The following is a 55657-nucleotide window of genomic DNA, read 5'->3' on the forward strand; positions in this document are numbered from 1 at the left end:
CTGCGCCTTGACCATCGCGACCTGCTGCTCCTCGGCGGTGTCGAGGATGCGCAGCCCCAGCGACGTCCCCTCGTCGACCAGCGACGGGTAGCCCGTGACCTGCCCCGCCGTGATGGTCGGCTCGATCGTGCCGACGTCCCACGAGCGGATGCCCGACCGCTCCTCCTGTCGGGCGACCTTGGTCAGGTCGGCTCGCACGTGGCTCGACAGCTCGCTGCGCAGCGCTGCGAGGTCCTTGCCACGTCCGAGCTCCATTCCCGCACCGTCGACGACGCGGAACGTGACGCGCAGGTGTGACGGCAGGGCGTCGAAGTCGAAGTCGTCAGGGGAGACGACGGTGCCGTTGAGCATCCGCATCTGCCGGGCGAGCTCGGCGCTGAGGTCGGACGCACCCGGGTCCATCGCCTCGACCAGGCGGGGTGCGAACTGACCGGCAGGGACGAACTCGCGACGCAGCCGCTTGGGCATCGACCGGACCAGCTCGGTGACGAGCTCGACGCGGTGCCCGGGCACGTGCCAGTCGAAGGCGCGGTCGTCGACGACCATGAGCTGGGCGAGCGGCAGGTCGACCGTCACGCCGTCGTCGCTCATGCCGGGCTCGAAGGCATAGGTCAGCGGGTAGGACGCGCCGTCGGAGTGCCACTCGCGCGGGAACTCCTCGTCAGCGTCGTCGGTGCCGTGCGACAGCATCGCGGGGTCGAACGTGAGCAGGTCGGGCTGGGTCTGCCGGGTCTTCTTCCACCACGTGTCGAAATGGCGGGTCGACACGACGTCGGCCGGCACGCGCTGGTCGTAGAACGCGTAGAGGGTGTCGTCGTCGACCCGCAGGTCGCGGCGGCGCAGGCGCTCCTCGAGCTCCTCGACGCTCGCGATCATCCGCTGGTTGGCCGCGAAGAAGGCGTGGTTCGTCTTCCACTCGCCCTGCACCAGGGCGTGCCGGATGAACAGGTCGCGCGACGTGACGGGGTCGATGCGGCCGAACTGCACGAGCCGGTCGGCCACGAGCGGGATGCCGAACAGCAGCAGCTTCTCGCGGGCCATGACGGCACCGCGGCGGGTCGACCAGTGAGGCTCGCTGTACGAGCGGTTGATGAGGTGCTCGCCGGCGGCCTCGACCCACTCGGGCTGGATCTTGGCCGCGGTGCGACCCCACAGGCGTCCGGTCTCGACGAGCTCGCCGACCATGACCATGCGCGGGGTCTTCTTGGCCAGCCCCGACCCCGGGAAGATCATGAACTTGGCCTGACGCGCGCCGAGGTACTCCCGGCCGTCCGCGTCCTTCAGCCCGATGTGCGACAGCAGGCCCGACAGCAGCGCCTGGTGGATGCGGTCGGGGTCGGCGCCGACAGCGCCGGGCTTGAGGCCCAGCTCCTTGGCGGTGCGGCGCAGCTGGGAGTGGACGTCCTGCCACTCGCGGATGCGCAGCCAGTGCAGGTACTCGTCACGGCACAGCCGGCGGAACGCCGAGCTCGACAGCTCGTCGCGCATCTCGCGGACGTACTTCCAGAGCGTCAGGTACGACAGGAAGTCGGAGTCGGGCTCGCGGAACCGGCGGTGCTTCTCGTCGGCGGCCTGCTGGTGCTCGAGGGGACGCTCACGGGGGTCCTGGATCGACATCGCGGCGACGATCACGAGCACGTCGCCGAGGCAGCCGAGCCGGTCGGCGGCGAGCAGCATCCGGGCGAGACGCGGATCGGTCGGCAGTGTCGACATGCGACGACCGATCTTGGTCAGCCGGGTGCTGCCCTTCGTGGACGTGTCGAGGGCACCCAGCTCGTACAGCAGGTTGAGTCCGTCGCTGACGGCGCGCGAGTCGGGCGGGTCGAGGAACGGGAAGTCCTTGATGTCGCCGAGGTCGAGCGAGGCCATCTGCAGCAGCACCGACGCCAGGTTGGTGCGCTGGATCTCCGGGTCGGTGAACTCCGGACGGCCGTCGTGGTCCTCCTCGGAGTACAGGCGGATGCAGATGCCGTCGGCGACGCGACCGCACCGCCCGGCGCGCTGCGAGGCGCTGGCCTGGGAGATCGGCTCGATCGGCAGCCGCTGCACCTTGAGTCGCTGGCTGAACCGCGAGATGCGGGCGAAGCCCGGGTCGATGACGTAGCGGATGCCCGGCACCGTCAGCGACGTCTCGGCGACGTTGGTCGCGAGCACGATGCGACGTCCGGCATGGGAGCTGAAGATCTTCTGCTGGTCGGCGGCGGCGAGGCGTCCGTACAGCGGCAGGATCTCGGTGCGCGGGTACTTGCGACCGCTGAGGAACTCGGCCGCGTCGCGGATCTCGCGCTCGCCCGACATGAACACGAGGATGTCGCCGGAGCCGTCCTTCGAGCCCGTCGAGAACAGCTCCTCGACCGCGTGCGCCAAGGCGTCGAGCTCGTTGTCGGCGCCCGTCTCTGCCAGCGGCCGGTAGCGGATCTCGACGGGGAACGTACGTCCGCTGACCTCGATGATCGGGGCGTCGAACATCTCCGCGAAGCGCTCGACGTCGATCGTGGCGGACGTGATGACGACCTTGAGGTCGGGGCGGCGGGGGAGCAGCTGCTTGAGGTAGCCGAGCAGGAAGTCGATCGACAGGGACCGTTCGTGGGCCTCGTCGATGATGATCGTGTCGTAGCGGGAGAGCCGCCGGTCGCGCTGCAGCTCGGCCAGCAGCAGACCGTCCGTGACGAGCCGGATGGCCGTCGACTCGCTGGTCTGGTCGTCGAAGCGCACGGCGTATCCGACCTCGCCGCCCAGCTCGACCTCGCACTCGTCCGCGATGCGCTTGGCCACCGACCGCGCGGCGATGCGGCGCGGCTGGGTGTGCGCGATCGAGCGGCGTCCGAGCTCGTAGGCGATCTTGGGCAGCTGCGTGGTCTTGCCGGAGCCGGTCTCGCCAGCGACGACCACGACCTGGTGGTCGCGGATCGCGGCGGCGATGTCGTCGTGCCGCTCGGAGATGGGCAGCGCGGCTGGGTACTCGATCTTCACTTCAGTCCGAGCCTATCGGCGAGCAGCAAGTAGCCGACGAACGCCACCACGTCGAGGATCGTGTGCGCGATGACGAGCGGCATGACGCGCTTGGTGCGGTGGAACCAATAGCCGAAGACCAGCCCCATCACGAAGTTGCCGATGCCGGGCCCGACGCCCTGGTAGAGGTGGTAGCTGCCGCGCAGGGCCGCCGCTGCGACGATCGTCGCGGCCGTGCCCCAGCCGCGCTGCGTCAGGCGCGTCATGAGGTATCCGATGACGATGACCTCCTCGAGGATCGCGTTCTGCAGCGCAGCGAGGATCAGCACCGGGACGGTCCACCAGTAGGCGATGTCGGGGGCCGGGATGATCTGGGCTGTGATGCCCAACAGGCGTCCGATGCCGTAGAGACCGAGCCCGGGCAGACCGATGACCGCGGCGAGCGCCATGCCCCACAGGACGTCGAACCGCAGGTGGTGCCGGTCGAGGCCGAGCCGTTCGCTGACGCGCTCCTTCACGGGGTCGAGCGACAGCAGGTACAGCGCGAGCGCGACGGGGACGAGCGCGAACCCGATGCCCAGCACCTGGTAGACGAAGTCGAAGACCTCGCGGTTGTCTCGGGACGCGTTGAGCGTCGCGGTCTGGCCCTCGATGCCACCGGGCAGGGTCGCCTTGCGGATCAGGCTGACCACCGCGTAGACGCCGGAGGCGCCCAGCGACAGGCCCAGGACGATCCAGGTCTCGACCGCGAGCCGCCTGTCGGTGGCCCGGGTGGGGTCGGACGAGGTCACAGGTCGTCGGTGGCGAACGTGTCGCAGGAGTTGACGGTGCCGGCGTCGTACCCGGCCGTGAACCACTTCTGGCGCGACTCGCTGGAGCCGTGTGTCCAGGTGTCCTGGTTGACGCTTCCGCCGCCCAGCTCCTCCTGGATGTGGTCGTCGCCGACCGCGGAGGCCGCCGAGAGTGCCGAGTCGATGTCGGCCTGCGTCAGTGGCTTCAGCAGGGTGTTGCCGTCGGCGTCCTCGGTGGTCGAGGCGTTCTTCGCCCACACGCCGGCCATGCAGTCGGCCATCAGCTCGATGCGGACGCCGCCGCTCCTCGGGCCGGTCTTGCCGTCCTGGCCCTTCTCGAGCAGACCGAGGATGTTCTCGACGTGGTGGCCGTACTCGTGCGCCACGACGTACTCCTGGGCGAGCGCACCGCCGTCGGCGCCGTACGTCGACTCCAGCTCGTCGAAGAAGCTCGCGTCGATGTAGATGCGCTCGTCGGACGGGCAGTAGAACGGGCCGGTCTGGTTGGACGCCGTGCCGCACGGAGACTGGGTCTGGCCCTGGTAGATGACGGTCTTGGCGGCGCGGTACTGACGGCTGACGTCGGCTGGCAGTGCCTCGGTCCAGTAGTCCTGGACGCTGTTGACCGTCCCGATGATGCGGCACGTCGTGTCGCGGTTGGCGTCGGCACCGGTCTTGCACTGGTCGAACGTCGTGGTCGACTCCGTGCCGCCGGTGGCCACCTGGCTCGTGTCGAAGGGGCTCCCGTTGGTGGCACCCGTGATGACCGACGGGTCGACGCCGAGGAAGACCGCCACCAGCGTGATCACGAGACCGCCGATGCCGCCGCCGATCGCGAGCCCTCCTCGGGATCCACCGCCGGTGACCTGGCTCGTGTCCAGCTTGGCGCCGTCGTTGAAGCTCATGGGTGAGGAGTCTACGCAGCGAGATGGCTTCGGACCCGGGATAGTTGCCGTGTGACCACGACACAGACCGCCCCCGGACTCGCGCTGCCCGAGGAGATGTCGGCGGGCGACGCCCTCCGCCTCAAGGGGCTGCGCCGCATGCGCGCGCTGGCCCTGTCGTTGCTGGTGCTCGCCGCCGTCGTCTACGTGCTGACGCGCGAGCACGACACGGGCTGGCTCGGCTACGTCAACGCGGGCTCGGAGGCCGCGATGGTCGGCGCGATCGCCGACTGGTTCGCGGTCACGGCGCTGTTCCGTCACCCGCTCGGGCTGCCGATCCCGCACACCGCGATCATCCCCAACCGCAAGGAATCGCTGGGGGAGAGCCTGCAGGAGTTCGTGGCCGACAACTTCCTCAAGGAGGACGTCATCCGCGAGCGCATCGGCTCGGCGGGAGTCAGTCGGCGGGTCGGCGAGTGGGTCATCGACGGACGGCACGCCGACCGCATCGTCCGTGAGGGGTCGCGGATCCTGTCCGACGCACTGGGGCAGGTCAAGGAGTCCGATGTGGCCGCGGTGATCCAGGAGGCGCTCATCCCGCGGCTCAAGGAGGAGGAGCTCAGCCCCGTCGTCGGCCAGCTGCTCGACGAGGTGCTGCGCGACGACGCCCACCGCGGGCTCGTCGACCTCGCCGTCGACGAGTTGGCGCGCTGGCTCGACCACAACCACGACGAGGTCGCGGCGCTGATCGAGAACCGGGCACCGTCGTGGACGCCCCAGTGGCTCGACAAGCGGGTGTCGACGTGGGTGCACGAGCAGGTCGTCGAGTGGGTCGCCGAGATCGGCCGAACCCCCGACCACAACGCACGCATCGCGCTCGACAGCTGGCTGCGCGACCTCGCGGCCGACCTGCAGCACGATCCCGACACGATGGAGCGCTTCGAGCGGCTCAAGGTGCGCATGCTGACGCAGGACCGGGTCAGCTCGACGTCGATCGCGCTGTGGGACGCCCTGCGCCGGGCCATGATCGGGTCGCTCGGCGACGAGACCGGCCTGCTCCGCACGCGGGCCAAGGACGAGATCGAGCGGTTCGGCCGCCGGCTCATCGACGACGAGCAGCTGAGCACCCGCGTCGACACGACGATCTCCAACATCGCCGCCTACGCCGTCAACAACTACGGGCACGAGGTCGCGACGATCATCTCGGCGACCGTCAACCGCTGGGACGGCAAGGAGACCGCCGACCGCATCGAGCTGCACGTCGGCCGCGACCTGCAATTCATCCGCATCAACGGCACCGTCGTGGGCGGGCTGGCCGGTCTCGTCATCCATGCCGTCTCGACGGTGATCTGAACCCTCGACCCTGTCTGGAGACTCAGTCCACAAGTGTGGACAACCTGTGGGTAACTTCGGGTGAACTGTGGGTGACGGGCGTCACAGTGTGGACATCTCAAACAGATGCCGTGCGATGGCTGACTTACCCCGGCATGGCAGGCTGAAACCATGAGCTCCGTGTCGAATCCATCCTTCACCCGCGTCCGGCTGAGGGAGGGATACCGCATCGAGGACGTCGACGGGTTCCTGGCGGGCGTCCGCCCGTTGCTCGACGGACGGCTGCCCAACAACGAGCTCGCCGACCGCATCGAGAGCGTACGGTTCGCCCCGGTCCGGCTGCGTCCCGGCTACGACATGGACGAGGTCGACAGCCACCTCGAGCAGCTGCTCACCCTGGCATCGCAGGGGCACCCGCGCATCTGACGTCCACCAGAGCGCTCGCGGGGACACCGGGGTTCGGCGTCCGGTTGACCCTTTGCTAGAGTTCAGTGCTGCACCGCGCTCGTCTCGAGCGCATGTCCGGGTGGCGGAATGGTAGACGCGCTAGCTTGAGGTGCTAGTGCCCTGTTAGGGGCGTGGGGGTTCAAGTCCCCCCTCGGACACAAGGCCTGACCTGCGGAAACGCCGGTCAGGCCTTTTTGCATGCACACCACGGGCACGCGGACGCCTAAACTGGTCTTGTGATTGCAGTGAAGTCCAACACGACCAGCGCTGGCTGCGAGCGATTCAGGGTTCGCTACCGCGAGGGCGAAGGACGCGCCGTCAATCCCACATCGCGGACATTCGCAACCTGTACTCAAGCCGACACTTTCCGCAAAGAACTCGACGCTCTCGGCTGGAAGGAAGCTACCGAGCGAGACGACAACCGGCGCAACAGCACAGGGGTAGTCACGCTCGAGGAGTACGCCAACGACTACTTCGACACTCTGGCGAATGTCACAGCAGGGACGAAGATCTCCTGCCGCCGGATTTACGAGCGCGCCTGGTCGAGGCCGCTCGCCCACCAGCGCCTCGACGACATCGAACGCATGTCCATCCAGCGCGTGATCGTGAGCCTTGGTGATCTCGGAGGGCAGGGGTCAGCCGCCTGACAGGGGCTCGGCAGCAGGTGGTTCTTGGTACAGACCAAGCACCTTCAGTACGTAGTCTTCGACATCCGGGGTTTTCTTCTCGAACGCCGCATCTTCAGCGCCCTGCGCACGCCATCGGGACAGCGCCGCGATCATCTGCGCAATGTGCTTGCTTGCTTTCGAGCCGTCTTTCAGTGTGTCGCCCTTATAGCCCGCAAACCGCTGACCCTGAAGGCTCACCCATCCAGCGACGTGCGGATGGTCTCCGATCTCGCGCACTACAAAGAGCGTGAGCGACTCTCGGTATGGTTCCGCAGCAGCGCGCTTGTCTTCCGCCGATGTGCCAGGCTCGCGAATCACGCGGACAGCCGCATACCCGGCCGACACTACAGCGGCGATCGATTCGGATACTCGTGCTAGGCGCGCGCGGTTATCTACAGCGTCGGCCTCGAGTCTCGAGTCCTTTGCCTCACCTCGTCTGGTCAGCGTGAAGACCAGTAAAGCGCCAGCAAGTCCGACCAAGGCGGCAAGCGAGCCTTGAGCTAGCAGTTCGAGCCAGTAGCCAAGTCCTGTGTCTGGTTGTTCAAGCACGACCCGAATTGGCTCAACTGGCGATGGCGCGCTGGGCGGAGTCGGCGTTGGTGCGTGCATTCGGCATTCATACCGCACGTCCGGCCCTACGCGTTCTGTTTCGACCAGCGGCGACGTGTGGGCGCTAGATCACCACGCCACTGACGTCATGTTCGTTCGGTGCGAGATCGCATTCATACCTACTCCATCGCAGTTCTTCGCCACGTGTCTGAGCCGTCGCGAAGAACTGCTTGACGAACTTGATCTCGGATCCGCACTCGGGGCATTTGAACGGCGTCTTCTGACGGTCATATCGGACACTCATCCATCGAAAGTAGCCGAGACCTCCGACGAACCGGGACGCAAGCTATACCGAGTCGGAGAGCATCTGGCTGCGTCTCGGCCCATTCGTGCGGCATTCAGAGTTCGTGCACGTCCGCCGCTGTTCCGCGCCCGCGCCCGCGCACAGAACCGACACGACGACGCGCAGACCACCAAGACCGGAGCCGACGCCGTCGCCGTCATCAGCGAGACCGCTGTCGAGCTCCTCGCCCCCTGTGTGCCGAGCTGCGCGCAGCGCACGACGACCTCGCCGATCTGCGTACCGAGGTCCGCAGTGTCCGCGCCGAGCTCGACGAGTACCACCGCCGCTACGGGCCGCTCAAGCCCGCAGCTGCCACAGACTGACCCGCTCTTCACCCTCAGCCTGCCGTCTTCGACGTCGGGCTCCCACCCATGCCTAGGAGGCAGTCATGACGAACACCCCAGCCCAGGCGCTCACGCGCGCGAAGGCGTAGGTCGGACCAGATCGGCTCGTGCCTGGCCGAGTGCATCAACCCGGCGTACAACCCGCCGCTCCCGATTTCGGGCCCGTGGACGTTTGAGGGCAACGGCAAGGCGTGGGCCTACAACTACTGGCTCGCGGCGGTCGAGCACGGCAAGGTCGTCAAGACGTCCGACCCGACGAAGATCCCTGCCGGCGCGCTGCTGTTCCACACCCCCCGGAAGGGCGCGACGACCAACGGCGGCAAGGCTGGCCACGTCGCCATTAAGGCCGACGGCGGCGGGGGGCTGTACGAGATCTCCACGGACCAGCCCCGCAACGGCCGGTGGGGTCGCGTGAAGGTCGCCGACGCCGAGCGGGCCTGAGGCAAGAAGCTCGTCGGCTACATCATCGTCACAGGCGACGGCGTCCGCCTCATGCCCGACCCCGTCACGGCAACCCCGAAGCCGCCCGTCTTCGCTCCGGCCGCGCCTGCGTGGTTCGGGATCGACCTCCGCAACCTCGCCGGCTTCGACTTCGTCCGCGGCGCGAAGACGATCGAGCAGCGGATCCCCGCGATCGTCAACGACATCGCGAAGGTCGGCCGCGACATCGTTTGCGTCCTCGAGCTCCCCAACCCGCAGGTCAAGAACTTCACCCGCCGCATGGCCAAGGCCGTCGCCGCGCTCGTCGGGTCCGTCGCCACCGCGCTGCTGGCCGTCTACGCCTCCGACACCCCGGTCAAGAAGGTGCTGACCGTCGTGGCGATCGTCGCGACAGTTGTCGGCACGTGTGCCGTCCCGAACCGGCCGGCCGCCAACCAGTTGGAGCCAGAGCTCGCGCTCGGCGACGAGTCCGCAGCGTTCGACGATGAGCTGCCGTGAGCGACTCGCCGGTAGTCGTGGTGCGCGAGGGCTGGGACCGCCGCGAGGAGGTCGGGGACGCGAAAGCGCTGCTGACGTACCCGGCCGGAGTCGTGTCCTTCGAGCACGTCTGTGACCGTGGTGGCCGAGGTGTCATCGTGTGCGCGCCGCGGCTGCAGTTCGAGGGTGGACACACGCTCACCCGGTCCGATGCCGACAGCCCGGCGACCGTCCAGCCGTCGATCCTCTGCGACGACTGCGGCACGCACGGCTTCGTCACCGACGGCGTCTGGCGGTCGTGCTGATGAGGTTCGTCCGCAACCTCGCCGCCTTCATCGGCTTCGCCGTCGAGGACAGCATGCTGGTGAATCTAGGCTGATCGTTTGTGACGACGCGATTCGTGACGTGCTCGCCGCCACCGGCGCCACCTTTTCGGGGTATTTCGGACGGAAGCAAGCGCGGCCTCAACGTCTTCGCGCGACTTCCATCCCTCCCAAAGCGTTGCCGCGACCCAGCGGAGCAGTACTACGAAGATGATGAGGTATCCGAGACCTGATCCGACTGTCGGCACCCATTGCGGTAGATCCAGCGAATTGCCGTCATCTTGGTTCGCGGAGGGATCGATGAGCGACGTCAAGTCTTCGGTGTAGCCACCTACCACGTCCCTGTATTCGTCAGCCGATAGCAGGCATTGGGCAGTGTCGGGCGTGGTCGACGGCTGGCAGTACCAGTGTCGGCGATCTCCGATTTCCGCCGCTACGAGCACGACGATTCGTCCAGTGCTTTCAAATGAGATGATCGAGCCGGGGAAGGGACGCGGGTCTCTGTAGTCAAAATTGGGCCGAGGTATGGCCCCTGACTCGTAGGCTTTCTGTTTAGCAGCGATCGCCGGCGCAAGGATGGCCACGACGGCGACTAAGAGCCACGCGACGGCGGTACGGTCTGACTTCGTGAGGATTCTAGGAGGTCCGTTTGCGGCGTGTCGTCGGGGCACGGGGAGAACGTATCGGGACCGGGGTGCATCGCGACGTGTTCTGGAAATTTCACGATTGTGGGGATTCTTTAGGGCGCGTGGCACCAAGTACATGCTCAAGCGGGACGAGCACCACGATGGTGATCGATACCGCTGGCCCCTCGGGGCCTCGTCGCGCCCGTCGGTCCACTAATCCACCGACACGCGCTACCGGATCAAGCTGGCAGGAAGGACTCGATGCCCTAGAGCCTCGCGCCATTCGGGATGACTATCTTCACGGTCAGCTTTCGCACTTGTAGGACGAGCCAGTCGTTCGCTGTCGTCGATCGCGACAGCACATCTGGGGGTTCTCCGCTGCGACCGATTTGTCGCAATCGGCCCCTACCGTCGCAGTCATGCAGCTCACCGCCACTATCCGCACTCGCCCCGCCGAAGGAGCCAAGAAGGGCGACAGCCTCGCCATGGAAGTCCTCACCGAAACCGCCGACGACTACGACGCCGCCCTCGCCCAGCTCGACGCCCGCGTCCCCGACGGATGGCAGAAGCTCTCCGTCCGAGCCCACTGAGAGTGGACGCAGCAGCGGGTTGGCAGTCACTCATGTGGTGAGGCGGTCACGTGTTCTATCGCGTAGAGCACCCGGCAGTCGACGGAGCCGCAAATGCACCCGCCCCCTTGATCGCGAGGCTTGTGCGTCTTACCGATGAACTCGACCTTGGCCTGCCATTGATCACGAGATCGAAGTGCGAACCGGACCTTGGTCCGCGCCTCCTTCAGCTCCCGCTCGTTTCTGTTCAGGAGCTTTCGCATCTGGTGGTAAAACTCTCGGACTCGGTCGAAATCGGTGACCAACCGCGTCTCTCGTCTCTCCGATGATTCGCCATGAATTGCGTAGTGCTCACGACAGTCGTCGCAGTAAGACCGACCGGCATTCTCGTCCTGAGGTTTCGCCCTGAATGGGAGCTGGCAGCACGCGCAGAGGCCCCGTGACACATCCAGTACGCGGCGGGGTTGATCCGAGAAGGGGTTGTTGAGACGGCGTGTCGGCATGGATAAACGCTATCGCCGCGCTCCGACAGTCGTGCTCGATCCAGCGTATGCATGTGAATAGGTACATGTCACGGCACGCCGAGGGTGACGAGAGTCGTCGTTCAGTCTTACCGTCGGGCTATCTCATCCAGCGAGATGCACGACCTTCGAAATCTATGTCCGAATCCGTGTGTCCCGTGTGCTCACGCAGCGCCGCCTCGTGGAGCTTAGGTCGTCTATGCACTGACTTTTATGCTGCAATTCTAGTGCAGAACGCTTCACTGCTGACTTGGCGCTACGGCATCCAAACGAATTCAAGTCCCCCCTCGGACACAAGAACACAACCCCGCTCAGACCACGGTCTGGGCGGGGTTGTTTGTGTGGGCGGGGTCCTTGACTGCGTTGGGGATCGCTTGTCAGGGTGTTTCCTTCGCGGCGCGTCTCTGTAGGTCGTTGCGGCTGCCGGGGTGCCGCCGGTGGGCACGGTCACGTGCGAACATCATCGGGGCCGCGGCTGCGGCAGACCGTTGCACGCAGAGCGGCCACACGGACCGTCCTGCTCCAGGGACCGCGCACGTCAGAAGGTGGACACGATGGCCAGACCCAACACCCTGTCAACGCGCATGGCTGTTGTCCTGTGCCTGGCCGCACTCCTCGTCAGCGGCGTTCTGGCGGCCGTCGTGGCCATCCAGAAGGCGACCTCCCACTCCGTCGAAGCCAAGGAACAGAAGCAGAACGTGGCGGACGCCAAACGGGTCTTCTCCTACCCGACCGGTGCAGTCGAGACCTGGAAGCGGGCGCGAGTGTGCCCCAAGCTGCAGGCCTACTGCGACGACCCTTCGGTACATGCCGCAGCAAAGTTCAGCCTGACCATGACACCGCAGGAAGTGTGCGACAGCGCAGTCGCGTGGGCCACCCAGGCCAAGATGCAGACGATGAGCGTCGTTCCGGAGGAAAGCACCCAGCCGTTCACGCCCGAGACCGCCCAGCAGCTGTGCGAATCCAGGGGAAGCGAGAGCCTCGTGTTCGCCCGCACTGTTCCCGGCCGCCCACGCATCCCGTTCACGGCGGAGGTGTACGTGGTCGGTGAGCCCAAGCCGGGCAAGGCACCAGAGGACAGCGCTGGGCTGTTCGACATGTACCTGGGAACGACTGAGCGCTGACCAAGACCCCCGCGTTGCGGGGCGGGGGCGCGAGCCCGGGCTGCCTCACGATGACGCCTCTTGCTGCGGCCGCGTACCTCGACCGTCGGCTCGCCACGGTGCACGACGACCGGTCCCAGCGAAACCGGCCGCCATGGCCTCGACCTGATCCCTCCTCCTTCGGAAGGGGGATGTTTGTCGTGGTCGACGAGGTGAATCACCTCGGGGTGATGACGCAGTCGCTCTGCGTGAAGACGCTGACGCCGGACGTGGCGTCGTAGGACGACGTCGCCTCGAACGCCGAGATGTATGCGCGCGCGCCCGCTCCCGTCGGGCTGTCGTACTCGGTGCTCAGAACAGTGCTGAGATTCGTTGCTCTGTCATCGGGCACCGGCACGAGGCCAGACGCCCGGACCGCCGCGTCGAACGCCTCAGTCACCTCGTCGCCGGGGAATCGCGCTCCCTCCTGCACCGAGTAGCGATTCTCCCTCTGCCATCCGGGCTGCTCGTCGCAAGGACGGAACGCGCTCTCGGACTCCCAGGACACCTTTCCTGCGAGCGCCTTCTTGAGCGACTCGTCGAGGGCGTCCTGCCTGGCAACGACTTCAGGTGGCAGCGACGTGGGTTTCGGCCCGTTGACCTCGACGGACGTCGGCTCCCGGCGCTGGCCTCCGACGTCATCGTCCTCGTGGTCGGGATTGAACGCCGCCACCATGGCACCGATTCCGATCACCAAGAACAACGCCACGACGATGCCGATGGCAGCCGTAGTCCTGGGGTGCATCACGGCTGCTGGCACGACGCCGGGGAACTCCCGTGCGATGTCCTCGTCGCCGTAGACGCCACCGACTCGCACGCCCAGCACGAACACGATGTCGTCCAGGTTGTCCACGCCCCACTGCCGCTGGTCCAGTCGCGCGAATCCGCTCGGAGTCCAGAGCACCACGTTGGCCGCGAACGAGGTCACGCCGAGCGCGAGGTACTGGAACGCTGCGGCTTGCATCTCATCGTCGACTCGCAGGGTGACGGTCTTGCCTCTCCAGTTCCGGGACCTGACGGCCCCGTTGGCTGGATCCAGCGTCAGCTTCTTCACCAACATGCCGGCGACGGGCAGCGCGCATGCTCCTATGAGCGTCGCGATGAGAAGGAGAGTCGCGACAACGCCAAGTCCCCTGAGAAACGCGATCGTGGGGATCCCGAGAAGGAGGATGGCCAGGAGGAACTTTCGCGAGCCGTCGAACTCGGACCAGAACGTCCTGAGCGTGGGTCGAACCGTCAGGACAGGCAGACGGGCGGTCGTTCTACCTGCGAACGCCTGCTTGTACGCGTACAGGTTCTGGTGATGTGCGCACACCAGATTCCCGTCGGTGCATCCGCAGTCAGGGCTGAACGTGTCATCAGTCTTGTCAGGCATGCGACTCCTTGTCCGTGGGGTCACGAATTTAGATGTTGGCCTGGATCATCGCGATGCCTGCCTTCTTGCGCGTCACGGCACGTCCCCGAGGCGGGGACCTTCGTCCACACGATCACGGTCGATGGGCCGTGCTGCTGATCGGCTTGCGGGGGCACGGTGGAGGCACACCGTCCTCAGGAGCAGCCATGACCACCACCCAACCCGTCGTCGTCGCGATCGTCGACAAGCAGCCGAGCGCACTGCGCGTCGCGGTCGACGAGGTCCGTTCGTCCGGTTCGCCCCTGCGGGTCATCCACGCGACAGGCTTCGCGCTCACGTACGCGATTGGACGCCAGTTCGGGTCCGCGGTCGCTTGACTGCGTGAAGCCAGCTCGCGTACCTGGGACGGTCTGAGACCGTGGAGAGCATGACGTCTTCCCCTCATGCACTGATCGTCGGAGCCACCGGCATCTCCGGCACCGCCCTCGCCGAGCGCCTCGTCGGTGAGGGCTGGGACGTCACGGGCCTGTCCCGCAGCCGGACGCTCGACCTGGACGGGGTGACAGACGTGCGGGTCGACCTGCAGTCGGCCGATGACACCCGTCGGGCGCTCTCGGGCCAGGCGTTCACGCACGTCTTCATCACGGCCTGGGTGCGGGGTGCGACCGAGGACGAGAACATCGCCGTCAACAGCGCGATCGTCCGCAACCTGCTCGACGCCGTCCGGCCTGCCGGGTCGGTGCAGCACGTCGCGCTGATGACGGGCCTCAAGCACTACATGGGCCCGTTCGAGGCGTACGGCAAGGGCGAGGTGCGCGACACCCCCTTCCGTGAGGACGAGGAGCGCCTCCCGTACCCGAACTTCTACTACGCCCAGGAGGACGTCCTCTGGGAGGCCGCGGCGCGCGACGGCTTCACGTGGAGCGTCCACCGTGCGCACACCGTCATCGGCACCGCCGTCGGCAACGCGATGAACATGGCGCAGACCCTGGCCGTCCAGGCGGCGATCTGCCGCGAGCACGGCCGACCATTCGTGTTCCCGGGCTCGCAGACCCAGTGGGACGGTCTGACCGACATGACGGACGCCGGCCTGCTGGCCGAGCACATGCAGTGGGCCGCGACGACGCCCGAGGCGGCGAACACCTCGTTCAACATCGCCAACGGTGACGTCTTCCGCTGGCGCTGGATGTGGCCCCGCATCGCCGAGCTGCTCGGCGTCGAGCCGGAGGGGTTCGCCGATGCGCCGCGTCCCCTCGAGCAGCAGGTGGCCGGGGCGGCGGACGACTGGCAGGTCGTCAGCGAACGCCACGGTCTGGCCGTCGAAGACGTCGACCAGCTGGCCTCGTGGTGGCACACCGACGCTGATCTGGGCCGTGACTTCGAGTGCCTGACCGACATGCGCCGCAGCCGGCAGGCGGGGTTCAAGGAGAGCCGCACGACGGTCGACTGCTTCGCGCGGGTCTTCGACGACCTGCGACGTCGCAACCTCATCCCGCCGCTGTAGTCCCCGGCTCGGGACGGGTCGTCCCGACCCACCCACCGAGCAGGCGGGCCGTGAGGACGGCCGCGACGGCCTCGGCCGCGAGCAGGCCGACGAGGACGAGCAGCTGGACCTCGGCCGCCTCCGCGGGGGAGGCGCCGCCCAGCAGCAGGCCGACGAATGCGCCGGGCAGCGTGACGAGCCCGGCGCTGCGCGTCTGGTCGATCGCCGGGATCAGCGCGCGACCGGCTGCCACCCGACCCAGTGCCGCGGTGGCCTGCCGCGGAGTGGCCCCGAGGGCGAGCCATCCCTCGACCTCGCCCCAGTCGCGGGCGTCGCAGCCGATGCGCCGCGCGGAGGTGGCCGTCGCGGCGACGACCATGACGCCGAGGTAGAGCACGACCCATCCGGGGTGTCGGAACACGAACGCGATGACGAGCGCCACGACGACGAGTTGGACGGCTCCTCGGGCGACCGCCACGACGGCGTCGGCCCGCACGCGCACGCCGGCGACGGTGACGGTCAGCAACGCGATGGCCAGGAGCACCGCCACCGCAGCGGCGGAACGTGCCGGGTCGAGGGTGCTCATACGAGCAGTGTGCCGCGGCGAACCCCGTCGCGTAGATTGCGGCCATGGCGAGCTGGCGACGACCGACCAACGCCCCGGACAGTCACGGGGCGTGGCTCTGTCCGTGCTGCGGCCACCGCACGCTCGAGGGCGCTGGCGACTACGACCTGTGCCCCGTGTGCTTCTGGGAGGACGCCGGCGATCAGCTGCGCTGGCCGACCATGACCGACGGGCCGAACGGCATCAGCCTGATCGAGGCTCAGCGCACCTTCGCCGAGGTCGGAGCGTGCGCGCAGGCGTTCGTCCCGCAGACGCGCGATCCCTGGCCGGGCGAGGAGCGCGAGGCCGGGTGGCGGGTCCTTGACCCCGAGCTCGACGACTTCGAGTGAGGACCTGACGACCCTGACAACGTCCCGTGGCCCGAGCATCACGAAGCCTTGTACTGGTGGCGGCCGACGTACTTCCGCCGTTCCGAGAACAGGCGCACCGGGCCTGCGCCGCGACGACCGCCGTCGAATGCGGCGGAGACGATGATGGCGCGCATCATCGAGGTCGCGCCCGAGACGGCCGACATCGACCTACGCATCCGTCAGCAGTGGACCGAACCCGCGGTCATGCCGTTTTGCGGCGAGCTGGCGAGCTTCGTCGCCGAGGCGGCGCTGCGCGGCGACACTGAACTCGCCCTGCGGATCATGGACGAGCTCGAGGCCGGGCTCGCGAGCGGCGACGGCTACGCCGGCACCTGCGTGAGCATCGGCTTCCTCGAGCCGCAGTACGACCGGGGCGAGGACGGCGAGGCGTGGCCGCCGGCCGAGAGTCTCGGCTTCCGCACCGAGGAGATGGCCGCGTTCGTCGACTCGTGGCCGAAGCACGTCAGGGCCGAGCTGCGACGTCAGATGGCTTACGAGGCCAAGGCCGAGCGCCGCGAACGACGACTGTGGGGTCCTCCGCAGCCGGACGGATCGTGGCGGCCGACGTACCGCTGGAAGCTGAGGCACCCGATCCTGTGGTGGAAGATGCGACACGCGGGCATCAGCTTCGCCGGGTGACCGGCTGATCAGTCCTGGCGGCGCACGAGGATGTCCTGCCAGTCGGCGGGCAGACGCTCGGCAGGCCCCGGCGCGGACTGCGTCACGGGGTGGTGGTGCGGTGCGACGAGCTCGGGGCCGTCGAAGGCGTTCTGCGACGCGAAGTCCCAGAACCAGTCCTCGCCGGGCTCGAAGCTCTGCATCACGGTGTGGCCCGTCTCGGTGAAGTGGGCAGTCGCATGGCGCGACAGTGAATCGTCGCAGCAGCCGATGTGCCCGCACCGCGCGCAGCGTCGCAGGTGGAACCACCAGCCGCCGGTCTGCTCGCACTCCACACAGCCGGTGCCGGTGGGCGGCACCTCGGGGACGAGGTCGTCGGTGTCGATCTGCACGGTCATTCCTCCCGAAGGTCTTGGCTCGACCCGGCTGGGGTGCCGACGCCATTCTTACCTGCCGACCTCGCTCACGTCCCGTCTTGAGCGCGGATCATGCCGGGTGGACGGTCCGCCCACGGCGTCACTGACGCCCGAGGCGCGGTCGTCGAGCAGGTCGTCCCGCTCGAGCTACGAGTCGGCGCGTTCGTGCTGCGCCCGGGTCATCATGGCCGTTGCCACGGCACCTGTGATCGCTCCGACGACACCGATGCCCACGACCATGAGCACGACTGCCACCGCACGTCCTTCGGTGGACACGGGGTAGAAGTCGCCGTAGCCGATCGTCGTCACCGTGGCGCACGCCCACCACACGGCGTCGCCGAAGCTCGAGATGTTGGCTCCCGATGCATCGCGTTCGGCATCGAGCACCGCCACGGCCCCGAGCAGGACTGCTGCGACGGCGGACCCCGAGACGTAGACGAGAGCGCGGACGGCCAGGGTGTTCGATGCGGAGCGATCCATGATGCGCACCAGCGCCAGCAGCCTGAGCAGACGCAGGGGGCGCAGCATCGGCACAGCGATGAGGACGACGTCGTACCAGTGGCTGATCGCGTACTCGCCGCGGCGGTCCGCGAGCGACAGGCGAGCGATGAAGTCGACGGCGAAGGCGACCCAGACGGTCCACGAGACGATGCTGAAGAACTCGCGCCACCCCGTGTCCAGGCGCGGGTCGAGCACCGGCCACGCATAGGCGGTCAGGAAGGCGACAGCGAGCAGCAGCAGCGGAATCTCGGAACGGCGCTCCCAACGCTCGACACGACTCATCACACCATTGTCGCTGGTTCACGACAGGCTGTTCAGCATGGCCATCGCTGCTAGCCTCCGGTCATGATCGGCACAGTGCTCGCGCTCGGTGGTGGTGGCTTCTCGATGTCGGACGACGGCACGTCCGCGATCGACTACTTCCTGCTCGAGCTGACGGGCCGCAGTCGTCCGCGGGTCTGCTTCGTCCCCACCGCGAGCGGCGACGCCGACGGCTACAGCCAGTCGTTCGAGGCCGCCTTCGCGGGCCGAGCGGACACGTCGGTGTTGTCGCTGTTCAGCCACGACCCGTGGGGATGGAGCGACCCGGCGATGCTGCTGGAGCAGGACGTCGTCTACGTGGGCGGCGGCTCGACCGCGAACCTGCTGGCGGTGTGGCGGCTGCACGGCCTGCCCGACCTGCTGGTCGAGGCGGCGGCGAACGGCACGATCCTGGCCGGTGTCAGCGCGGGGATGAACTGCTGGTTCGCCGGCTCGTCGACCGACTCGTTCGGGCCGCTCGCACCCTTGACCGACGGGCTCGGCCTGATCGACGCGACGGCGTGCCCGCACTACCTCGGCGAGCCCGGGCGGCGCGAGAAGTACGTGGGCTGGGTCGCCGATGGGTCGCTCGGTGACGGGTATGCGGTGGACGACTTCACGGCCCTGCTGTTCCGCGACGGGTCCCTCGTCGAGGCGGTGTCGGAGCGTCCCGGCAAGCCTGCCTTCCGCGTCGAGCGGGTGGACCACGACCGGGCGGTCGAGATCGACCTCCCGGTTCGAGTGCTGCCCAATCAGACCGTCAGCACCAGTCCGGCCGCGAAGACCAGATAGAACCCGCCCGCGTAGAACAGCTTTGCCGCAGTGAACGACTTCTGGTGCATGACCCACAGCAGGTAGCCGACCGAGGCGAGTGTCGCGAAGCCGGCGAGCATCAGCGGGGTGTCGAACTTCCAGCTCGTGAAGCCGATGCCGATCGCCGACGGAACGGTTGCCTGGATCATCATCGAGCCCGAGATGTTGGCCAGCGCGAGGTTGGCCTTGCCCTGGCGCACCCAGATGATCGCGTTCATGATCTCGGGCAGCTCGGTCGCGATGGGCGACAGCAGCAGGGCGACGACGACGGCCGGGAGCCCGAGGGCGGGGCCGGCCCACTCGAGCTGCTTCACGAACACCTGCGATGCCGCGAAGATCACGACCAGGGAGCCGATGGTCTGCGCCACGACGAACCACGTGCCCGGGGTCGCGGTCTTCGGACGCAGCTTGAGCGGCTCGAGGTCATCCGCCGACGCGTCCTCGCCGTCGCTGGTCATCTCGCGGTAGAAGTAGACGCCGTACGCGGCGAGGAACAGCAGGCCGAGCCACGGCTTGATCGCGAACGCGACGAGGCCGAGTGCCACCTTGAACGCGAAGATGCTCAGGAACCAGACCTGGTCGCGGGCGAGACGGCGGGTGTCGATGCCCTCGTCGACGCGCAGGTCGTGGCCCGCCGGTGCGGAGTCGCCCGGGCCGGCCATCGCCAGCGCCTTGGCCCGGGTCTTGCGGAACCGCAGGAACAGCATGGCTCCCGTGACGGCGTACGCGAGCGTGCCGACGACGAGCGGGCCGCCCATCGCGGCACCGACGGCGATGTCGTTGCCGTTCTTCTCGCTGCCGAACAGCACCGCCATGAGAGTCACGACCGACTCGGGCAGCGCGGTGCCCGCTGCGGCGAGGATCGTGCCGACGGCGACGCCGCCGACCTTCATGCGGACGCCGAGCCACTCGATCGCGTTGACGAACCACTCGCACGACAGGTAGATCGCGACGGCGCAGACGACCAGCAGGAGCACGTGGACCATGCGTCCGACGCTATGGGCGCGCAGGGCCGGGGCAAACGGCGTCTCCCCAACAGCAGAGTTCGGGTTTACGAACTCTCGGCTCCGACGTGCTCGCACGACGGGTAGTGGCAACCGTCCGCGACGGCCCGGTTGACGGGCGGAGTCGAGCCGATCCAGAGCGCGGCGACGGCCTGCAAACCCAGGTCGAGGGTCGTCGACCCGTCCGCGGTGTCGACCCGCACCTCAGTGGCACCGCCGAACGGCTTGAGGCCCGTCACGGTCAACCCGACGTCGAGCACCAGGCCGTGCTCGGCGAACCAGCGCAGCAGCTCGGGGTCGTCGTCGTCGATGCGGACGACGTGCCCGCCCTCGCCCTCGCCGAGCTCGCCGAGGGGACGCGCGACGGGCCGGTGCAGGACGCCGTCGGCGGTCGGGATCGCGTCGCCGTGGGGATCGCGCCACGGGTGACCCAGCCGCCGGTCCATCCGGTCGAGCATGAGGTCGGAGATCGCGTGCTCCAGCACCTCCGCCTCGTCGTGCACCTCGTCCCAGCCGTAGTCGAGTGCCGTGACGAGGTAGGTCTCGATCAGCCGATGGCGTCGCACCATCCGCAGGGCCCGGGCGAGGCCGGCATCCGTGAGAGCGACGGCACCGTAGCGCTCGTGCTCGACCAGACCGTCGTCCGTGAGGCGCTTGACCATCTCCGAGACCGAAGACGTCGATGAGCGGAGTCGGGCCGCGATGTCACCGACGGTGCGTGCGCTCTCGTCCCACTCGCCGACTGAGAAGATCGCCTTCAGGCAGTCCTCGACCGCAACCACATTGCGTCTGTTGGCCACCCCGAGAGGATACGACAGCGCGCTTGACCGCTGCTGGAACACTCGCGGCATGGATACCGTGCGTGCGTTCGTCTACTACCGCGAGAACTACCTGATGGGCGTCGCCCGCCCCGGAGCCCTGACGTCCGACGGCAGCCACCTCACGCTGCAGTCCAACGACCTGCAAGTCGTGTGGCAGGCGCCTGTGAGCGACGTCCGGGTCAAGAAGGGCATGGGCATCCTGACCGTCAGCATCAAGGGCGAGAAGGCGTCGATCCTCACGGCGGTCGGCGGCAGGACGTCACCCCGGCCCTCCGACGAGCTCACGGCGCTGCTCGAGTCGGGTCATGGGATCGCCGACGCTCCGTCGGTCAGGGACGCTCAGTACGTCTCGTGGCGGGGGATGCCGAGCGTCGGGGCCTACGCCCAGGGTCAGAAGGCGCTGCGCGCGATGTTCGAGTCGCTGGGCGTGCTTGACTGACCGCGACGGCGACGGCTGGAGCGCCCTCCACCGTTGCGCGCCGGAGTAGCGTTTCAAGGGTGACTGCACCCACGACTCCCGCCCCGTCCATCTCGACCGCCGGCGAGCTGCGCGCCTCCGGGCACGTGCTCAAGACCCTGCGCGCCGAGATCCGCGACAACCTCCTCGCCGCACTGCGAGAGGGCCGCGATCCGTGGCCCGGCCTGCACGGCTTCGAGTCGACCGTCATCCCGCAGCTCGAGCGTGCGCTGATCGCGGGGCATGACATCGTCCTGCTGGGCGAGCGCGGGCAGGGCAAGACCCGCCTGCTGCGGACGATGGTCGGCCTGCTCGACGAGTGGTCGCCGGTCATCGACGGGTCCGAGCTCGGCGAGCACCCGTACGAGCCCATCACGACCGGCAGCCTGCGCAGGGCCGCCGAGCTGGGCGACGACCTGCCGGTCGCGTGGCGCTCGCGCGACGAGCGGTACGCCGAGAAGCTGGCGACCCCCGACACGTCCGTCGCCGACCTCATCGGCGACGTCGACCCCATGAAGGTCGCCGAGGGCCGTAGCCTGGGCGACCCGGAGACCATCCACTTCGGGCTCATCCCGCGAAGCCACCGCGGCATCGTCGCGATCAACGAGCTGCCCGACCTCGCCGAGCGCATCCAGGTCGCGATGCTCAACGTCATGGAGGAGCGCGACATCCAGATCCGCGGCTACGTGCTGCGGCTGCCGCTCGACGTGCTGGTCGTGGCCAGCGCCAACCCCGAGGACTACACCAACCGTGGCCGCATCATCACGCCGCTGAAGGATCGCTTCGGTGCCGAGATCCGCACGCACTACCCGACCGAGCTGGTCGACGAGGTCGCCGTCATCCGGCAGGAGGCCGAGCTCGTCGCCGAGGTGCCCGACTACCTGGTCGAGATCTTGGCCCGCTTCACCCGCGCGTTGCGCGAGTCGTCCGCGGTCGACCAGCGCAGCGGCGTCAGCGCACGCTTCGCGATCGCGGGTGCCGAGACCATCGCCGCCGCGGCGATCCACCGCGCCACCCGCCAGGGAGAGGACGTCGCCGTGGCCCGTCCGGTCGACCTCGAGACCGCGGTCGACGTGCTCGGGGGCAAGATCGAGTTCGAGTCGGGCGAGGAGGGGCGCGAGGACGAGATCCTCGACCACCTGCTGCGCACCGCGACGGCCCAGACCGTCCGTGAGCACTTCCGCGGCATCGACTTCACGCTGCTGGTCGAGGCGATCGAGAACGGCGCGATGGTCACGACGGGCGAGCAGGTCACGGCCCGCGACTTCCTCACCGGGCTGCCGACCCTCGGCGAGTCCGAGCTGTACGACGAGGTCGGCGACCGCCTCGGCGCGACCAACGACGGCCAGCGTGCCGGTGCGATCGAGCTGGCGCTCGAGGGGCTCTTCCTCTCGCGCCAGATCAGCAAGGACAGCGGCGGCGGCGAGACGATCTATGGCTAGGGCCAATCGCAGGCTCACCCGCGCGTCCCGCTACGGCAGGTACGAGGGTGGCCCCGATCCGCTGGCACCGCCGGTCGACCTCACCGAGGCGCTGGCGCAGATCGGCGACGACGTCATGGCCGGCTACTCGCCCGAGCTCGCGATGCGGGAGTTCCTGCGTCGCGGGGGCCAGGACCAGACGGGGCTCGACGACCTTGCGCGTCGTGTGCAGGACAAGCGCCGCGAGCTGGCGCAGAAGCACAATCTCGACGGCACGCTGCAGGAGATCAAGGAGCTGCTCGACAAGGCGGTGCTGGCCGAGCGGGGCCAACTGGCCCGCGACGTCGAGATGGACGACGCCGACCGCACCCTGGCCGAGATGCAGCTCGACAACCTGCCGCCGTCGCCAGCGGCGGCCGTCAGCGAGCTCAACGGCTACGACTGGAGGAGCAGCGAGGCCCGCGAGGACTTCGAGAAGATCAAGGACCTGCTCGGCCGCGAGATGCTCGACCAGCGCTTCGCCGGCATGAAGGACGCCCTCGAGAACGCGACGGACGAGGACCGCGCCGCGATCAACGAGATGCTCGGCGACCTCAACCAGCTGCTCGAGCAGCACCGCAGCGGTGAGGGGACGCAGGAGCAGTTCGACGAGTTCATGGCCAAGCACGGACAGTTCTTCCCCGAGAACCCGCAGACCGTCGACGAGCTGCTCGACACCCTCGCGCAGCGCTCGGCCGCGGCCCAGCGGATGCGCAACTCGATGACCGCCGAGCAGCGGGCCGAGCTCGACCAGCTGGCCCAGGAGGCGTTCGGCTCGCCCGAGCTGATGCAGTCGCTCGCACAGCTCGACGGCAACCTGCAGGCGATGCGTCCCGGCGAGGACTGGGGCGGTTCGGAGCGCATGGACGGCGACGAGGGCCTGGGCCTCGGTGACGGCACCGGTGTGTTCCAGGACATCGCCGACCTCGACTCGCTGGCCGAGCAGCTCGCCCAGTCGTACAACGGCTCCCGGATGGACGATCTCGACCTCGACAAGCTGGCCCAGCAGCTCGGACCGGAGGCCGCCGTCGACGCCCGCACGCTGCAGCAGCTCGAGCAGGCGCTGCGCGACTCCGGCACGCTCAAGCGCGGCTCGGACGGACAGCTCAAGCTGACGCCCAAGGCCATGCGGCAGCTGGGCAAGGCGCTGCTGCGCGACGTCGCGAACAAGATGTCCGGACGCCACGGCGCCCGCGACGTCCGTCAGTCGGGTGCCGCCGGCGAGCGCTCGGGCGCCACCCGCGAGTGGGCGTTCGGCGACACCGAGCCGTGGGACGTCACCCGCACGATCACCAACGCCCTGACCCGCACGGCGGGTGAGGGCGGGACAACCGGTGCCGGCGTCCGGATCGAGATCGGCGACGTCGAGGTGCAGGAGACCGAGGCCCGCACGCAGGCCTGCGTCGCCCTGCTGGTCGATACCTCGTTCTCGATGGCGATGGACGGTCGCTGGGTGCCGATGAAGCGCACCGCGCTCGCGCTGCACACCCTCATCAAGAGTCGGTTCCGCGGCGACGACCTGCAGCTCATCGCGTTCGGCCGTCATGCCGAGGTCATGGACATCGAGCAGCTCACGGGCCTCGACGCGATGTACGCCAAGGGCACCAACCTGCACCACGCGCTGCTGCTGGCCAACCGGCACTTCCGCAAGCAACCCAACGCCCAGCCGGTGCTGCTGATCGTCACCGACGGCGAGCCGACGTCGCACCTCGAGAGCAGCGGCGAGGTCTACTTCGAGTACCCGCCGCATCCGCTGACGATCGCCTACGCCGTGCGCGAGCTCGACAATGCCACGCGGCTCGGTGCGCAGACGACGTTCTTCCGTCTGGGGGAGGACCCGGGCCTGGCCCGGTTCATCCAGTCGATGGCGCACCGTGCGGGCGGCACGGTCGTCGCTCCCGAGCTGGACGATCTGGGGGCCGCGGTGGTCGGCTCGTACCTCGGCTCACGCACGTCCCGCGGGGGAGCAGGAGGCGGTGGCCTCGACGGGATGTGGGGCGGCGGTCGCGGCTTCTGGGCCGGCTGACTGTCGTGGTCAGGACTGTTGGTGCTCCTTGCGGAAGTCCTCGAGCTCGTCCAACAGCACCTTCGCGGCTCGCCGGCTGATCTTCTCTGAGCTCCGCTGACGCAGCCAGCCGACCAGCTGCGTTCCGGCGATGAAGTCGACGTCCTGCACGCGTGCTGCCGGCGGAACGTCGTGACTGATCGGTCCCCACAACGCGACGAGGGGCGTAACGACGACCGACCGCTCATCGGCCCTGCGACGAGCCGTGTGCTCGCGCTTGAAGTACCCGAGGTGTCGCAGGACGGACGTCGCGCGCCCCGCTGACTTGAGTGCCGCCCCGGCCGATCGTTCGATGTCGCTGCCGATCGTGCTGCTGCGCCACTTGGAGTCAATGGCGACGAGCCCCCCTCCCCGGGTGACGACGAGGTGGTCGATGTCGCCCCCTGAGACCGTGATGCTGTCGACCCATCCCCAGATGAGCCTCCGGCGCTTGGCCTTCTTGAGTTCGTCCCGGGTGAACGTCTCGCCGAAGTCACCGCGCATCTGTCGGACGGCATCTTGGTTGGCGGCGATGAAGGAGATGCGGAGCGTGAAGTAGAGAATCGCCACGATGGCTGCGTGGAGGGCACCCAGTAGGTACGTCACCACGGGGCCGTCGCCGAAGGCGTGGAGAAGCGCCCAAGTGCCGATGCTGAAACTGATGATCTCGACGGCGACGACGACCACGATGCTACGCCGGTTCTTGCGCAGGAAGGCACCCCACAGCGATCGAAGCTGCCTGCCCGAGTAGGTGCGCGTCGACGACATGCACAGATCAGATCACCTGGCAGGGTCACCAACCGGTCGGTCAGGCCTCGCCGGCGATGAGGAACGTGTCGCCGGACTTCTCGAGCTGCAGCGTCACGGAGTCCTCGCGGGGATCGTCCTTCTTCTTGTACGAGTACGTGTAGGACACCCGCAGCGTGGCGGGATCGGCTTCGACCTGCTTGACGTTGACGTCGGTCACGTCCTTCCAGAAGCCCTTGTATCCCTTGATGCCCTTGCTCTCCTCCTGGAAGGCGGGGGTCAGCAGCGTGAAGCCCGTGTCGGGGTCGCTCGCCGCAGTCGTCAGGTAGTCGGCCACGAAGCCCTCGAGCGCCTGAGCGGTGACGCCGTCGACGGCTTCGGGCTCGGTCGGGGTCGCGTCCGTGGCAGCGGGCTGCTGGCTGGTGCCCGTCGCGCTGGGCAGGTCGTCCGCGGGGTCTTTGCCGTCGCCGCGCCCGAAGGCGATGAACGCGACCAGCGCGACGAGGACGCCAGCCGCCGCGACGGCGGCCCAGAACGCGGGAGGACGCCTGCGCGCGGCGGGTGTGGCGACTGGTGCCGTCGGCGCAGGTGCCTCCGTCGCGACCGGCGGAGCGAGCGGACGGAACGCCGTCGTCGGCACGGGCTCGGGGGCGGCGGTAGGTGTCGGCGCACTCTCAGGAACCGGCGCGGCCACGGTGTCGGTGAATGCGGCGAACCCCTGCGTCGACTCCAGGTCGATCGTCGGCACGGGGCTGAGTGGCTGACCCGCTGCGGTGGCCTCGACGGCGTCCATCGTGGGACGCGCCGCGGGGTCGTGCTGCATCATCGACGCCACGAGCGTCGTCAGCGGGTCGTTGCCGTCCAGACGCGGGGGCTCGTCGTTCACGATCTGGTACATCGTGCCGAGCACGTTGTCGCTGACCGCATAGGGCGGCTGGCCCGACAGCGCGTGGAACAGCGTCGCGCCGAGCGACCAGACGTCGCTGGCGCTGGTGGCCGGGCGGCCGCTGGCGACCTCGGGCGACAGGTAGGCGGGGGAGCCCGTGACCATGCCGGTCTGCGTCAGCGACGCATCGGCTTGCGCGCGGGCCACGCCGAAGTCGGACAGCTTCGCGACCCCGGCGCTCGTGAGCAGGATGTTGGAGGGCTTGACGTCGCGGTGCACGATGCCGTGGGCGTGCGCAGCCGCCAGGGCACCGGCGACCTGCCCGGCGATGGAGGCGAGCTCGGCGGGCGGCACGAAACCGCGGTCGGCGATCAGCGCAGCGAGGGTGGGCCCGTCGACGTGCTCCATGACGAGCCACTGGTAGCCGTCCTCGTCGACGAGGTCGTAGACGGCGACGACGTTCTGGTGGTTGATGCGGGCGGCGAGGTGGGCCTCGCGCTCGGCGCGCTCGAGATCAGGGGCGACGCCGCCGGCAGCCATGCCGATCTGCTTGATCGCGACGTCCCGGTTGAGGACGGTGTCGTGGCCGAGCCAGACCGAGCCCATGCCGCCGCGACCGATCTCGCGGTCGAGCTCGTACCTGCCTGCGAGCATGCCGCCGCCTCCTTGATCGATTCAGTCCTCGTCGGTCCAGCTCCCGACGTCCCAACATAGGCGCTGGCACCACGACCTGCCGGGCAGGTGCGAAAATCAGGCGTGTGACCCAAGACCGCGAGTTTCAGCCGCTGCGGCGGGGCACCTGGACCGGTGCCGATGGCCTCGTGATGCTGGCGATCTTCATGGTGCTCGCGGTGGTGGCCGTTGTCGCGCTGCTGGCCGACCAGGACTGGTGGGCCGCCCCGGCGCTCTTCGCCGTCGTCGTGGGCGTGACGGCGCCCATCGCCTTCATCGCCGTCTGGCGCCATGGCGTCAGCCGGACGATCGTGGTCACGCCCGACACCGTGGAGCTGGTGAAGGGTGGGCACCGCAGCACCGTCCGGACCGTCGTGCACCGGGACGTCGAGAGCTACGGGGCTGCGTTCGCGCCGGTGCTGCGCGGCTGGACGACGAACGCCAGCGACCGGATCCTCCTGATGACGGACGGTCGGGAGAGCATCTGGGTGCACCCGTTGTGGGGTGCCGAGACGCAGCGGGCCATCGCGGCCGAGCTCGGGGTGCAGCTCAGGGAGACGCCGGCGAGACGGTTCGAGCTGAAGGCGTCCGTGGGCATGCGGTCGCCGTTCGTGGAGCGCAGACCGTTCGTCTCCGGCCTGCTCCTCGCACTGTCGGTCGTCGTCGTGGTGTTCGCGGTGGCGGCGGCCGCCGGGCTGATCGACTGAGCGGGAGCAGGATCACCAGGTGTCGATGGCGGCACCGCTGCCGGTGAGCCGTCCGTCGCGGGCCGCGGCGGACACGAGCTGCGCCACGAGCCCGCGGGTCTCAGCGGGATCGATGACGTCGTCGATCTCGAAGTGCCGGGCGACGTTGAGCGCGCTGGCGTTGGCCTGCGCGTGGGCCGTGAGCTCTCGCACCTGGCGCTCGCGCTCATCCGGGTCGTCGATCGCCTCGAGCTCCTTGCGCATCGCGAGGCGGACGGCTCCCTCCAGGCCCATGGCGCCAAGGTGTGCGCCGGGCCAGCCCACGGTCATGAGCGGCTCGTGGGTGCTGCCGCCGAGCATCGCCTGGGCCCCGAGGCCGTAGGCGCGCCGCAGGACGACGCCGATGAGGGGCACGCGCATGCGGGCGGCGGCAACCAACAGGCGGGACGTGTGCCGCACGAGTCCGGTCTGCTCGGCGTCGGCGCCGACCATCATCCCCGGGGTGTCGACGAGCGAGACGACCGCGAAGCCGTGGGCATCGCACAGCTGCAGGAAGCGGGCGGCCTTGTCGCCGGCGTCGGCGGTGATCGCCCCGGCGGTGTGGCGCGTGTCGTTGGCGATCAGCCCGATGGTGCGGCCCTCGATCCGTCCGAGCGCCGTGACCAGTTCCGGCGCGAACGCGGGGCGCAGGACGGTGACGCTGTCGTCGTCGCAGAGGGTCTCGATGATCGGCAGGACGTCGTACGCGGTGCGCTCGCCCTCGGGGACGGCTTCGCGCAGCGTGGCCTGCTCGGATGCCGTCCAGTCGTCGACCGGTCCGAGGAAGTAGCCCAGCAGGTGCCGGGCCTCGGCGACGACGTCCTCGCCGTCGACCACGACGTCGACCACGCCGTTGGCGGTCATGACGTCGATCGGACCGACGTCGGCGGCGGCCACGTCGCCGAGCCCGCCGCCGGCGATCATCGCCGGGCCACCCATGCCGAGCGACGCTTGCGGGGTCGCGACGATCAGGTCGGCGCAGCCCGCGATGACGGCGTTGCCGGCGAAGCAGTTGCCGTCCACCACGGCGATGCGCGGGACCCTCCCCGACAGACGTGCCCATGCGGCGAAGGTCGTGACGTCGAGCGCCGAGACGAGCGGGATGTCGGTGTCGCCGGGCCGTCCGCCGCCACCCGAGGCGAAGAACACGGTCGGCAGCGCGAGCCGTGCGACGACGTCGAGAAGCCGGTCGGTCTTGCGGTGGCCGCGCATGCCCTGGGTGCCGGCCATGACGAGGTAGTCGTACGACATCACGGCGCAGGCGTGGCCGTCGACGGTGGCAAGGCCGCCCACGATGCCGTCGGCCACGGTGCGGTCGAGCAGGTCGTCGACGCTGCGGCGCGAGGCCTGCGCGGCGGTGACGAAGCGTCCGTACTCCACGAAGCTGCCGGGATCGACCAGGGCGGCGACGTTCTCGCGGGCGGTGCGCCCGCCCCGCGCGTGGAGCCGATCGACAGCGTCGGGGCGGGCCGCGTCCTCAGTGAGGGCACGACGGGCGAGGAGGTCGAGGAGCTCGGGTCGGATCGTCACGCTCGCACGCTAACAGCCGGGTTGCCGGGGCCCGGGGTGACGATCAGGCGAACGCTGCGTGTCGTTCCTTGACTCATTCAAGTTTGGCCGTAATCTGGTCACATGCCCACCGCGCCGGAGATCGAGCAGCTCATCCGAGCCGCCGAACTGCGCGTCACGCGGCCCCGAGTCGCGGTGCTCACCGCGGTTCACGAGCACCCGCACGCCGACACCGACAGCCTCATCGGGGCCGTCCGTGCCGAGGCCGGCGACGTGTCGCACCAGGCGGTGTACGACGTCCTCAAGGCGCTGACCGGGGCCGGCCTCGTCCGGCGCATCCAGCCATCCGGCTCGCTGTCTCGCTACGAGGCACGCGTCGGCGACAACCACCACCACGTGGTGTGCCGCTCGTGCGGGTCGATCGCCGACGTCGACTGCGCCCACGGCAGCGCGCCGTGCCTCGTCGCGTCGGACAGCCACGGCTACGACATCGACGAGGCCGAGGTCATCTACTGGGGCACGTGCCCCGCCTGCGCCGCGACCCGCGCCTCTTGAACTGTTTCAACGTCTCCACTCCACCACTCCGGAAGGAACCACATGCCCGAGAACCAGCACCACGACGCCGTCGTCGGCGACATGAACGACGAGAGCAACGAGGGCGTCGCGAAGTGCCCCGTGATGGGCGGTGAGCGTCCGCACCCGACCGCCGGCTCGGCCAACCAGGAGTGGTGGCCCAACCAGCTCAACCTCAAGATCCTGCGCAAGCACCCCGTCGTCGCCAACCCCATGGGCGAGGAGTTCGACTACGCCGCGGCGTTCAATGCACTCGACCTCGACGCCGTCAAGGCCGACCTCGCCGCGCTGATGACCGACTCGCAGGACTGGTGGCCCGCCGACTTCGGTCACTACGGCCCGTTCTTCATCCGCATGGCGTGGCACAGCGCCGGCACGTACCGCACGAGCGACGGCCGTGGCGGTGCCGGGGCCGGCATGCAGCGCTTCGCCCCGCTCAACAGCTGGCCCGACAACGGCAACCTCGACAAGGCCCGCCGCCTGCTGTGGCCCATCAAGAAGAAGTACGGCGCTGCGATCTCGTGGGCCGACCTCATGATCCTCACCGGCAACGTGGCCCTCGAGACGATGGGCTTCGAGACCTTCGGCTTCGCCGGTGGTCGCGCCGATGTGTGGGAGCCCGACGAGGACGTCTACTGGGGCCCCGAGAGCGAGTGGCTCGGCGGCGACGAGGGCGGCAAGAAGCGCTACACCGGTGATCGCGAGCTCGACAACCCGCTCGCGGCCGTCCAGATGGGTCTGATCTACGTCAACCCCGAGGGCCCCGAGGGCGTCCCCGACCCGCTCGCCTCGGCGCGCGACATCCGCGAGACGTTCGGCCGCATGGCGATGAACGACGAGGAGACCGTGGCGCTGATCGCCGGCGGTCACACCTTCGGCAAGACGCACGGCGCGGGCGACCCCGACCAGTTCGTGGGCCCCGAGCCCGAGGGCGCCTCGATCGAGGAGCAGGGCCTCGGCTGGAAGCAGTCGCTCGGCGACGGCAAGGGCGACAACGTCATCACCAGCGGCCTCGAGGTCACCTGGACGTACCACCCGTCGCGCTGGGACAACGAGTTCTTCCACATCCTGTTCGGCTACGAGTGGGAGCTGTTCAAGAGCCCCGCGGGTGCCAACCAGTGGCGTCCGGTCGGATCCGCCGGCTCCGACATGGTGCCGCTGGCCCACGACGACACCAAGCGTCGTGAGCCCCGCATGCTGACATCCGACCTGGCGCTGCGCTTCGACCCGATCTACGAGCCGATCGCGCGCCGCTTCAAGGACGACCAGGCTGCCTTCGCCGACGCGTTCGCCCGCGCCTGGTTCAAGCTGACGCACCGCGACATGGGCCCGATCCAGCGCTACCTCGGCCCCGAGGTGCCGCAGGAGGAGCTGCTCTGGCAGGACCCGCTGCCCGTCGCCCCGGCCGAGGTCATCGATGCCAACGACATCTCGACCCTCAAGCAGGCCATCGTCGACACGGGTCTCACGGTCTCGCAGCTCGTCACGACGGCGTGGGCCTCGGCCTCGACGTTCCGGGCGAGCGACAAGCGCGGCGGTGCCAACGGTGCTCGCATCCGTCTCGAGCCGCAGAGCGGCTGGGAGGTCAACAACCCCGACCAGCTCGCGTCGGTGCTGCGGACGCTCGAGGGTGTCCAGACGGCGTTCAACGCCGAGGGCGTCAAGGTCTCGCTGGCCGACGTCATCGTGCTCGGTGGAGTCGTCGGTGTCGAGCAGGCTGCCAAGGCTGCCGGCCACGACATCACGGTGCCGTTCACGCCGGGTCGCACCGACGCGACGCAGGAGCAGACCGATGTCGAGTCGTTCGCGGCGCTGGAGCCGGCGCACGACGGGTTCCGCAACTTCCTCGGCAAGGGTCACCGCCTGCCGGCGGAGTTCCTGCTGGTCGACCGCGCGAACCTGCTGTCGCTGAGCGCTCCCGAGCTGACCGTCCTCATCGGTGGCCTGCGCGTGCTCGGCACCAACTGGGACGGCTCGTCGCACGGCGTGCTCACCGACGCGCCCGGCACGCTGACGAACGACTTCTTCGCCAACCTGCTCGACATGGGCACGACGTGGAAGGCGACGTCCGACGCCGCCGACGTGTTCGAGGCCCGCGACGACAGCGGCGCGGTCAAGTGGACCGGCACCCGCAACGACTTGGTGTTCGGCTCCAACTCCGAGCTGCGCGCCATCGCCGAGGTCTACGCCAGCGACGATGCCAAGGAGAAGTTCGTCCGCGACTTCGTCGCCGCGTTCGACAAGGTCATGAACCTGGACCGCTACGACCTGGTCTGATCGCTTCGGTTCGCACAGAGCCCCCGCCAGCGTTGATGCTGGCGGGGGCTCTGGCGTTGACCTTCTGCGCGGTGCCTTCGAACTCTCGCGCGGCGTGCACGGTGAGCGCGTCGAGCGCGGTCTTGGAGCTGGAGGCGACCATCGACGGCTGGCCCGACCAGGCTCCTTCCTCGCCGATGGACCCGCGCCTGCATCGCTCATGAGCGATGTTGGGCGACGTTGACCACGTGGCCATCAGGACTTCGGACGAAGAACCGGCGGATGCCCCATGGTTCGTCGGTGATCGGGTGGACGATCTCGTAGCCACGCCGCTGAGCCTCCTCGTAGGCGGTGTCGACGTCATCGACCTTGATGGTCATGGCGGAGTCCTCTGGTGCCGTCGCATCCCGTGTCACTACCTGGACGCACGCTCCCGAGTCCGCGGAGGTGAACCGGGCCACCCAGCCCTGGTTCATTCCGTCGTCGGTGAGCCCGAGGAACCCGAAGAACTCCCTCGCCCGCTCGATGTCGTCGGTGTGCAGGTTGGCGATGGCTTCTACTGCTTTCATCGTTCAAGTCTGGCACCGCCTCGACGCAGCAACCACCCAGCAGCGGTCGCTGTTCGGTTGTCGATCGGTTGTGCACAGGCTGCGATCGCAGCGAAAACGGGGTGTCGGTGGCGGCGTCTAGGTTGGATGTATGGCCACCACCGCAGCTGTTCCGATCGACGTCTTGACCGACGTCGTTCGTGAACGTGCGCGGGCCGAGGCTCGAGAGGTCGCGTTGATGCTGGAGTTCCGCGATCGTGAGCTGGAACGGATCGAGGCGGAGGCTGAGTCGCCGATGCGGCGGCTGGTCGAGCGTGGTGCGATCGCGTTGGCGATCGGTGAGGCGATGGGGTTCAGCGAGGGGCAGGTGCAGCACCGGTTGTCGTTCGCCGACACGGTCCGTGATCACTCGCCGACCACGTGGAACGCCTTCACCGACGGGCGCATCGATTTGGCGCGGGTGCGGGAGATCGGGCACACGATCAGTCAACTGAAGCGGGCCGAGTCGGTGCACCGCCTCGACGCCAAGGTCGTCGAGTACGCCGAGACCCACACCGTCGCGGAGCTGCGGGCTTGGTTGAAGCGGTTCGTGCGCAGGGTTGAGGCCGACCTGGCCACAGAACGGGCCGAGGACGAGCGGGCCAAGCGGCACGTGTCCGTGCAGCACGGTGATGACTCGATGGGGTTCCTGGGCGCGTACCTGCCATCGCATGAGTTGGCTGCTGTAGCTGACCGGCTCCGGAAAGAAGCCCGCCGGCCGGCCGACCCGGGCGATAACCGCACTGTGGCGCAGCGCGAGGCTGACCTGGTCGCCGCCTGGCTCCTGGGATCGGATGTCGCCGAAGGTGTCATCGATGCGAACATCGGCGTCACCATCGACGCCGACGTCCTGGCCGGCGCGAATCCTGGGTTCGCGGAGTCCACCGACGGCACCTGGGGTGTCCCGGCTGCGTGGATCGCAGCGGTCATCGCGTCCGGGTCCACGTTCTGGCACCGGATCGTCGTCGACCCAGTCAGTGACGACGTCCTGGCCCATGAGTACGTGGGTCGGTTCGCCCCGGACGTCCTCAACATCGCCCTCAGGTTCTTGTACGGGACGTGTCAGGGCCCGGGATGCGTGGTCCCGGCCGAACGATGCGACATCGACCACCGAGTTCCCTGGCCACACGGCCCGACACGGGGTGACAACCTCGGGCCACTGTGCCGAAGACACCACACCTACAAGGGGCATGGGCTCCTGCACTGGAGCACCAGACCCCAGCCGGAACGACCGGCAGCCTGAACACGGCGACCCGTGTAGCGCTCGTGACGACGGCGTGGGCCTCGGTCGCACCGACGCGACGCAGGAGCAGACCGGCGTCGAGTCGTTCGGGCTGATGGAGCCCACGCACGACGGGCTCCGCAACGTCCTCCGCGTTTGCTGCCAACGCGAAGCACCTACTCGCCCAACAGGCCCAGGTCACGAAGGGCGCGAGCCGTGGCCTCCAGCGCATCGGAGCTCGAGCGCGGAGTCCAGCCCAGGACGGTCCGGGCCTTCTCGCTCGAGACCCGGCGCACCTTGCCCAGCTCGCCGACCATGCCGGCCATTCCCGGGTCGGTCCTGGCGGCCTGGTGCACGGCCTCGTCGGGGAGCAGAGGCAGCTCGGGGAGGTCGTGTCCGACCGCGGCACGCAGGATCCGTGCGACCTCCTGGAACGTCAGCGGTTCTCCGGTCGAGGCCAAGAACCGCTCGCCGGCGGCCGCCGGGTCGGTCATCGCTCGGAGATGCAGGTCCGCCGCATCGCGGACGTCGACCACTGTCGTCGCGAGCCGTGGAACCGCCGGCATGGCGGTCATCATCTGGTGCGCGAGACCGGTCGAGGCCGACAGGTCTGACGTCAGGGGAGGGCCGAAGATGCCGACGGGGTTGACGACCGCGAGCTCGAGGTCCCCACCCTCCGAGTCCATGAAGTCCCAGGCGGCCCGCTCCGCCAGGGCCTTGGACCTGATGTAGGCGCTGAGCGGCGCGTCGACGTTGGTCCACGTGTGCTCGTCGAACGCCTCGTCCGTCGGTTCGTGTCCGTAGCCGACGGCGGCGAACGACGACGTCATGACGACCCGGTCGACACCGGCGTCACGCGACGCGCGGAGCACTCGCAGCGCGCCTTCGCGAGCGGGGCGGATCACGTCGTCATCGCTGTCGGGCATCGCCGGTGGGAATGGGGAGGCCACGTGCAGGACGAAGCGGACTCCCTCGACGGCGTCGTTCCACCCGTCGTCCTCGGACAGGTCGGCCACGACGAGCTGCAGAGCATCCCCGCTCTGAACCCCGGCCGAGGCCAGCGCTTCACGCAGCTCGTCCTCGCGGCCCAGGTCACGCACCGTGGTCCGTACCCGATGGCCGGAGCCGAGCAGCTGAGCAATCACGTGAGTGCCGAGGAAGCCAGTGCCTCCTGTGACGAGCACCTGGTCGTCGGTCATGGTGTTTCTCCTCTTCGCATGGATTCAGTCGAAGGTCAGCACGAGCTTGTCGTGCGTCTCGCCCGACTCGAGCAATCTGTGTGCCTGGGCCGCCTCCGTGATCGGCACTACCCGCCGCCGCTTGAGGCGCAGTGTCCCGGCGGCGAGCATCGGCACCGTCACGGCGAGCGCGCCCGGCGCACGATCGGGGCCGGGGTGCGACATGAGCGCCCCAGAGGACGCGACCTCTGGACCGCCGGTCAGGGTGACGACCCTGCTGGGGTCGCCGACAGCCGCGACGGCGGCCGTCAGACCGCCGCGTCCCGCCGCGTCGATGACGGCATCGACGCGGCGGGCGACGCGGTCGAAGACGTTGTCGTCGTGTTTCACGAACTCGCCGCCGAGCTCTCGGACGAGCTCTGCATCTCGCTGGCGTGCCGCTCCGACGACGCGGACCCCGTTCGCACGGGCAAGCTGCACGATGATCGATCCGACCGAACCTGCAGCACCCAGGACGACCAAGGTCTCTCCCCGTGCGGCGTGGCTCTGGAGCAAGGTGCCGACCGCTGCCTCGGCGGACGCCGGCAGCGCGGCCGCGTCGATCCAGCTCACCGACGGGGGCTTCGGATGCCAGACCGATGTGCGCACCAGCTCGCCGTAACCTCCCTGGTCAGCGAGCAGCGCAGCGACCTCGTCACCCACGGCTGCATCGGCACCGATACCGACGGCCTCGACGACCCCGGCTGCCTCGAAGCCGAGGACGTCTCCTGCGCGCTGGGGGAAGACGGCGGCCAGGTGACCCGCGCGGATGTGAAGGTCTGTCGGGCCCACCCCGGCCGCCTTGACGCGGATGACCACCTCGCCCGGCCCTGGCTCAGGGGCCGGCACCTCCTGCCACTCGAGCACGTCGGGCGCACCGAACTCCGTCATCACCATCGCGTGGGACATCTGTTTCTCCTTCGTCATGCCAGTAGTCGGTGACACAGGCGTGCCAGGGCTGCGCGCAGCTCGTCGTCGGGCAGTGCGTCGAGCGCGCGAAGCGCTGGTTTGAGGTCCTGCAGGAAAGCCAGGCCAGCGAGCTGATCGACGGTGGGCTGACGATCGAGGACCGCCGCAGCGAACCGGCCCATGAGCGCGTCCACCCGCTCCTTGACCTCCGGCTGCGCCCGCACCGCCGGGTCGGCGAAGTCGACCGGGGCGACCGTGCGGTAGGCGGTGACCGCGTTGTCGACATAGGCGGCGATCATCCGCTCGCGGCGCACCTCGCTCGAGGCCTCCGACTCGAAGGACTCGAGCAGTGCCTCCAACGCGGAGACCCGCTCGTCCAGGAGCGCATGGAGGATCGCCGCCTTGGTCTTGAAGTAGTAGTAGACATTCGCCTTCTGGACGCCCATGGCGTCTGCGATGTCCTGCAGCGACGTGCCCGCGAACCCGCGGTCGGCGAACAGCTGCCGCGCGGTGTTCAGCACCGCCTGCTTGGTGCGCTTGGCCTGCTCGGCTCTCGTCATGGGTCCCACTCTACATTTCATTAGCCAATCGACAAGTGAAAAGTTCGGACGTGCGCCGTGACCGGGCAGGCAGCAAAGTCGCTCGTGACCCGTGTAGCGTCCGGGCGTGGCCAGTACCCGCCGATCGAAGGCCCGCCGACGAAGCTCGTCGCCTCGGGGTGGCAAGGCGCCAGCGCCGCTGCCGGTCGCGGGGCCGGGGGAGCGCCTGTGGGTGCTCGACGTCCCGTACGGGACGCAGGTCGACGGTGCTGCCTGGCACTCGGCGGTCAAGACTCACCTGTTCGTGGGGCGCGCGCTGCCGGTGCACCTCGAGCCGTACGCCCCCACAGCACACACGCTGGGGCGGTTCATCGAGAACTCCCTCAACCCCGACGACCCGAAGCCAGGCCCTGAGCCGACGGGTGCTCTCGAGCCTCGGAGGATCCAGTTCGAGGCCGCAGACGCGATCGCCGAACGCGCCGCCGCCGGTGGACGGCAGTTCCTCCTGGCCGACGAGCCGGGCGTGGGCAAGACCATCTCGGCCGTCCTCGGCGCGACGGCAGTCGGTGACCTTCGCGGTGCCCGGCGCGTTCTCGTCGTCGCCGATCGTCCCGCTGCCATCACGATCGGGCACTGGTGCCGGACGATCACGGCGCTGGGTGACGGTGGGCTCGAGTGGGTCGTCATCACCTGGGACAGGCTCGACAAGGTCAAGGACCACACCTGGGACGTGATCATCGCCGACGAGGCCCACGCGCTGCGCCGCACCGAGACCAAGCGGTGGAAGCTCTGGGCGACGATCTCGGGTCACCGGTTGCCGCACGACAAGGCACCGTTCGTCATCGCGACGACCGCGACGCCCGGGCACACGCCGCTCGAGCTGCCGTACCTCGCTCCCGCCTACGCGCAGGTGCTGGGGGAGCCGATGCGGGAGTGGACGTCTGCGGCGAAACCGGGCCCCGCGTTCGCCGCCGCGCTCGAGCGTCACGGCGTCGGGGTGGAGCACGGTCGCTACGGCGCGACCTGGACGACCGACCCCGAGCGGCGGGCGGCAGACCTCCGGCTGGTGCGCGGCTGGCTCGCCGACGAGCGTCCCCCGGCGATGCTGCACCGCGCGGCCTCGTGGGGGCCGGTGCCGATCTCCGGCATGCCGGTGACGCTCACGCCGATCGAACGGACCGCCTACGAGGCCGAGTGGGGAGAGTTCTGCCGCGAGATGGACCTCGCTCGGCGCGGACGCAGCGTCGCGAAGGGACGAGCTGCGCTGCTGCGGTTCCGCCAGAAGGCCGGGCTGATCCGGGTCGACTCGACCGTGGCCTGGATCGCCCAGCAGGTGCAGGCTGAGCGGCAGGTCGCGTGCTCGGTCGAGTTCGTCACGACCGCCGCCGATCCCATCGTCGACCGGTTGCGCGACTCCGGCATCGAGGTGGCGACGATCTACGGCCGCGACCGGTTCGACGTCGAGGCAGAGCGTCTCCGGTTCCAGACCGGTGGGGCCAAGGTCTGCGTCTTCACCACCGTCGCGTCCATCAGTCTGCACGCCGGCGAGACCCTCGCGGACGGCCGACAGGCCAGCACCCAGCCACGAGTCGGCATCTTCCACCAGGCCCGCTTCTCCGGCATCGCCGCACGACAGGTGACCGGCCGCACGCACCGCGATCACCAGGTGTCGCCGTGGCACATCGCGTACGCCGAGGGCACCGTCGAGGAACAAGTCGGCAAGGTCATGGTGGAACGGATCGCCGCCGCCTCCGACTCCGTGGGCAGCGACACCTCCGGCCTCACCGACCTCGCGGCGCTGCTCGGTGCCGACTGGCTGCCGCCCGCAGCGATGACGGCAGACGCCTGACCAGCGTTCGATCGGCCCTCGACTATCGTTCGGGGCGATGATCACTCGACGCGACGCCGCCCAGCGTCTGGACATCCCGCTGGAGATGGCGGCCCGCCACGGACTTCCGGCGCACCTCACGGAGGACCAACTGAGCGAGATCGAGGGCAACCCGCCACCGTGGCTCGTCCAGTCCCGCACCAACCGCACCAGCAAGAAGCCGGTCTGGGTCGATCTGGTGTGCGACGTCTGCGGATTCAGCGAGAAGGCCAGGCCCAAGAAGTGGTGGCCGACGTTCACCTACGTCAGCTGCGACTCCCACGACTCGTCCGAGCTCCCGCCCCCGCGTACCAGCGACCTGCGCGCCGAGGTGCCGGGAGTCGGCAGCAGGTTCATCGGCTGGGTCGACACCACGCTCGACTGAGCGATCGTCGTCCGTCGAGCATGAACCTGACGCGTGCCATGGTCGACGAACGCGCCTCCCTCACCTGTTGCAGGACCCTAGCGACGCTCGAGCCCTGGCCGTGCTGCGCCGCTACTACGCATGGCCGACCGCGACTGCTTCACGGCAGACGACCTCGTGGCCGTCATATTCTTGTCGGTGGACGTGTCGGGCGCAGGCGGCCATCCGGCTGCTCGATACCCGAGCACAGGCGGTAACGGACCTGCCATCGGTTCTGGGTCCTGGCCGGGATCTCGTCGACGCGGCTGTCGAACTGTGGCCCGCCGACTGGGCGGGGGTGGAACCTCCACGACGCGCTGCTGACTCTCCCGGTGTCCGACCCACCACGGCGAGCAAGTTGCCGGTCCAAAGGAGGCCTCACCTACGTCCCATCTACGACTCGGCTCCTAGCCGAACTTATTGGGCCTCATCAACTAGGGAATTCGCTGCGAGCGCATCTGACCGCAGACACCTCCCTCCAAGAGCGCCCGGTGAGACTGCGACGAAACGCCGATCTCCTTGACAGGTCTGCGCCGTCAGAGTGATCGAAGTCGTGACCTGGATGGGCGGCAAGTACGGGTTCGCGGCTCTATGAGCCACGCATCCGAGGCCGGCCTCGTCCAATTCGAGCTTGAGATTCCCAGCGTCGATCTGCTCATCAACGCCGAGGAGAAGTTTGTCCGCGGCTGGGTTGCCACGTTCCGCAGGCCATCTGTGCCGTCAGCCTCAGTTGGCTCAGCTCCTCTGGTTTGCGCAATGGCTAGCCCGCGCGATTTGGCGCGGTTGGAGCGTCGAGACCCGTGTGGGCCGCATGCGATGAGATAGTGCAACGGTGCGAAACTGGCGGACTTTGACCGATATCGATTTTGAAGAGCTTTCGGCGGATTTGCTTGGTGCGGAGTTTAATACCCGCATTGAGCGTTTCGGCCGAGGAGCGGACGGGGGGATTGACCTCCGCTGGAGAATAGGTTCGGCGAAGTACGGGATTGCTCAGTGCAAGCATTATCTGGACTCGTCCTTTGGGCAACTCAAAGCATCCGCATCGAAGGAGATCCCGAAGGTTCGCAAGTTAAAACCAGCTCGCTACGTGTTCGCTACCTCGCGCGAACTTACCGTCCATCAAAAAGGCCAGATCTGTGATCTCTTTGATCCGTGGATGAGGGATCCCAGCGACGTCTTCAGTGGCATGGATCTGGATCAGTTGCTGGACAAGAACGAGACGGTCGACCGCAAGCATGTCAAGTTATGGCTAGCGACGGGCGCGCATCTGTTCTGGGCAATGCACCCCGAGTTGGCCTCGAGATCCGAAGCGTTGCGGGAGCGCATTGATCGAACAATCTCTAACTATGTTGGAATGGGCACATTTGAGCGCGCAAAGAACATTCTCGAAAAAGAGAAGGTTTGTTTGATTGCGGGGCAGCCTGGCGTTGGGAAAACGGTCTTGGCTCACATGCTTATTGCAGATCATATGCGGCGCGGCTTCGATGTAGTAGAGGTTTCCGGCGACATCGACGAAGCGTGGACTGCACTTGACCCTAATAGGCCCCAAGTGTTCATTTATGATGACTTCCTAGGTCAACTCGCGTTTTCTGAAAGGCTTGGGAAGAATGAGGATTCACGGTTGAGCGATTTTGTGGACAAGATTCGTTTTCAGAAATCAACGCGGCTCATCCTTACGACGCGCGAATACATCTTGCGCGACGCCCGGATTGCATACTCGCGCCTTGACGGGATTAGTCGGCGTGGTCGATATATCCTAGAACTGAAGCATTACTCCAGAAACGACCGAGCTCGGATTCTTTACAATCATGCTTGGCGTTCCGGGCTTAGTCCATCCGCCCTTTCGGAACTCTCGGATGGCGGGTGGAAGCGAATTATCGATCACCCGAACTTCAGTCCTAGGTTGGTCGAATACGGCACAAGGCTAGACTGGGATGCTAGCCAGGGATCTTGGCTCGACGCATTCGTGTACGCCCTCGACAACCCTTCGACGCTCTGGCGAAGGACATTTGAGAGTCACTTAACGGATCAGGACAGGGCCCTACTTTTCGTTCTCGCGTCGTTTAGTGGGTCCGTCGAGCTGGAAGCGGTCAAGGTTGCGTACCGAAGTCTCCTCGAACGGCTTTCACTTCCCTTCTCGTCAGCAGCGTTGAAGCGGTCGTTGGAAACGTTGGAGGGGACTTTTATCGCCGTAAATCAGGACCACCGCGGAGCGGTCGTGCAGTTTCACAATCCCTCCATTGTTGATTTTGTCCTCAATGAGTTGCAGGATGACACGGAGATGCAGCGCGACCTGATTCGAAGCGCAACTCACTTCGAACAGCTCGAACGTCTGTGGGCATCCCAGACAGCGACTACGACCGTCTCAGATAGGTCTGGCACCAGTGCATCCCGGTCGAAAGTGCTTAGCTCTCTCGCCGCCGCTGATTACTCTGCGGCTGCCGATCGCCTATACACTTGCGACCCGCTCGCACCACGCACGAATTACCACGGCAGCGCGTCCGAGTCGTTGGAGGACCGTTTCGCATTCGTAGTCAGTCTGCCAGCGGCGTGGCGACCGAAGAAGAAATGGCTGAAGTCGCACGCCGTTCACCTCCTCTCCCGCTGGACGAACCACAAAGGCGATAAGACGTTGGCGTATGACTTCATCTTCGGGGCGCGCTCCCAAGCGAGGGACTTCTTTCCTCCAGCTGCGGAGGCTGTGCTTGAGGATTGGCTGAAAGGTGAGCTCTCTGTCACGGAAGACTGGAGGCTCCTCGGTCTATTTCTAGCCTCCGAGGGAACCTATCCGCTGCCAGGCGATTACGCGGAGCGATTCACCGAGCATGCGGAGGCGGAACTCGAGCGCTGGGATCCTGCGCCGCCGGAGCTATCTACACTTAGATCATTGAGTGACGATTTCGGTACATATGACCTCGACGCTTACTTCGACGAGGCATCAGAGCGAGAGAACCAGTCAGACGAGGCCACGAGTGAGACCGCACCCGAGTCCGAGCGAGGGGCGGCCCGGGACCTCAGCGATACTGACTCCGCCATCTCGGCCTATTTTGATCGGTTCTGACGCCTTCCAGCTGGCGGTCTTGGGCGCCGTAGCGCCGCTGGATACCGTCAGAACGCGACGATCGGCAGCTCGCGGAAGACCACGACGGGTGTGCCTCCCGGCGCGATAGCCGGGATCCGCACCCGGTCGTGCCGCACCCCGACGCTCACGACGGGCAGGTCCCCGCACGAGCTGAGACCGACGCTGCGGATGTCCCCGGTGTCGGGCGGGCCGCCCATCAGCTGCTCGGTCATGTACTCGCGATCGGCGTCGGCCGTCTGCTCCGACACCCGCGGACCGCCACGTGTCAGCACGTCGTCGCAGCGCTCGCCGATGGATCTGTGGGCCGTGGCCCAAGGAGAGTCGGGAGTGGTCGGCGAGGGGGACGCCGATGGCGGCCGAGGATCGTCGCCCAACACCGCGCCCGCCGTGAACACCCCGGCCAGGATCGCTGCTGACACTGCGAGGCCGATCACCACCGGCTTCAGCTGGATGTCTGGTGTCACACTGCTGCCCCCTTGGGGCACGAGCGAATCGCCGTCGGGCGCCTTCGTCGTCGCTCGATCGTCCCCGCCGATGGAACAGGCTGTCAAGGAGGATTGATCGGCGCGCGCCGGAAGGCACAGGACTTGTCACGTCGGTGACAAGTTCTCCACCGCTCGAAGCCCGTCGCAGGTATTAATCACGTCATCGCAGAGAACAGGTCTAGCGTCCGGGTCATGACGATCGCGGGAAGCACTGAGGAACTGCTGTGGAACGTCTCGCATCAGGCGAGATGGGAGACGGGGCTGACCCGAAATTATGTCAAGGAGATGCACACTGACTTCACTGTCACGGCAGCCACCGAGCACGAGGAGACGACCACCGGCAATCTGCTGCGCCATCTTGCGTACTACGGACAGCAGGTAGGAGTGTTGGCAGTGCAGCACACCAAGCGCTTGGAGGGGGGCTACCAGCGGAAGGGGCGGCAGGTGCATGTCCCAAGCGGTGCGGACCTCGAGCTCGCGGTGGAGATCGGTCCCGGCCTGTGGCTCAATCTGTTGCTGCAGGCAAAGGCGCTGAAGGTGTCGAAATCCTCAGCAACGTACTCCAGGTGGTCTCCGTCGCAGAACCAGAAGCTGATCGACTGGGCCAACGCTCACGGTCGTGTCCCGGGGATGTTGCTCTACAACGACCTCTTTCCCCCCTTCGTGAGCTTGGCACCTCCTCAACACTTTCCGGACTACGCGTGTACAGCCTTCGGGGCGTGCCCGTCGGTCAGTCGGACGCAGTTGGGGGCGTGGGGAACCAATTCCCACTGCGTGGGCCCCGCGATGACGCCGGTGGGTATCAGCATGTGCCTCGACGAGGCGCTGATGCTGGCCGCGAAGGCGTCGCCATCTCTTCTCCGCGACTTCCACTTCCAGATCGAGCACCTCCTGCATGACGACGAGCACGGCCTCGCTGTCGATTCGACGGGTAGGACGCTGGGTGGCCTGGCCACCCCGAACCCACCTGATTGGGCGGCTCGTCTGCTGGCAGCACGGGATGCTCCCGCACCCGAGGTCCTCGATGTCGACCGGCCGGACATCGACGACCGTCCGGTCGAGGCAGCGGCGCGCGTCTCCGTCGTGATGCCGTTCTTCGATGGACGGTAGTCGATTGCCAACGGCGATGAACGTTCGTACTACTTCATACTGAGGCCCATGAGGAAGACCAAGATTGATCGTCGCCTGCTCAAGTCCATGGAGGACGGCCGGATCGCGACGATCGTCAGGGACGCTTTCGAGCTCACCTTCACCGACGGGTTCGTGCTCGCGTTGACGGACGACTGGGTGGTTCTGCACTCGCTCGACGGCGTGTACCTCGACGGCATCGTGATGCTGCGTCTGCGGGACATCTCACGGGTTCTGTTCCGCGACGACGACGCTTATCACCACCGCGCCATCGCAGCCCTCGGCGAGACGGTCACCGAGTTCACCTGCGACGACGACGTGAGCGTGTCCGACCTGCTCGTTCTGGCGTCAGCTCGAGACGGCATCTTCACCTTCTACTGCGAGGTGCTTGAGGACGAGCCCCTGATCATCGGCCGACTGATCGAGCTCCGCAAGAAGTCGTTCGACATCCACTACGTCGGACGCGACGGGGAGTGGGCACCTGAGATCGAGCGCTGGAAGTACCGAGACGTCACCCGCATCGAGGTGGGCGGTCGCTACCTCGACGCGCTCAACCGATTCGCCGACCCGTACTCAGGCGGCGGCACCGAGCCGTCCGATGATCTCCAAACGGCCGACGCCTGAGCCGTCAAGCAGCCATCTACCGCCGGAACGTCACGTGCGTCGTCCCGCTCTCGGCGACCTCGGTCGTCACCTGGTGGGTGAGCTCGAGCCCCTCGAGTCCGTCCCAGAAGCGGTTGCCGCGCCCCAGCACGATCGGTGCGATCGCGACGTGGAGGTCGTCGACCAGACCGGCGAGCAAGAAGTCGCGGGCGGTGCTGGCTCCGCCGCCGATACGAACGTCCTGACCGTCGGCGGACGCGACAGCCTCGGCCAGCACGTCCTTGATGGCGCCGCTGCGGAAGTGGAAGGTTGTGCCGCCCTTGGTCAGCGACGGCCGCGGTGCGGCGTGGGTCAGCACGTAGACCGGCATGTCGAACGGGGGCTCGTCGCCCCACCAGCCCTCCCAGTCCGGATCGTCCGGGAAGGTGTGCAGGCCGAACATGCCCGCGCCCATGATCTCGGCACCGACGCCCTCGAAGTACGCCCGCGCGTAGTCGTCCTCGGTGCTGGTCGTCCCTGCTCCGGTGGTGTCGCCGAAGACGCGCTCCTGCATCGTGCGGGTCGACGTGTAGGCCGCCATGAGACGTCCCCAGTCCTGGCCCATCGGGTTCTCCACATCGTGCCCGCCGGACGTGTAGCCGTCCAGGGAGATGTTGATGTCGGCGCGCACTCGGGTCATGTCGGGGTCCTTCGGCTGGGAGACGCGCCCATTGTGCACCGGGTCGCGGGCACGGCGATACGTTGGCGCCATGACGGATCAGCCCGGGTACGACGCCTTGGCGGATCTGTACGACCAGACGTTCCCCGACGGTTACTCGTCCGACGAGGAGCGTGCCGCCGTTGACCGCTTCGACACGGCGCTGGCCGACAGCGGAGCATCCGGACCCGTCGTCGACGTCGGCTGCGGCACTGGCCACCAAGCGCACGAATTGTCGACAAAGGGGTTCGACGTCATCGGTGTCGACCCGTCCGCCGAGATGCTGGCGCACGCGCGCCGCCGGTTCCCCGACCTCGCGCTCGTCCAGGACGACGCACGCCTCGGGTCGTTGGGCACCTGGCAGCTCTCCGGCATCCTCGCGAGGTACAGCCTCATCCACGTGCCGCCCGAGCAGCTCGCGGACGTCCTTGCCGCATGGGCCATGCGACTGAGGCCGGGCGGCGTCGTGATGACCGCGTTCCAGGCGATCGAGACGGATGCCGCGCACGACGTCGAGGAGTTCGACCACGTCGTGGCACCCGCCTGGCGGTGGCGGCCGGACGCGATGTCGGCGATGCTCGCGACCGTCGGCCTCGCCGAGCGCTGGCGCATGGTCACCCCGCCGGCCGACGGGTTCCGCCGGTTCCCGGAGTGCCACCTGATGCACGTCCGGACATCTCGGCGGGGCGCTGCACCAGCTCGATGAGCAACGGGTGGGCCGCCAAGGCACGACGCGCCCGGTGCAGTCGGACCCGCGCCGTCCCTGGGCGCATGCCCACGACCGACGCGGCGTCGGCGATCGACAGCTGCTCCCACTCGGTGAGTCGGATGAGCTCCCGATCGGGCTCCTTGAGCGATGCGAGCGCCTCACGCACCGCCCGCACCGACGGAGCCCCATCGGCGGACGCGTCGCCTGCCCGGCCGTCGTGGACGCGGACGCGCTCGTGCTCGGCCACACGTCGCCGGGACGTCGTTCGCTCCGCGGCCAGGAGCAGCCTTCGTGCCGTCCCGAACAGCCAGGCACGCCGCAGCTCCGCTGCCGGAAGGTCATTCATGCGGCGCAGTGCGATGACGAACACCTCGCCGAGGAGGTCCGCGCCCGACTCGCCGGCCCGGCGACAGAGGTACCCGTGGATCTCGCGTGCGTGCCGGCGGTACAGCTCCTCGACGTCCGCCGGTGTCGCGGGTCGCGGAGTCACCATCGTGGGTCGTAGCCGAGCTCGGGGGCGAGCCCGGGCATGCAGGCTTGGCCGTTGAGCGCGGCTGCGGCCGCGGACGGCTGCTCCGAACGGACTGCCCGCTCGAGGACGGGGAGCCACGAGGCTTCGGACTCGTTCGCTAGCTCGTCGTCGGTGTCCGTGATCGACGGCCAGGTGCGAGCGCTGAGGATCACCGCCGCGGCCTCGTCCTCGGCGGGCTCGTCACCTGTTCGCAGGGCCGCGGCCCACCGGTCGGTCCACGAGCAGACGGCGTGACTGGCTATCCACAGGCGCAGCGCCCCCATGGAGACGACCGTGTCCTCGTCGGAGAGGTCACCGACCTCCCAGCTCAGGGCATTGGCTCGCGTCCACAGCGAAGGGAAGTGGATGTCGCGCGTTGCGCCGTCGAGGACGGTCGCGAAGTCGGGAGCTGCCGGGTCGATCCGCTCCCCGGGACCGCCGAGCTCGAGATCCTCCGCGTCGGACGCGAACCTCCCGGTGTGCGCGCTCAGCACATTCGCGGTTGCAGCACCGGCGACACCCACAGCCCCGACCGCGACGATGCCGGCGACGACCGTCCTCCAGCGCCGGGTGCGCCGCACCACTGGCTGACGTCCGGCGCACTCAATCTGCTGCCACAGCTCTGATTCATGCTCGGGGGTCAGCTGCGGCACCTCGGGTGCCGCGGCCCGAAGCGCTGGGCCGTGGTCGTCCGTCCAGCCGTGATTCGTGTCGTCGTGTGTCATCGTCGCTCCCAGATCGTGCCTCAACCTAGAAGTGTCGACGCGTTACATGCACATCACCCGATGCGCAGCTCGGTGATCAGCCCGTCGGCCAGCGTGAACCGGTACGCCAGGTCGGCCACGCCGCCGGGAAAGTTGCCCTCGATCCGGATGCGGGCGACCCAGTGGTCGTCGTCGACGCGCTCGGAGCCGGTCAGCTCGGTCGTGTAGGTGTACTCGCTCGCGGCGGTGCGCAGGAAGCGGTCGATCTCGTCGGTGCCGCGGAACGTGCTGCCCTGGTCGGTGACCACGGCGTCGGGCGCGAGGGTGACGAGGGTGGCCTCGACGTCGTCGGCAGCGTGGGCGGTCAGGAAGGTGCTGATGGTGTCAGGAAGAGTTGTCATGCCATCACCCTGTGGCGTCCCGGCGGGGGAGACGCAAGCACTGGACTCTCCCCCGGGGAGAGGGTGCACACTGGGCGCGTGCTGGCGATCGGCGAGTTCTCACGGTTCACCCACCTCAGCGTGCGCACGCTGCGCCGGTATCACGACGCCGGCCTGCTCGTGCCCGAGACGGTCGACGACGCGACGGGCTATCGCTACTACAGCCCCGACCAGATCCCGACCGCCCAGGTCATCCACCGGCTCCGCGAGCTCGAGGTGCCGCTGTCGGACGTCCAGCACATCCTGCGCACACCCGATCCGGACGTCCGCGCCGCGCTCGTCGCAGAGCACCTGCAGCGTCTGGAGTCGCAGCTCGACCGCACCCGGGCGGCGGTCTCGTCCCTGCGGCGGCTGCTCACCCCCGCCCCGGCACCGCTGCAGGTCGAGCTGCGCTCGGTGCCCGCCACGACGGTCGCCGCCGTCGAGGACGACGTGGCGCTCGACGACGTCCTCGCCTGGTACGCCGGCGCGATGGCCGAGCTCGACGCCGTCGTCACGGACCGCGCGGGAGCACCCGGTGGTCTCTTCGACAACGCCCTGTTCGAGAACGGCCACGGCCACGTGCTCGTGTACCGACCCACGTCCGAGGCTGCGCACGTCGGCCGCGTCCGCCCCGTCACGCTCCCCGCGGTCGAGCTGGCGGTAACCACGCACGTGGGCAACCATGACGACATCGAGGTCACCTACGGCGAGCTCGGCTCGTGGGTCGTCGCCAACGCGCTCGCTGTCTCCGGGCCGGTGCGCGAGACGTACCTCGTGGGGCCGCGCGACACCGCCGACGCATCGGCCTGGCGCACCGAGATCGGGTGGCCCGTCTTCCGGGTCTCGGCAACCGCCTCCGACGAGTAGCCAACCGAACGGGCAGCCCATCCCGTCTAGAAGGTGACAGCGTCTTCCACACCGAGGAGCCAGCGTGCGCCAGACCAGCGAGGCGGACTACAGCGAGTTCGCCACCACCGCGTGGCCGCGGCTCTACCGCACAGCGGTGATGATCGTCGGCGACCCGCAGCTGGCCGAGGATCTGGTGCAGTCGGCGTTGGTCAAGACCTACCTCGCGTGGCCTCGGCTCCGCGAGGCGGACAAGGCGCACGCCTTCACCCGCCGTGTCATGGTCAACCTCTCGCACGACTGGTTCCGCAAGCACTCCTGGACGCACGAGAAGGCCGCCGACGTGACGGCGCACGACACCGAGTCCAGCGACGACCACTCGTCCGGGCTCGTCGATCGCGTTGCCCTGGCGGACGTCCTCGCGTCGCTGCCGCTGGGTCAACGATCTGTCGTCGCGCTGCGGTTCCTCGACGACCTGTCGGTGCAGGAGACCGCCGACCTGCTCAACGTCACCGCCGGCACCGTCAAGAGCCAGACCTCGGCAGCGCTCGCCGCGCTGCGCTCGCACGCCCACCTCTCACCGGAAGGCCGTCACCATGACTGACCTGCTCGAGCAGATCCGCGACCACGCCAACGCCGAGCCCGTCCCCGAGCTCGACGTCGCCCGCATCATGCTGCGAGGACGTCGGGTGCGCCGCCGTCGCGCCGTCGTGCGCCGTGGCATCACGGGCATTGTCGTCACGGCCGTGGCAGGCACGGCGATCGTCGTCGGCACCGGGCACGACAGCGCCCCGACGCGTCTCGACGTCAGCACCAGCTTCTCGGCGGGCGACGTCGACCTCGTCTCCGCGGCCTACCGCACCGGCGGCGCGTACTCGCGGGGCGACACGTTGTGGTTCAGCGACCCCACGTACTCGGTCGACGTCGGCACCACGATCCAGATGATGCTGTACACCGCGGACGGTGTCGTGGCCGGCGTCTCGAACAACGAAGCGGGGGACGTCAAGCGAGACTACGTCTACGTCGGCACGGACGGATCGGTGCGTGACCTGAAGCTGCCCGGCAAGATCGTGCCCGGGACGGACGCGCAGGCCGACCGCTTCGCCTACCTGACCACGAAGGACGCCGGATACGAGATCCACGTGGTAGAGGCGTCGACTGGACGCGAGCTCGCGAAGCGCGACTACGACGCGAAGTACACGTGGGCCGGGTGGGACGTCCCCCCGATCGGCCTGACGGGTGACTACGTCGTGATTGGCGTCGACGGAGCGCAGCAGGTCATCGACTGGCGGACGGGCGAGCGCGTCGAGGATCTGCCGGTCGGGCAATTGCCGTCGACAGGCGGTGGCCGTGCGCTCGGCAACGACCTGGGGGCCGTCACCTACCGTCTCGGCGACTCCAAGGCGCTGCGCTCGACCGACGACCTGGCCGTGTCGAGCGAGCCGGGCGAGCCGGGCTGGGCGTCCAACACGCTGTCGCCCGACGGACGGTTCGTCGAGACGATCAACACCTTCGTCGAGATCGATGACGACGGGAGCGTCCGCAAGGTTCTCGACGCCGCGTTGGACGAGGTCGTCGGCGAGCCCGTCGTCTACGTCACAGACGTCGACACCGGTCGCCGCATCACTCTGCCAGGTCACGCCCGCACCTACGGGTGGACGCCGGATGGCCGCCTCATGCGCGTCGACGGCACCAAGGTCACGACGTGCGACGCCATCACAGGGGAGTGTGCGTCGCACGCCGTGCCGGACGGTCCCGGGAAGATCCGGATGGCCGGCCGGTACCTCGGCTCCTGACCGCGACTAGCGCCTCGCCCGCCGGAGCGCCAGGTGCGCCATCGTGGCTGCGACGACGCCGGCTCCGACCGGGATGACAAGGGCGACCCGCAGGTCGGTCGCGTCCGACAGCGCACCCACGCTCGGTGAGGTGAGCAGGAAGCCGAGTCGCATGAGCCACCCGAGCATCGCGACCCCCGTCCCCGCCGAAAGACCCGGCACTCGGTCGGCCGCGGCGAATGCTGCCGGGACGAGCGTGGCGCTCCCGAACCCGGCCAGGGCGAAGCCGGCGAGCGCCACCGCGGCGGTCGGGCTGGTGGCGGAGAGGCCCATGCCGAGGGCTATCAGCACGCCGCCGGCACGCGCGACGCTCTCGCGTCCCCACCGGTCGGTCATCCGGTCGCCGAGGAGTCGGCCGACGAACTGCGCGCCGACCATGACGGTGATCGCGAGCCCGGCCACCGCGACAGGTGCCGTGGTCTCGTCCCGCATGAACAGCACGGCCCAGTTGTTGGCGATGTCCTCGACGAGGGTGCCGCAGATCGCCAGCAGCACGAGCGGTGCCAGCAGCCGCCAGGCCGGACGCGAACCCGCCTGCGCGGGAGCGGGGCGCTCTTCGACGACCGGCTGCAGCGCTGCTCCGGCCGACGCGAGCCGGCTCGCGATCAGCGCGACGAGGCTCCAGACCGACCCGTTGACGATCATCTGCAGACCGATGGGGATGTCGAGCGCCCGTACGACCGTTCCACCGCGATGCCAGCGACGTTCTGGGCGGCGTCCACGATCGCGTCGACCACTCCGGCGACGAACAGTGCCGCCGCGAACACCCACACGGTCGGGCTGCCGCCGGCGACGGCCATCATCGTGGCCAGCGCGGCGGAGCCGACCCAGGTCACCCGCGTGGCACCGCAGCGGCGGATGAGCGGGGCGGCCGCTGCTGCGGCGCAGATCGCGACGCCGTTGGTGAAGAACATCAGCGAGGCGCCGAGCCGGCCGCGACCGTCGGCGACGGGTGGGGGAGTGGGCGTCACCGAACGACCGTAGGCGATCGATCCGCAGGTCTGTGCACAGGGCGATCCGCGGCTCGGAGGTCGTGTCAGAGGTCGTGTCTAGGTTGGATGTATGGCCACTTCGACCGCGACCGCCTCGACCGACGTTTTGGCTGACGTCGCCCGGGAGCGTGCGTGTGCGGAGGCGCGGGAGGTCGTCGCGATGCTGGAGTTCCGCGACCGTGAGCTGGTGCGCATCGGGCGCGAGGAGTCGCCCATGCGCCGGCTCGTGGAGCGTGGCGCGATCGCGCTGTGCATCGGCGAGGCGCTCGGTCTGAGCGAGGGGCAGGTGCAGCTGCGGTTGTCGCAGGCTGACCGGGTGCGTGACCAGTCACCGCTGACATGGTTGGCGTTCTTGCGGGGCCGGGTCGACTGGGCTCGGGTGCGGGAGATCGCGCACACGCTGGGCGAGCTGAAGCGCGCCGAGTCGGTGCACCGACTCGACCGGGGCGTCGTCGACTACGCATCGACCCACACGGTCGCCGAGCTGCGCCAGTGGCTGCGGCGTTTCGTCCGCCGGGTCGAGGCCGATCTGGCGGTCGAGCGGGCTGATGCCGAGCGCGAGAAGCGGCACGTGTCGATCACTCACGGTGACGACTCGATGGGGTGGCTCAACGCCTACCTGCCCTCGCACGAGCTGGCAGCGATCGAGGCCCGCTATCGCAGGGCCGCCCGCACGGGCGTTGACCCTGACGACGATCGGACGGTGTCGCAGCGTGAGGCCGACCAGCTGGTCGCGTGGTGCCTCGGCTCCGATGCCGCGACATCTGCGGTCGACGCGAACATCGCGGTCACGGTCGACGCCGATGTGCTCGCCGGTGCCCGTGCAGGGTTCGCAGAATCCTCCGACGGCCGGTGGGGCGTCCCCGCGGCTTGGGTCGCGGCAGTCGCCGGCTCGGGCAGCAGCTTCTGGCACCGTGTCGTGGTCGATCCGGTCACCGATGACGTCCTGAGCCACGAATATCTCGGCCGATTCGCCCCAGATGTCCTCGACATCGCGTTGCAGTTCCTGCACGGCACGTGTCAGGCGCCCGGATGCATGGTCCCGGCCGAGCGGTGCGACACCGACCACCGCATCCCGTATCCGCATGGCCCCACGAGGGGTGACAACCTCGGCCCGTTGTGCCGACGACATCACACCCACAAGGGACACCGCGTGCTGCACTGGTCGACCAGATCGACGCTCGAGCACATCCTCCGCAAGGCCCTCAACGAGCCCGTGCTCATGGAGTACGCGGGCTGAATGCCGGCGACCTCGTCGGCCCGTCCATCGCGCGCCTGAGGTAGGGACCCGTCACGCTGTCGGGGTGGTCGAGCAGATCGGCCGGTGTCGCCGCCGCGACGATGCGGCCGCCTTGGTCGCCGCCGCCCGGGCCGAGCTCGATGACCCAGTCGGACGCGGCGATGACCTGCATGTCGTGCTCGACCGTGATGACGGTGTCGCCCGCGTCGGCGAGCCGCCGCAGCACCCGCACAAGGTCGCGGACGTTGACGGGGTGCAGCCCGCCGGTCGGCTCGTCGAGCACGATGACGCCCTGGTCGCGGCGCGGGCGCTGCAGCTCGGTCGCGAGCTTGATGCGCTGCGCCTCGCCGCCCGACAGCTCGGTGGCCGGCTGGCCCAGAGTCAGGTAGCCGAGCCCGACGTCGAGCAGCGTCGTGAGCGACCGGTGGATGGCCGGCACGTCGGCGAAGAAGTCGGCCGCCTCGACGGCCGTCATCGCGAGAACCTGGCCGATGTCCCGGCCGCGGTAGTGCACGTCGAGCGTCTCGGGGTTGTAGCGCGAGCCGTGACATGTCGGGCACGACGAGTAGCTGGTCGGCAGGAACACCAGCTCGATCGCGATGAAGCCCTCACCGTCGCAGGTCGGGCAGCGACCCTCGGCGACGTTGAACGAGAACCGGCCGGCGCCCCAGCCGCGGTCCTTGGCCTCTGGCGTCGCGGCGAAGAGCCGCCGAACGCCGTCGAACAGGCCCGTGTATGTCGCAAGGTTCGATCGCGGTGACCGTCCGATCGGACGCTGGTCGATCACCGTGACGCGGCGGTCCTGCTCGAGCCGCTCGGTGATCGCCGTGAGCAGGGACGTCTTGCCGGCCCCCGAGACCCCCGTGACCGCGGTCATGACGCCCAGCGGCACGTCGACCGTGACGTCGTCGACGTTGTGGCGCGTCAGGTGCTCGAGAGTCGTCCACGACGTCGGGGCGGTCGCGGCGAGCGTGGGCGTTGGAGTGTGCCCGAACATGAACTCGGCAGTCGTCGACTCGGTCACGTCAGCCAGGCCGGCGGGTGGACCGCTGTAGACGATCTCGCCGCCCATCACACCAGCGCTGGGTCCGACGTCGACGACCCAGTCGGCGTGCAGCGCGATCGACAGGTCGTGCTCGACGACGAACAGCGAGTTGCCGCGGGCGACGAGCTGGCGGAGGGCGGCGTACAGCGCCTCGGAGTCGGCCGGGTGGAGCCCCGCGGACGGCTCGTCCAGCACGTACAGGACGCCGAAGAGCCCCGACCGCAGCTGGCCCGCGAGGCGGACGCGCTGCAGCTCGCCGGGAGACAGCGCGGTGCTGGACCTGTCCATCGACAGGTAGCCCAGCCCGAGTCCGATGATGGCCTCGACGCGCTCGCCGAAGTCCTTGACCAGCGACCGGGCCGCGGACGACGCGGCGGCACCGTGGCGGTCGGTGCCCCTGGCCTGCTGGGCGAGGCCCTTCTCCAGCAGGCCACCGAGGTCCGTCAGGGGCATCGCCGCGATCTGGGCGATGTCGCGACCCGCGAACGTCACCGCGAGGGCGGCAGGGCTGAGCCGCTTGCCGTGGCACGTCGGGCACGGGCCCTCGGCCCGGAAGGCCTCGAGCTTCTCGCGCTGCGTCGCCGACTGCGTGCGGGCGAGGTTGCGCATGAGGTACTTCTCGGCCGACGACCAGTGGCCGTGGTACTGGCTCGCCTCGCCCTGCTTGTTGCCGGTCAGGAGCATGCGCGGCTCCTCGTCGGTGAACAGCAGCCAGTCGCGCGTCTCCTGGGGCAGGGTGTGCCACGGGGCGTGGACGTCGATGCCCAGCTTGGTGACCATGCGGCGCACGTTCTGGCCGACCCACGCGCGGCTCGCCCAGACGCCGATCGCGCCGTCGTCGATCGACAGCGTCGGGTCGGGCACCAGCAGGGCCTCGGTCGTGCTGCGCGAGACGCCCGTGCCGCCACACGTCGGGCACGCGCCGACCGCGGTGTTGGGTGAGAAGGCGGACGCCGGCAGGTGGTCGGCACCGTCCGGATAGGTGCCTGCGCGGCTGAAGAGCAGCCGCAGGACGTCCGAGAGTGAGCTCAGGGTGCCCAGCGACGACCGTGTGCCCGTCGCCCCGCGGGCCTGCTGGAGTGCGACCGCCGGTGGCATCCCGTCGATCGAGTCGACCTCCGGGGCACCGACCTGCGACATCAGGCGGCGGGCGTACGGGGCGACCGACTCGAGGTAGCGCCGCTGCGACTCGGCGAACACCGTGCCGAACGCCAGCGACGACTTGCCCGACCCGGAGACACCCGTGAAGACCACGAAGCAGTCGCGGGGCAGGTCGACGTCGACCTGCCGGAGGTTGTGCTCGCGGGCACCGCGTACGCGGATCCAGCCGGACGACTGCGGGGGAAGAGTTGGTTCGGGCACCCGTTCGACGTTAGTCGGTCGGGGCCGAACTTGCTTCGGCGGCGGCTGCCCGGGCGGACGCGTTGAGTCGTTCCATCAGCGTGGCCATCGCGGCGAGCTCGCGCTCGTCGTGGCCGTCGAGGACACCGCGCATGTGCGCGGCGAGGAGTCCGAACATCGACGAGCCGACCGCGAGCGCCTGGTCGGTGATCTCGACGTGCACCGAGCGGCGGTCGTGCGCGTCGCGCTCGCGGCGCACGTGGCCGGCCCGCTCGAGCCGGTCGATCATCGCGCTGGTCGCCGAGGGGCTGAGGTTGAGTGCCTCGGCGATGTCCTTCGGCGTCGCGCCTCCGTGGTCCATCACGAAGCCGATCGCCGACAGGTCGGTGCGGTGCATCGCGTGCAGGTGGCTCATGCGCTGCACGTAGCGCTCGATCTCGAGGTTGAAGGTCCGGAGCTCACGGACGAGATCGCCCGCCGCCGGGCTCAGGTCGCCTCGACTCGCTTCGCTCATGCAGGCATCGTACTATTTCATTCGTGGAATCATTCGATCATCGAACTAAAACAGTTGGACGGCGAGCGGCGATCCTCGTCGTCCTGGCCTTCGTCCTGGTCTCTGGCGCGGTCTTCGCGCTCGCGCCCGAGGCACGCGAGTCGAACGCCCCGACGGCCGGTCTGCCCGACTCCGCCGACTCGACGACGGTCGCGCGCATCCAGGAGCAGCTGCCCCAGAGCGATGTCGTCCCCGCGATCGTCGTGGTCAGCCGTGACGGCGAGAAGCTCGACACCGACGACCGTGACGCGGTCGCCCGGCTCGCCACGACGCTGCGCGCGGGCGAGCCGCGATACTCCGACGACGGCACGGTCGGACTCGTCGCCGTCCCGCTCAAGGCGACGACGGGCGCCGACCAGGTGGAGAAGATCCGCGACACGGCCGACCGTGGCCTTGAGGACGGGCTGACGGTCGAGGTGACCGGGGGACCGGCCTTCCAGGCCGATCTCGAGAACGCCTTCGCCGGCGCGGACGTCCGGCTGCTGATCGCGACAGCGCTGGTCGTCGCGCTCCTGCTGCTGGTCACCTACCGGAGTCCGTGGCTGTGGCTCGTTCCGCTCGTCGTCGTCGCCCTGGGCGACCGTGTCGCGGCGCTGGCCGTGGCCACTGCGACGCAGGTGTTCGGCTACGACGTCGACGGCTCGACGACCGGCATCACGTCGGTTCTGGTGTTCGGAGCGGGCACCAACTACGCCCT

Annotated in this window: 57 protein-coding genes and 1 tRNA gene (2 of these 58 cut by a window edge); 32 read left to right on the forward strand and 26 right to left on the reverse strand. The window is 68.4% G+C overall.

Annotated features, from left to right (window positions below):
- The 3 genes in view from hrpA to ypfJ are tightly spaced (each overlapping or abutting the next) and all read right to left on the reverse strand, a layout consistent with a single transcriptional unit that may run on beyond the window.
- A protein-coding gene (gene hrpA, locus JOF40_RS14240) for an ATP-dependent RNA helicase HrpA (RefSeq protein WP_129184355.1) crosses the window boundary here: on the reverse strand, nucleotides 1-2973 show its 5' portion. The gene continues 648 nt to the left of window position 1, outside the view; only the first 2973 of its 3621 coding nucleotides appear in the window; the start codon lies at nucleotides 2971-2973; its stop codon lies off the left edge, out of view.
- Nucleotides 2970-3743, reverse strand: a complete 774-nt coding sequence (locus tag JOF40_RS14245; protein ID WP_129184353.1) for a CPBP family intramembrane glutamic endopeptidase — start codon at nucleotides 3741-3743, stop codon at nucleotides 2970-2972. Before JOF40_RS14245 ends, hrpA begins: the two co-directional genes overlap by 4 nt.
- Nucleotides 3740-4648 carry a KPN_02809 family neutral zinc metallopeptidase gene (ypfJ, locus tag JOF40_RS14250; RefSeq protein ID WP_129184351.1) on the reverse strand — a complete coding sequence of 303 codons (909 nt, stop codon included), beginning with the start codon at nucleotides 4646-4648 and terminating at the stop codon, nucleotides 3740-3742. The genes JOF40_RS14245 and ypfJ overlap by 4 nt, the downstream gene beginning before the upstream one ends.
- A gap of 51 nt (nucleotides 4649-4699) precedes the next feature.
- Between ypfJ and JOF40_RS14255 the strand changes: the two genes are divergently transcribed.
- The 4 genes from JOF40_RS14255 to JOF40_RS14270 all read left to right on the forward strand — a co-directional run bounded on the left by JOF40_RS14255 (nucleotide 4700) and on the right by JOF40_RS14270 (nucleotide 7053).
- A complete protein-coding gene (locus JOF40_RS14255) occupies nucleotides 4700-5980 on the forward strand; it encodes a DUF445 domain-containing protein (protein WP_246152860.1) in 1281 nt (426 codons plus the stop codon).
- Nucleotides 5981-6130: 150 nt separating this feature from the next.
- Nucleotides 6131-6385, forward strand: a complete 255-nt coding sequence (locus JOF40_RS14260) for a DivIVA domain-containing protein (protein WP_129184349.1) — start codon at nucleotides 6131-6133, stop codon at nucleotides 6383-6385.
- Between the two features lie 94 nt (nucleotides 6386-6479).
- A tRNA-Leu gene (locus tag JOF40_RS14265) sits at nucleotides 6480-6564 on the forward strand.
- Nucleotides 6565-6642: 78 nt separating this feature from the next.
- Nucleotides 6643-7053, forward strand: coding sequence for a hypothetical protein (locus JOF40_RS14270; RefSeq protein WP_129184347.1), 411 nt, complete (start codon nucleotides 6643-6645; stop codon nucleotides 7051-7053).
- Here JOF40_RS14270 and JOF40_RS14275 read toward each other — a convergent pair.
- Nucleotides 7042-7623 carry a hypothetical protein gene (locus tag JOF40_RS14275; RefSeq protein ID WP_129184345.1) on the reverse strand — a complete coding sequence of 194 codons (582 nt, stop codon included), beginning with the start codon at nucleotides 7621-7623 and terminating at the stop codon, nucleotides 7042-7044. The genes JOF40_RS14270 and JOF40_RS14275 overlap by 12 nt on opposite strands.
- A 1179-nt stretch (nucleotides 7624-8802) precedes the next feature.
- On the opposite strand from JOF40_RS14275, the gene JOF40_RS14280 reads away from it, so the two are divergent.
- The 4 genes from JOF40_RS14280 (at nucleotide 8803) to JOF40_RS14295 (ending at nucleotide 12391) form a co-directional block, all read left to right on the forward strand.
- Nucleotides 8803-9249, forward strand: a complete 447-nt coding sequence (locus JOF40_RS14280; protein ID WP_129184343.1) for a hypothetical protein — start codon at nucleotides 8803-8805, stop codon at nucleotides 9247-9249.
- Nucleotides 9246-9533, forward strand: a complete 288-nt coding sequence (locus JOF40_RS14285; protein ID WP_129184341.1) for a ubiquitination-like system serine protease family protein — start codon at nucleotides 9246-9248, stop codon at nucleotides 9531-9533. Before JOF40_RS14280 ends, JOF40_RS14285 begins: the two co-directional genes overlap by 4 nt.
- Before the next feature lie 1063 nt (nucleotides 9534-10596).
- Nucleotides 10597-10767, forward strand: coding sequence for a hypothetical protein (locus tag JOF40_RS14290; protein ID WP_188111847.1), 171 nt, complete (start codon nucleotides 10597-10599; stop codon nucleotides 10765-10767).
- A gap of 1054 nt (nucleotides 10768-11821) precedes the next feature.
- Nucleotides 11822-12391, forward strand: coding sequence for a hypothetical protein (locus tag JOF40_RS14295; RefSeq protein WP_129184339.1), 570 nt, complete (start codon nucleotides 11822-11824; stop codon nucleotides 12389-12391).
- A gap of 196 nt (nucleotides 12392-12587) precedes the next feature.
- Here the strand turns inward: JOF40_RS14295 and JOF40_RS14300 are convergent, their stop codons facing one another.
- Nucleotides 12588-13784 carry a magnesium transporter gene (locus tag JOF40_RS14300; protein ID WP_129184337.1) on the reverse strand — a complete coding sequence of 399 codons (1197 nt, stop codon included), beginning with the start codon at nucleotides 13782-13784 and terminating at the stop codon, nucleotides 12588-12590.
- Between the two features lie 185 nt (nucleotides 13785-13969).
- Between JOF40_RS14300 and JOF40_RS14305 the strand changes: the two genes are divergently transcribed.
- Both JOF40_RS14305 and JOF40_RS14310 read left to right on the forward strand, forming a co-directional pair.
- Nucleotides 13970-14140: a hypothetical protein gene (locus JOF40_RS14305; RefSeq protein WP_188111846.1), complete on the forward strand. Its 171-nt coding sequence runs from the start codon at nucleotides 13970-13972 to the stop codon at nucleotides 14138-14140.
- A 50-nt stretch (nucleotides 14141-14190) separates the two neighbouring features.
- Nucleotides 14191-15267 (forward strand): SDR family oxidoreductase, encoded by a 1077-nt coding sequence (locus tag JOF40_RS14310; RefSeq protein WP_129184335.1) that lies wholly within the window; start codon nucleotides 14191-14193, stop codon nucleotides 15265-15267.
- On the opposite strand, the gene JOF40_RS19775 is transcribed toward JOF40_RS14310, so the two are convergent.
- Entirely contained in the window at nucleotides 15251-15832 is a 582-nt protein-coding gene (locus tag JOF40_RS19775; protein ID WP_129184333.1) for an ABC transporter permease, read from the reverse strand. The genes JOF40_RS14310 and JOF40_RS19775 overlap by 17 nt on opposite strands.
- 44 nt (nucleotides 15833-15876) lie before the next feature.
- Between JOF40_RS19775 and JOF40_RS14320 the strand changes: the two genes are divergently transcribed.
- Both JOF40_RS14320 and JOF40_RS14325 read left to right on the forward strand, forming a co-directional pair.
- Nucleotides 15877-16200 carry a CPCC family cysteine-rich protein gene (locus JOF40_RS14320; RefSeq protein WP_129184331.1) on the forward strand — a complete coding sequence of 108 codons (324 nt, stop codon included), beginning with the start codon at nucleotides 15877-15879 and terminating at the stop codon, nucleotides 16198-16200.
- 144 nt (nucleotides 16201-16344) lie between these two features.
- Complete coding sequence (locus JOF40_RS14325) at nucleotides 16345-16860, forward strand: DUF7674 family protein (protein ID WP_129185995.1); 516 nt, start codon at nucleotides 16345-16347, stop codon at nucleotides 16858-16860.
- An 8-nt stretch (nucleotides 16861-16868) separates the two neighbouring features.
- Here the strand turns inward: JOF40_RS14325 and JOF40_RS14330 are convergent, their stop codons facing one another.
- On the reverse strand, nucleotides 16869-17237 hold the full coding sequence (locus JOF40_RS14330; RefSeq protein WP_129184327.1) for a UBP-type zinc finger domain-containing protein: 369 nt from the start codon (nucleotides 17235-17237) through the stop codon (nucleotides 16869-16871).
- Between the two features lie 165 nt (nucleotides 17238-17402).
- Nucleotides 17403-18038, reverse strand: coding sequence for a potassium channel family protein (locus JOF40_RS14335; protein WP_129184325.1), 636 nt, complete (start codon nucleotides 18036-18038; stop codon nucleotides 17403-17405).
- A 63-nt stretch (nucleotides 18039-18101) separates the two neighbouring features.
- Here JOF40_RS14335 and JOF40_RS14340 point away from each other — a divergent pair, with 63 nt between their 5' ends.
- Complete coding sequence (locus tag JOF40_RS14340; RefSeq protein WP_129184323.1) at nucleotides 18102-18848, forward strand: Type 1 glutamine amidotransferase-like domain-containing protein; 747 nt, start codon at nucleotides 18102-18104, stop codon at nucleotides 18846-18848.
- Here JOF40_RS14340 and JOF40_RS14345 read toward each other — a convergent pair.
- Both JOF40_RS14345 and JOF40_RS14350 read right to left on the reverse strand, forming a co-directional pair.
- Nucleotides 18809-19855 carry a sodium:calcium antiporter gene (locus JOF40_RS14345; RefSeq protein WP_129184321.1) on the reverse strand — a complete coding sequence of 349 codons (1047 nt, stop codon included), beginning with the start codon at nucleotides 19853-19855 and terminating at the stop codon, nucleotides 18809-18811. The two genes, JOF40_RS14340 and JOF40_RS14345, sit on opposite strands and share 40 nt — an antisense overlap.
- A 65-nt stretch (nucleotides 19856-19920) precedes the next feature.
- Entirely contained in the window at nucleotides 19921-20655 is a 735-nt protein-coding gene (locus JOF40_RS14350; RefSeq protein ID WP_307800773.1) for a metal-dependent transcriptional regulator, read from the reverse strand.
- 67 nt (nucleotides 20656-20722) lie between these two features.
- Between JOF40_RS14350 and JOF40_RS14355 the strand changes: the two genes are divergently transcribed.
- The 3 genes from JOF40_RS14355 to JOF40_RS14365 are packed head-to-tail and all read left to right on the forward strand — an operon-like array spanning nucleotide 20723 to nucleotide 24637.
- A complete protein-coding gene (locus JOF40_RS14355; RefSeq protein ID WP_129184317.1) occupies nucleotides 20723-21133 on the forward strand; it encodes a hypothetical protein in 411 nt (136 codons plus the stop codon).
- A gap of 59 nt (nucleotides 21134-21192) precedes the next feature.
- A complete protein-coding gene (locus JOF40_RS14360) occupies nucleotides 21193-22593 on the forward strand; it encodes a MoxR family ATPase (protein WP_129184315.1) in 1401 nt (466 codons plus the stop codon).
- Nucleotides 22586-24637: a vWA domain-containing protein gene (locus JOF40_RS14365; protein ID WP_129184313.1), complete on the forward strand. Its 2052-nt coding sequence runs from the start codon at nucleotides 22586-22588 to the stop codon at nucleotides 24635-24637. Before JOF40_RS14360 ends, JOF40_RS14365 begins: the two co-directional genes overlap by 8 nt.
- Nucleotides 24638-24646: 9 nt before the next feature.
- Here the strand turns inward: JOF40_RS14365 and JOF40_RS14370 are convergent, their stop codons facing one another.
- Nucleotides 24647-25423, reverse strand: coding sequence for a nuclease-related domain-containing protein (locus JOF40_RS14370; protein WP_129184311.1), 777 nt, complete (start codon nucleotides 25421-25423; stop codon nucleotides 24647-24649).
- A gap of 40 nt (nucleotides 25424-25463) precedes the next feature.
- Complete coding sequence (locus JOF40_RS14375; RefSeq protein WP_129184309.1) at nucleotides 25464-26942, reverse strand: serine/threonine-protein kinase; 1479 nt, start codon at nucleotides 26940-26942, stop codon at nucleotides 25464-25466.
- A gap of 104 nt (nucleotides 26943-27046) precedes the next feature.
- On the opposite strand from JOF40_RS14375, the gene JOF40_RS14380 reads away from it, so the two are divergent.
- Nucleotides 27047-27667 carry a hypothetical protein gene (locus tag JOF40_RS14380; protein WP_129184307.1) on the forward strand — a complete coding sequence of 207 codons (621 nt, stop codon included), beginning with the start codon at nucleotides 27047-27049 and terminating at the stop codon, nucleotides 27665-27667.
- Between the two features lie 12 nt (nucleotides 27668-27679).
- Here the strand turns inward: JOF40_RS14380 and JOF40_RS14385 are convergent, their stop codons facing one another.
- Nucleotides 27680-29215, reverse strand: coding sequence for an acyl-CoA carboxylase subunit beta (locus JOF40_RS14385; protein ID WP_209674620.1), 1536 nt, complete (start codon nucleotides 29213-29215; stop codon nucleotides 27680-27682).
- Between the two features lie 102 nt (nucleotides 29216-29317).
- Between JOF40_RS14385 and JOF40_RS14390 the strand changes: the two genes are divergently transcribed.
- Complete coding sequence (locus JOF40_RS14390) at nucleotides 29318-29749, forward strand: Fur family transcriptional regulator (protein WP_129184305.1); 432 nt, start codon at nucleotides 29318-29320, stop codon at nucleotides 29747-29749.
- 42 nt (nucleotides 29750-29791) lie between these two features.
- The gene (katG, locus tag JOF40_RS14395) at nucleotides 29792-32044 is read left to right on the forward strand and encodes a catalase/peroxidase HPI (RefSeq protein WP_129184303.1); all 2253 of its coding nucleotides are present in this window, start codon (nucleotides 29792-29794) and stop codon (nucleotides 32042-32044) included.
- Nucleotides 32045-32241: 197 nt separating this feature from the next.
- Here katG and JOF40_RS14400 read toward each other — a convergent pair whose 3' ends face one another.
- Entirely contained in the window at nucleotides 32242-32592 is a 351-nt protein-coding gene (locus JOF40_RS14400; RefSeq protein ID WP_129184301.1) for a VOC family protein, read from the reverse strand.
- Between the two features lie 130 nt (nucleotides 32593-32722).
- On the opposite strand from JOF40_RS14400, the gene JOF40_RS14405 reads away from it, so the two are divergent.
- Nucleotides 32723-33853, forward strand: coding sequence for an HNH endonuclease signature motif containing protein (locus JOF40_RS14405; RefSeq protein WP_129184299.1), 1131 nt, complete (start codon nucleotides 32723-32725; stop codon nucleotides 33851-33853).
- Nucleotides 33854-34008: 155 nt separating this feature from the next.
- Here JOF40_RS14405 and JOF40_RS14410 read toward each other — a convergent pair whose 3' ends face one another.
- Genes JOF40_RS14410 through JOF40_RS14420 form a run of 3 tightly spaced genes read right to left on the reverse strand, consistent with a single transcriptional unit; the run spans nucleotide 34009 to nucleotide 36518 of the window.
- Nucleotides 34009-35031, reverse strand: coding sequence for an SDR family oxidoreductase (locus JOF40_RS14410; RefSeq protein WP_129184297.1), 1023 nt, complete (start codon nucleotides 35029-35031; stop codon nucleotides 34009-34011).
- A gap of 24 nt (nucleotides 35032-35055) precedes the next feature.
- Nucleotides 35056-35958, reverse strand: coding sequence for a quinone oxidoreductase family protein (locus JOF40_RS14415; protein WP_129184295.1), 903 nt, complete (start codon nucleotides 35956-35958; stop codon nucleotides 35056-35058).
- A gap of 14 nt (nucleotides 35959-35972) precedes the next feature.
- On the reverse strand, nucleotides 35973-36518 hold the full coding sequence (locus JOF40_RS14420; RefSeq protein ID WP_188111845.1) for a TetR/AcrR family transcriptional regulator: 546 nt from the start codon (nucleotides 36516-36518) through the stop codon (nucleotides 35973-35975).
- Between the two features lie 106 nt (nucleotides 36519-36624).
- Between JOF40_RS14420 and JOF40_RS14425 the strand changes: the two genes are divergently transcribed.
- The 4 genes from JOF40_RS14425 to JOF40_RS14435 all read left to right on the forward strand — a co-directional run bounded on the left by JOF40_RS14425 (nucleotide 36625) and on the right by JOF40_RS14435 (nucleotide 41828).
- The gene (locus JOF40_RS14425; protein ID WP_129184291.1) at nucleotides 36625-38346 is read left to right on the forward strand and encodes a DEAD/DEAH box helicase; all 1722 of its coding nucleotides are present in this window, start codon (nucleotides 36625-36627) and stop codon (nucleotides 38344-38346) included.
- Nucleotides 38347-38383: 37 nt separating this feature from the next.
- Nucleotides 38384-38749: a hypothetical protein gene (locus JOF40_RS14430; protein WP_129184289.1), complete on the forward strand. Its 366-nt coding sequence runs from the start codon at nucleotides 38384-38386 to the stop codon at nucleotides 38747-38749.
- Between the two features lie 100 nt (nucleotides 38750-38849).
- Nucleotides 38850-39290 (forward strand): DUF6308 family protein, encoded by a 441-nt coding sequence (locus JOF40_RS20380; RefSeq protein WP_223148479.1) that lies wholly within the window; start codon nucleotides 38850-38852, stop codon nucleotides 39288-39290.
- Between the two features lie 309 nt (nucleotides 39291-39599).
- Nucleotides 39600-41828 carry an nSTAND3 domain-containing NTPase gene (locus JOF40_RS14435; protein ID WP_129184287.1) on the forward strand — a complete coding sequence of 743 codons (2229 nt, stop codon included), beginning with the start codon at nucleotides 39600-39602 and terminating at the stop codon, nucleotides 41826-41828.
- A 47-nt stretch (nucleotides 41829-41875) separates the two neighbouring features.
- Here JOF40_RS14435 and JOF40_RS14440 read toward each other — a convergent pair whose 3' ends face one another.
- Complete coding sequence (locus JOF40_RS14440; RefSeq protein WP_129184285.1) at nucleotides 41876-42313, reverse strand: hypothetical protein; 438 nt, start codon at nucleotides 42311-42313, stop codon at nucleotides 41876-41878.
- Between the two features lie 213 nt (nucleotides 42314-42526).
- Between JOF40_RS14440 and JOF40_RS14445 the strand changes: the two genes are divergently transcribed.
- Together JOF40_RS14445 and JOF40_RS14450 are read left to right on the forward strand one after the other, a co-directional pair.
- Nucleotides 42527-43444 carry a DUF6615 family protein gene (locus JOF40_RS14445; RefSeq protein WP_129184283.1) on the forward strand — a complete coding sequence of 306 codons (918 nt, stop codon included), beginning with the start codon at nucleotides 42527-42529 and terminating at the stop codon, nucleotides 43442-43444.
- A 48-nt stretch (nucleotides 43445-43492) separates the two neighbouring features.
- Nucleotides 43493-44086 carry a hypothetical protein gene (locus JOF40_RS14450; protein ID WP_129184281.1) on the forward strand — a complete coding sequence of 198 codons (594 nt, stop codon included), beginning with the start codon at nucleotides 43493-43495 and terminating at the stop codon, nucleotides 44084-44086.
- 16 nt (nucleotides 44087-44102) lie between these two features.
- Here JOF40_RS14450 and JOF40_RS14455 read toward each other — a convergent pair whose 3' ends face one another.
- Entirely contained in the window at nucleotides 44103-44744 is a 642-nt protein-coding gene (locus tag JOF40_RS14455) for a dihydrofolate reductase family protein (protein WP_129184279.1), read from the reverse strand.
- A gap of 70 nt (nucleotides 44745-44814) precedes the next feature.
- On the opposite strand from JOF40_RS14455, the gene JOF40_RS14460 reads away from it, so the two are divergent.
- Complete coding sequence (locus JOF40_RS14460; RefSeq protein ID WP_129184277.1) at nucleotides 44815-45468, forward strand: class I SAM-dependent DNA methyltransferase; 654 nt, start codon at nucleotides 44815-44817, stop codon at nucleotides 45466-45468.
- Here the strand turns inward: JOF40_RS14460 and JOF40_RS14465 are convergent.
- From JOF40_RS14465 to JOF40_RS14475, 3 genes are read right to left on the reverse strand one after another with little or no spacing between them, the layout of a single operon-like run.
- Nucleotides 45377-45961: an RNA polymerase sigma factor gene (locus tag JOF40_RS14465; protein ID WP_209674622.1), complete on the reverse strand. Its 585-nt coding sequence runs from the start codon at nucleotides 45959-45961 to the stop codon at nucleotides 45377-45379. The two genes, JOF40_RS14460 and JOF40_RS14465, sit on opposite strands and share 92 nt — an antisense overlap.
- The gene (locus tag JOF40_RS14470; RefSeq protein ID WP_129184274.1) at nucleotides 45958-46707 is read right to left on the reverse strand and encodes a hypothetical protein; all 750 of its coding nucleotides are present in this window, start codon (nucleotides 46705-46707) and stop codon (nucleotides 45958-45960) included. The genes JOF40_RS14465 and JOF40_RS14470 overlap by 4 nt, the downstream gene beginning before the upstream one ends.
- 53 nt (nucleotides 46708-46760) lie before the next feature.
- Entirely contained in the window at nucleotides 46761-47087 is a 327-nt protein-coding gene (locus JOF40_RS14475; protein WP_129184272.1) for a nuclear transport factor 2 family protein, read from the reverse strand.
- 78 nt (nucleotides 47088-47165) lie between these two features.
- Between JOF40_RS14475 and JOF40_RS14480 the strand changes: the two genes are divergently transcribed.
- From JOF40_RS14480 to JOF40_RS14490, 3 genes are all read left to right on the forward strand, one after another.
- Entirely contained in the window at nucleotides 47166-47975 is an 810-nt protein-coding gene (locus tag JOF40_RS14480) for a MerR family transcriptional regulator (RefSeq protein ID WP_129184270.1), read from the forward strand.
- A 64-nt stretch (nucleotides 47976-48039) separates the two neighbouring features.
- Nucleotides 48040-48558: a SigE family RNA polymerase sigma factor gene (locus JOF40_RS14485; protein ID WP_129184268.1), complete on the forward strand. Its 519-nt coding sequence runs from the start codon at nucleotides 48040-48042 to the stop codon at nucleotides 48556-48558.
- Nucleotides 48551-49750, forward strand: a complete 1200-nt coding sequence (locus JOF40_RS14490) for a hypothetical protein (protein ID WP_129184266.1) — start codon at nucleotides 48551-48553, stop codon at nucleotides 49748-49750. The genes JOF40_RS14485 and JOF40_RS14490 overlap by 8 nt, the downstream gene beginning before the upstream one ends.
- Before the next feature lie 6 nt (nucleotides 49751-49756).
- On the opposite strand, the gene JOF40_RS14495 is transcribed toward JOF40_RS14490, so the two are convergent.
- Nucleotides 49757-50434, reverse strand: coding sequence for an MFS transporter (locus JOF40_RS14495; RefSeq protein WP_129184264.1), 678 nt, complete (start codon nucleotides 50432-50434; stop codon nucleotides 49757-49759).
- Nucleotides 50431-50760, reverse strand: a complete 330-nt coding sequence (locus tag JOF40_RS14500) for an MFS transporter (RefSeq protein ID WP_129184262.1) — start codon at nucleotides 50758-50760, stop codon at nucleotides 50431-50433. The genes JOF40_RS14495 and JOF40_RS14500 overlap by 4 nt, the downstream gene beginning before the upstream one ends.
- Before the next feature lie 91 nt (nucleotides 50761-50851).
- On the opposite strand from JOF40_RS14500, the gene JOF40_RS14505 reads away from it, so the two are divergent.
- The gene (locus tag JOF40_RS14505; protein ID WP_129184260.1) at nucleotides 50852-52021 is read left to right on the forward strand and encodes an HNH endonuclease signature motif containing protein; all 1170 of its coding nucleotides are present in this window, start codon (nucleotides 50852-50854) and stop codon (nucleotides 52019-52021) included.
- On the opposite strand, the gene JOF40_RS14510 is transcribed toward JOF40_RS14505, so the two are convergent.
- Nucleotides 52002-54428: an ATP-binding cassette domain-containing protein gene (locus tag JOF40_RS14510; protein ID WP_129184258.1), complete on the reverse strand. Its 2427-nt coding sequence runs from the start codon at nucleotides 54426-54428 to the stop codon at nucleotides 52002-52004. The two genes, JOF40_RS14505 and JOF40_RS14510, sit on opposite strands and share 20 nt — an antisense overlap.
- A 10-nt stretch (nucleotides 54429-54438) precedes the next feature.
- Nucleotides 54439-54921, reverse strand: a complete 483-nt coding sequence (locus tag JOF40_RS14515) for a MarR family winged helix-turn-helix transcriptional regulator (protein ID WP_129184256.1) — start codon at nucleotides 54919-54921, stop codon at nucleotides 54439-54441.
- A 23-nt stretch (nucleotides 54922-54944) separates the two neighbouring features.
- On the opposite strand from JOF40_RS14515, the gene JOF40_RS14520 reads away from it, so the two are divergent.
- On the forward strand, nucleotides 54945-55657 hold the 5' end (the start) of the coding sequence (locus JOF40_RS14520; protein WP_188111844.1) for an MMPL family transporter. The gene runs 1321 nt beyond the window's last position; the window shows 713 of its 2034 coding nt (coding positions 1-713); its start codon is at nucleotides 54945-54947; its stop codon lies beyond the right edge, outside the window.

Source organism: Aeromicrobium fastidiosum (genome assembly GCF_017876595.1).
Classification (GTDB): domain Bacteria; phylum Actinomycetota; class Actinomycetes; order Propionibacteriales; family Nocardioidaceae; genus Aeromicrobium; species Aeromicrobium fastidiosum.

Coding starts and splice junctions, on each gene's coding strand:
- JOF40_RS14340 (WP_129184323.1), top strand. CDS start 18,102: ATGATCGGCACAGTGCTCGCGCTCGGTGGTGGTGGCTTCTCGATGTCG.
- JOF40_RS14400 (WP_129184301.1), bottom strand. CDS start 32,592: ATGAAAGCAGTAGAAGCCATCGCCAACCTGCACACCGACGACATCGAG.
- JOF40_RS14460 (WP_129184277.1), top strand. CDS start 44,815: ATGACGGATCAGCCCGGGTACGACGCCTTGGCGGATCTGTACGACCAG.
- JOF40_RS14280 (WP_129184343.1), top strand. CDS start 8,803: ATGCCCGACCCCGTCACGGCAACCCCGAAGCCGCCCGTCTTCGCTCCG.
- JOF40_RS14300 (WP_129184337.1), bottom strand. CDS start 13,784: ATGCCTGACAAGACTGATGACACGTTCAGCCCTGACTGCGGATGCACC.
- JOF40_RS14450 (WP_129184281.1), top strand. CDS start 43,493: ATGAGGAAGACCAAGATTGATCGTCGCCTGCTCAAGTCCATGGAGGAC.
- JOF40_RS14290 (WP_188111847.1), top strand. CDS start 10,597: ATGCAGCTCACCGCCACTATCCGCACTCGCCCCGCCGAAGGAGCCAAG.
- JOF40_RS14335 (WP_129184325.1), bottom strand. CDS start 18,038: ATGAGTCGTGTCGAGCGTTGGGAGCGCCGTTCCGAGATTCCGCTGCTG.
- JOF40_RS14420 (WP_188111845.1), bottom strand. CDS start 36,518: ATGACGAGAGCCGAGCAGGCCAAGCGCACCAAGCAGGCGGTGCTGAAC.
- JOF40_RS19775 (WP_129184333.1), bottom strand. CDS start 15,832: ATGAGCACCCTCGACCCGGCACGTTCCGCCGCTGCGGTGGCGGTGCTC.
- JOF40_RS14405 (WP_129184299.1), top strand. CDS start 32,723: ATGGCCACCACCGCAGCTGTTCCGATCGACGTCTTGACCGACGTCGTT.
- JOF40_RS14505 (WP_129184260.1), top strand. CDS start 50,852: ATGGCCACTTCGACCGCGACCGCCTCGACCGACGTTTTGGCTGACGTC.
- JOF40_RS14330 (WP_129184327.1), bottom strand. CDS start 17,237: ATGACCGTGCAGATCGACACCGACGACCTCGTCCCCGAGGTGCCGCCC.
- JOF40_RS14310 (WP_129184335.1), top strand. CDS start 14,191: ATGACGTCTTCCCCTCATGCACTGATCGTCGGAGCCACCGGCATCTCC.
- ypfJ (WP_129184351.1), bottom strand. CDS start 4,648: ATGAGCTTCAACGACGGCGCCAAGCTGGACACGAGCCAGGTCACCGGC.
- katG (WP_129184303.1), top strand. CDS start 29,792: ATGCCCGAGAACCAGCACCACGACGCCGTCGTCGGCGACATGAACGAC.
- JOF40_RS14375 (WP_129184309.1), bottom strand. CDS start 26,942: ATGCTCGCAGGCAGGTACGAGCTCGACCGCGAGATCGGTCGCGGCGGC.
- JOF40_RS14515 (WP_129184256.1), bottom strand. CDS start 54,921: ATGAGCGAAGCGAGTCGAGGCGACCTGAGCCCGGCGGCGGGCGATCTC.
- JOF40_RS14430 (WP_129184289.1), top strand. CDS start 38,384: ATGATCACTCGACGCGACGCCGCCCAGCGTCTGGACATCCCGCTGGAG.
- JOF40_RS14495 (WP_129184264.1), bottom strand. CDS start 50,434: ATGATCGTCAACGGGTCGGTCTGGAGCCTCGTCGCGCTGATCGCGAGC.
- JOF40_RS14415 (WP_129184295.1), bottom strand. CDS start 35,958: ATGTCCCACGCGATGGTGATGACGGAGTTCGGTGCGCCCGACGTGCTC.
- JOF40_RS14345 (WP_129184321.1), bottom strand. CDS start 19,855: ATGGTCCACGTGCTCCTGCTGGTCGTCTGCGCCGTCGCGATCTACCTG.
- JOF40_RS14470 (WP_129184274.1), bottom strand. CDS start 46,707: ATGACACACGACGACACGAATCACGGCTGGACGGACGACCACGGCCCA.
- JOF40_RS14365 (WP_129184313.1), top strand. CDS start 22,586: ATGGCTAGGGCCAATCGCAGGCTCACCCGCGCGTCCCGCTACGGCAGG.
- JOF40_RS14305 (WP_188111846.1), top strand. CDS start 13,970: ATGACCACCACCCAACCCGTCGTCGTCGCGATCGTCGACAAGCAGCCG.
- JOF40_RS14390 (WP_129184305.1), top strand. CDS start 29,318: ATGCCCACCGCGCCGGAGATCGAGCAGCTCATCCGAGCCGCCGAACTG.
- JOF40_RS14355 (WP_129184317.1), top strand. CDS start 20,723: ATGGATACCGTGCGTGCGTTCGTCTACTACCGCGAGAACTACCTGATG.
- JOF40_RS14410 (WP_129184297.1), bottom strand. CDS start 35,031: ATGACCGACGACCAGGTGCTCGTCACAGGAGGCACTGGCTTCCTCGGC.
- JOF40_RS14445 (WP_129184283.1), top strand. CDS start 42,527: ATGACGATCGCGGGAAGCACTGAGGAACTGCTGTGGAACGTCTCGCAT.
- JOF40_RS14325 (WP_129185995.1), top strand. CDS start 16,345: ATGGCGCGCATCATCGAGGTCGCGCCCGAGACGGCCGACATCGACCTA.
- JOF40_RS14455 (WP_129184279.1), bottom strand. CDS start 44,744: ATGACCCGAGTGCGCGCCGACATCAACATCTCCCTGGACGGCTACACG.
- JOF40_RS14475 (WP_129184272.1), bottom strand. CDS start 47,087: ATGACAACTCTTCCTGACACCATCAGCACCTTCCTGACCGCCCACGCT.
- JOF40_RS14320 (WP_129184331.1), top strand. CDS start 15,877: ATGGCGAGCTGGCGACGACCGACCAACGCCCCGGACAGTCACGGGGCG.
- JOF40_RS14260 (WP_129184349.1), top strand. CDS start 6,131: ATGAGCTCCGTGTCGAATCCATCCTTCACCCGCGTCCGGCTGAGGGAG.
- JOF40_RS14490 (WP_129184266.1), top strand. CDS start 48,551: ATGACTGACCTGCTCGAGCAGATCCGCGACCACGCCAACGCCGAGCCC.
- JOF40_RS14370 (WP_129184311.1), bottom strand. CDS start 25,423: ATGTCGTCGACGCGCACCTACTCGGGCAGGCAGCTTCGATCGCTGTGG.
- JOF40_RS14295 (WP_129184339.1), top strand. CDS start 11,822: ATGGCCAGACCCAACACCCTGTCAACGCGCATGGCTGTTGTCCTGTGC.